Genomic DNA, 53,949 nt, shown 5'->3' with positions numbered 1-53,949 from the left:
AATTTTACTATTCGCTATGCCTCGTACCATGCTGACAGATCAACACTGGCAAAAGTTGAAAACTATTTTGCGTAATTTATCTATTCATCACAACTCAAATTTACGTAATTTTATTGAAGCTATTCTCTATAGAATTAGAACAGGCTGTCCGTGGCGAGATATTCCTTCCTATTTCGGTCAATCAAACTCTATTTTCAAACGTTTTAATCGTTGGTCAAGCAGCGGTAAGTTGCTTAGATTATTCAAATTATTAGCATCATGCCCCGATATGGAGTGGATTTTTATTGATGGCTCTCACGTACGTGCTCATCAACATTCTGCCGGTATAGCGAATCAATCCATTTCTAAAAGTGTAGGAGGAAACTCCTCAAAAATACATTTGATTGTTGATTCACATGGCAATCCTATTGATTTCATGATTACCGATGGCACTACACATGACATCAAAGTTGCACCTGATTTAATAGCAACATTAGATTTAAAAGAGACAGAAGTGGTATGCGCAGATAAAGGCTATGATTCAGAACCACTGCGTGAGCAGATCAGAAAAACAGGAACAAAAGCGAATATACCAAAGAAAATAAATAGCCAATCGAACAATGATCATATGGACTGGTATTTATATAAAATCAGGCATTTAGTTGAAAATATGTTTTGTAGATTAAAACAATTTAGAGGGATAGCTACTCGATATGACAAGCTCAAAAGAAATTATCAAAGTGCTGTTGCCTTAGCCTGTATATTTTTATGGCTACCTTTATAGGTTTAATTATGAACAGTAAATGTCAACAGACCCTAGATATTTGGATAATAAATTGTTTGGAAAGAATTCATGTATAAGATCATCTTAGGTTTAATTTTGGGGGTGGCATCAACATTCGCGATGGCAAATAATTGTGATAAAGCTCGGAATACCTATGATGATATTTATTGTACCAATAAGATTTATGCGAGTGCTGATGCAGATTTGAATAAGAACTACCAGCAATTACGTCAGAAATTAGATGAAACACAACAAAAAATTTTGAAAAAGTCACAACTTGCTTGGATTCGCTATAGAGATGCTGAATGTACTGATGATCAGCAAGTTTCTGTAGATGTACAATGTCGCTTATCAACGACACAAGAGCGCAATCATTGGCTATTAGAGCGTTTACGTGAATGTCAGACAGTAGGCTGTAAAACTACACGTTTGAGTGAATAGCGCAATTTATAGATATAAAAAAAGCCACAAATCATGTGGCTTTTTTGCATTCACTAATCTTAGCGTGCACGGTACGTGATACGACCCTTAGTTAAGTCATAAGGTGTCATTTCAACTTTAACACTGTCACCTGTTAAAATACGGATATAGTGTTTACGCATTTTACCAGAAATGTGAGCAATAACTTCGTGACCGTTTTCTAAACGTACACGGAACATCGTATTAGGAAGCGTTTCGGTGACAACGCCTTCGAACTCAATGAGTTCCTCTTTATTGGCCATGGCCTACCTGATGATCAAATTGGAAAGGCGCAAATTATAGTCAATTTATTTAAAATTTACAAGACGCTGGCTTAGCAAAGGCTGCAACGTTTATTTTGAGAAAACTGTCTAACAATCTGTATTTTTTTTTAACAAAAGAAGCAGAATAGTGTTGTCAGTTTGGTCAATCAACGTTAATCTAAAATCATCGCTTATTGTCATAATAAAGTATCTACAGGGAAGGGCACTGCGTGGGTCAGTTAACAGATGCATCGGTTGTATTGCGCTTTGGTTATCAGGCAATTCGTAAAGCAGGATTACCTACTGAAGAGATTTTAACAAAAGCAGGTGTTGCTCTAAATCAAGTTGATACCAATGCCAGAACCCCTTTAAGTGCTCAAAATGCATTTTGGATCGCAGCACAGGAAGTGAGTAATGATCCAGATATTGGTCTACATTTAGGTGAGCATCTTCCATTATATCGTGGTCAAGTCATTGAACACTTATTTATCAGTAGTGAAACGTTTGGTGAAGGGCTTAAACGTGCCTTAGCCTATCAACGTCTGATAAGTGATGCGTTTGATGCGAAGTTAGTCATAGAAGATGGTCGTTGCTATTTAAGCAATGGTGAACAATATTGGCCTGATAATTTAGTCAATCGTCATTTTTCTGAATGTGCGATGTCAGGTATTTTGCGCTTTTTCAAGTTCATTACCGAAGGACAATTTCAGCCGATCTTCATTGATTTCAATTTCAATGAAGGCGCTGATGATGATGAGTATTTCAGAGTGTATGGCTGCCCTGTCAGTTTAGGTCAGAAAGAAACACGTCTTTATTTTGATATGGCTGTGCTTGATTATCCACTATGGCAGGCCGAACCAGAATTATTACAACTACACGAGCAACTTGCGATTGAGAAGTTACAAGAATTAGCTCGCTATGATCTGGTGGGTGAAGTACGTCGTGCAATTGGCTCAACATTAGAAAGCGGTGAGACAACTTTAGAAACCGTTGCAGCCCAGCTCAACATTACACCGCGTCGTTTAAGAACTCAGCTTAGCGAGGCGAATACCAGTTTTCAGCAAATCCTCTCCGATTATCGTTGTCGTTTGGCGAAAAAACTTTTGGCAAATACCAATGAAAGTGTTGAAAGAATTGTTTATTTAACGGGCTTTTCAGAACCAAGTACATTCTATCGTGCATTCAAACGCTGGACGAATGAAACCCCTGTTGAGTATCGTAAAAGAAAACAGCGTTAATCTTTTACATCAGGAAAAACCCTCAAGAAGAGGGCTTTTTTTATTCGGGTAGATTTAACCAGTGAGGTCCGAGAGGCAGCTGAGGTAAATCAAACTGATCTGGGTAATAAGATTGGATAAAATATAGACCATCTGCGGGAGCAGTAATCCCTGCTGCGCGACGATCTTCGGCAGCAAACATCGTGTCTATATGGTCAATCTCATACATTCCTTGCCCGATCTCAAGTAAGCACCCCATGATATTTCGAACCATGTGGTGTAAGAAACCATCGGCTTGAATATCTAAAACTAAATAGCGACCATGTTCAAATAAACGACAATGCTTTACATGTCGTACAGGTTGATTGGATTGGCATGCGGCAGCTCTGAATGACTCAAAATTGTGAGTGCCTTCAAATTTCGCAGCAGCTTTAATCATTTTTTGCACATCTAATTCTTGGTATAGATGGGTGACTTGCTTGTGGAGTAAAGCAGGACGAGTGGGGGCGTTATATACTACATAACGATAACGACGAGCCATTGCTTTAAAACGTGCATGAAAATTTTCATCCATGCATTTGATCCACTGAATAGAAATGTCTTTTGGGAGTTGGCTATTTGCTCCCATAAGCCATCCACGTTCGGGACGAATGGCCGTGGTATCGAAATGTGCGACCATATTGGTTGCATGAACGCCAGCATCAGTCCGTCCAGCAGCATGAAGAATGACAGGGTGGTCGGCGATTTTACTGAGTACCTTTTCGATGGTTTCTTGCACACTTACAACGCCTGCTTGTTGAGTTTGCCAACCACGGTATTGAGTACCACAAAATTCAATACCGATCGCGTAACGTTGCATGCTTAAACCTCAATCTTAGTGTGTATTCCAATGTTCAAACCATTGAACATGAGTCGGGTATTTTAAATACATTTGCAATGCTTTTGCATATAAATCCGCATGACTATGACAATCATTGATTAATACTTTGGCATTTTCTATCCAAGAACTCACAGCGTATCGTTGATCAAGTTTACCAAATACGACTTGTGAACTAATAATGACGACACAACCTCGTTCATATAATGCTCCGAATAAATTCAATAATTCGGAATTGGTTGCAATATTTCCTGTTCCAAACCCTTGTAATATCAAGAAGTGTGGTGGGTTTTTAATTAAATTTTCGAGTTGAGCAGCAAGTTGTTCTTTTGCGATTGGCTGCAACATTAAATTCAGTACGGTTAATGATGAGGCACGTTCTATATGTTCAGCTTGAACGATAAAATTTTCGATAGAAGTTTGGCATGATTGATGTGCATCAACGCCTGCAAAAGCATCTAATTCAGTCGTATGTACTTTGAGAACAGTTTGCGCATGGAAAATATGTTGATGAAATGCTAAATATGTACCGACAGGAAGGCTAAGTACCTGCTCAAGTGCTAAATTTAGATTCCCGAGAGCATCAGTAAATTCTCGAGTGTCATTCCCTTCAATATTAAGTAGAGGATATTGACTACCCGTAATCATAATATGAGATGACTGTCCCAAGAAACGTGCAAGTGTCGCTGCAGCATAACTGAGTGTGTCAGTGCCATGAATGATGACAAAATGTTGATAGTTTTTGAGTTGAAGGTCTTGAATTTGCTGAATAAGCTTCAGCCAATCTACAGCCGTACAAGCACTACTGTCTTTTATACTAGGTGCTGCAAAACAATCAACGTCAAGATGGGGTGGAATGACTTTTTCAAGTAAGGGAATAAACTCATTTTCAGGCATTGGCATTAACGGATTACCGACACAGCCAAACGTACCACCCATGTAGATCAAAGCAATTTTTTTCATCATAAAAAAAGCAGTCCGAGAGACTGCTTATATTAGACTGATCAAATTTAGGAAGCTATTTTATTCAGTAACTTTTCTACGTATTGTTGTTGATCTTGATTAAAAAGTGATTGATTGGTCTGCAATATAACTCGCGCAGATTCATAAGCACCTAATTCAATATATTGTTCTGCTAGATCAAGATTAAGTTGAGCTTCGTCCATAGTTTGCAAATCTGGAAAAGATTGCATTAAAGGATCGTTAGTTGAAAGAGCAGGTGCTGTTTGAGAGACTGGTGTGATGAGTTCAGGTTGAGTTTCTTCAGCCGTTGTCGGTTCGTTAATCTCAAATGTAAATGCCGTTTTGTCAAAGACTGGCTGTTCTTCAAGCTTAACTTCAGGTTGATTGAAGTCTAAATCTAAATGAATTGGTGCTTCAGTTTTTGTTTCAGGTTCAGGTGTTTTTAGTTCAAGATCAGCAAAACTAAAATCTAGACCAGATTTGGTTTCTTCAACTTTGACTTCCTGTTCAGTGACAGTAGGTGAGGTTGTAGGTTCGAGGTTGAAAGAAAATTCAAGAGGGGCTTGATCTTTTGATTCTGTTAATTCAGGTTCAGGCGAGGATTTGGTTTCAATTTCTATTGCAGGTTCAGCAGTTTCTTTTTGTTCAAAAGAAAAACTAAAATCTAAAGGTTTAACTTCAGGAGTAGGTTCAGCTTCTATTTTTGGCTCTTCAACTGGAGGCGGTGTAACTTCCGTTTGAAGTTGATCAAATGATTCAGCTGGGCTAGGTGAAGCAACCAATGCATCAAAATCTGCTGAATTATCTTGTACAGGAGTTTCAATAATAGTTGATGTTTGACCAAAATGGCCTTTGCTAGAATGAAATTCTAAAGCATCTGAAGGTTTATTGGTTTCGTATTCTTTTTTCTTGTCCAGTGCAGTTTGGATCAGTGAATTTAGTTCTAAATCTTGTAAATGTTTAATCAACTGATTAATTGCAAAATCATCTTTTTGAGCGATGTGAAGATCTAACAATAAGATATATAAGTCATGCTGAGAATCATCTGTTTTAAGTGCCTGATTGATTTGAGCTTCAGCAGCTTGAAAGTTATTAGCAAGAATAAGTTGCTCAATCTTTTCTTTCAGTTGTGTTGGTACAGGTGTACTGGCTTGAACTTTATTTGTCTGTTGTTGTGTTTCGACTTCAGCAATAGGTGTTGATTTGGTCGCAACTTTTTTTGATGCTGCTTTTTTTTGAGATTTGGCTGCACCTCCTTTTTTAGGAGTTGCTGTATTTTCATTGTCAGCACGTTTTTTTAAAACGATCGCAACGACTAATACAATAACTAACAATACAATGATGATAGTTGACATGATCTTCACCCCTTAAAGATTAGAGCAGCTTTTAGTGTAAATTTATGAGAATCTTCTCGTAACCTAGCGTGTTGGCTTTTTAGTTTCCTGTTGAGCTTTTAGTTGCTCTTGTAATTCAGCCAGTCGAGCATTTAATAGCTGGATACGCTGTTCCTTTTGACGCAATGCCAACTCTAACTGAGTCACGTTTCGTTGTAATGTAACGGTTTTTTCCCTTGCTGTCATAACTTTTAATGATAAGTCAGCACTGGTTTTTTGTTGTAATGTGTCCTTCTTCGCACTTCCTGTGCTGGAATCTTGATTACTCTCGGCAACTAGAGACATTTCAGCTTGTTGTAAACGGTATTTGGTACGTCCATTAGGTACAGTTGTGGTTTGTGCTGCAAGCTGATTAGCATTTTGTGCTGGACGACTTGGAATATTGCTTAGATTAAAGTTTAAACGTGAACCTTGGCGTATTCTATTTTGATTACCCCCAATAAATGCATGTTCGTTTTGTTTTTTAATTTGAGACATGACTTGTGTTACTGGCTGTTGTGTCTGACTTGCGATTTGCTGTGCAATACTCCACAGAGACTCATTGCGTTGAACTACGTGTTGTTGGGTTTTTTCAGAATTTAGTTTTTTCTGCTCAGGTGCTTTGACTTTTGCCTGCTGAGTTTTGTTAGGTTGTTGAGCTTTTTGTTGAGTTGGTGTTGTTTCCACCTTTTTCATGTCCTGACGAGCAATCGTTTTTTCACTATTGAGATCCGTCGGTGGTGTTTGCGAAGACTCAACGACTTTCGAAGGTGCAGGAGCTTGAGCAACTTGTTCAGCATTGACGTTATTATTTGCTGAGGCTGTTTGTTGTAACGTATTTGGCTGTGCACTTGGTTGTGGTGCAATTGAAATAGCTTCAGCATTTACTGAAGAATCATCATTATTTAAAACAGGGGGAAGTTTATATGGTGCATTCAGCAAAGTTTCTTGTTTTAAACTTTGCTCTTTTGACTCAGATGCATTGGCATTAAATCGAGTACTCACTGGTAAGTTTAATGCGATATCTTTTTCACTCACAATAAACTTAGGTGTAAGCGGTTTTTCGGCAATTGATTTAGCTAAAACAGGATCAACAGATCTACGAATAGGCTGTCGGATATGTTTTAAATGTGATGCGCTACCTTCCTGAATTTTTAAAATAATATTTAATTCAGCTTCAGTCATTGGGCGTGTGGAAGTAATAACAATCGTTCCTTCGCCTTGGCTATTACGTCTTGTAAAAAAATTTAAACCAGATGGTGGTTGGTGTGCTGCGCCAATCATCATTAAATCTTCAGGCGTAGCTAAACTCACTTCTAGTTTTGAGTTCGTGTCTGCTTGATGAAAACTCATCTCAGCGTAAAGTAATTCCCCAGGCGCAGATTGAACTTGCAACGGATCGAGTGTAATTGCGTAAAGATGTTGCGAAGAAAATATGGCTAAAATGGCAATTTTTAATTTGTTATAAACAGTCATCTCGATCCATGAAAAAGTGATGTTATAGTCGTGTAAAAGTATACATTAACGTGATGTAAATGAATTGTAAATTCTTCAAAAGTGAAAACATAAAAAAGCCGATCAAGTGTGATCGGCTTTTGATTTTTAGGTGTTTTTGCTTAAGCGTTCTTGTATTCAACTAAAATACGAAGCATACGGCGTAAAGGTTCAGCAGCACCCCAAAGTAGCTGATCGCCTACTGTAAATGCACCTAAATATTCTTTACCCATATTTAGCTTGCGTAAACGACCTACAGGAACAGTTAAAGTACCTGTTACTGCAACAGGCGTCAGGTCAGTCATTGAAGCTTCACGAGTATTTGGAACGACTTTAGCCCATTGGCTAGAGTTGCGAATCATGTCTTCAATTTCATCAAGCGCAACATCTTTTTTCAACTTTAAAGTGATTGCTTGTGAGTGACAACGCATTGCACCGATACGAACACAGTGACCATCAATTGGAACGATTTGTTGATTACCCAAGATTTTATTGGTTTCAACTTGACCTTTCCATTCTTCTTTTGATTGACCACTTTCGAGTTGTTTGTCGATGTATGGAATCAATGAACCAGCGAGTGGCACGCCAAAGTTTGCTTTAGGGAAACCTTCACCACGTTGTAAGTCAGCAATTTGACGATCAATATCAAGAATCGCAGATTTTGGATCATCTAGTAATTCTTTAGTATTGTTGTACAAATAGCCCATACCCGTGATGAGTTCACGCATGTTTTGCGCACCAGCACCAGAAGCTGCTTGGTAAGTCATTGAGGTAGCCCACTCAACCAAATTATTTTGGAAAAGTGAACCTAAACCCATCAACATAAGTGAAACTGTACAGTTACCACCAACGAAAGTTTTAGTTCCGTTGACTAAACCATCTTTAATCACATTTAAGTTTACTGGATCAAGTACGATGATTGCATCATCCGCCATACGAAGGGTAGACGCAGCATCAATCCAATAACCATCCCAACCTTCAGCTTTGAGTTTCGGGAATACATCAGAGGTATAGTCACCACCTTGGCAGGTTAAAATGACATCCATTTGTTTCAGACTCTTAATGTCTGAAGCATCCATAAGTGCTGGGGCAGTCTTACCACCAAATGAAGGCGCTTCGCCACCTGCATTACTGGTAGAAAAATAGAATGGCTCAATATGAGCAAAATCATTCTCTTCAACCATACGTTGCATAAGGACAGAACCCACCATCCCACGCCAACCGACCAGACCTACTTTCATGTCATTGTGCCTCGGTATTTCAAAAAACTTTTAAGGGGTTTGAGTGTATCAAAAGCGACCACAACTGCAAGCTTTACGTAAATAAAACGATAATTTAATTGAGTGAAATAATTTGTTTGTATTAGATAGAAAATTGATAAAGCCATAACTTTATTGAGAATCTAAGACATCCCCACGAGAAAAATGAACATGATATGGATTCAGATTTGTGCAGTATTGGTTATATGGCTTTCGTTTTGGTCATTAATCCCCAGAGATGAGTGGTGGTTTAGAGGTGCGGACTTTCCGCGTTTACAGATTCTGGCACTCGGTCTCTTCGCCTTTTTTGCAATGTTATTTGCTATTCCCAAATGGACCTTGACTACCGAGTTGCTGTTTGTTGGACTGGTCGCAGCAATCGCTTATCAGTTGAAAATGGTTCTTCCATATACCCCGATTTGGAAAAAACAAGTTCAAAAAGTTAAGCCTGAGCAAATCAATGAAAACCAGCAAATCTCATTGCTGGTTGCCAATGTGTTGACGCCAAATGATAAATATCATCTATTGCTTGAGCATATAGACACACTAAAACCTGATGTTGTGCTGACATTAGAGTCAGATTCAAGTTGGCAAAATGCGTTAGTTCACATTGAACAAGATTATCCTTATCGCGTGCCCGTACCTTTAGATAACTTATATGGTATGCATCTATATAGCCGCTTGCCATTGCACGATACAGAAGTGAAATTTATCTTAAGTGATGAAATTCCATCTATACACGCTTCGGTAACATTACGTTCAGGTATCCAAGTACAGTTATATTGTTTACACCCTAAACCACCAAGCCCAACTGAAGCTAAAGATTCAACTTTAAGAGATGCCGAGCTTTTAATTATTGGCGATCGAATAAAAGATTTGGATGAAAGTTGTATTGTCATGGGGGATCTTAATGATGTGGCATGGTCACGCACCACGCGATTATTTCAACGAATCAGTGGTTTGCTAGATCCACGGGTAGGTCGCTATTTCATGAATACTTTTCACGCAGATTATCGACTTTTACGTTGGTCTTTAGACCATATCTTTCATAGTACTGACTTTGGCTTAGTGGAAATGAAACGTTTATCTCATATAGGTTCTGATCATTTTCCAATTTATGTCGTTTTACAGACGGGTCGTATTTTTGAACAACAGCAACAAGAGTTGGAGCAAACGGCTGATGATGAGCAAGAGGCGAAAGAGGCGATTCAAGACGGTATAGAAAAGGCTGAAAAAGAAGAAAAAATTGTTGTGGATGAGTTAGCACAACCTCATAAACAAGCGATGGAAAAGGAAAGTAGACAAGGAGTATTGTAAGCCATAACGTACAGGGATTTAGGTCCATAACGAATGGTCTAATCTACTTAAAAGATTTATTCTAAATACATGAGCACATGCACGCAGGAATGGATTTCCGTTTAAGGATAGCGACGCTGAGATGGAAAATGCATTATGGATATGATGCCTGCTACGGAAGCAAGATAATAACAAAGATGTGAAAGCACAACCTTATTTGCCCGAGTTTTGCAGGATGCGAAACTCGGGTTTTAATTTTTTCTAATAGATTTTTTCGTAACCTTCTGCTCGAGTTTTGAATCTACGGTGAAACCACATCCATTGTGTCTGTGCAATACGTAGTTGAGCCTCAATAATTTTATTTACACGAATCGCATCATCTACTTCATCTTCACTTGGCATATTTTCGACGATTGGTTCGATGAGTACTTTATATTGTGGATTGCGGACATCACCATAACGGTAAAAATATAATGGAATTGCAACGGACTTAGAGATTTTTAATAAACGACGATGCGCAGTCACGGTTGCAGCAGGCACACCAAAAAAGGGAGCCATCACACCTTGTTTTAAACCAAAATCTTGATCTGGACTATACCAAATAGCACCGCCATCTTTTAAACGACGTACTAAGCCTCGCATATCATCATGATCAATTTGTTGTTGATAAATATTCGCTCGACAACGATAAATCAACATATCCAACATTGGATTATTCTGTGGTCGATAAACAACATCGGGTTCAAAGTATTGAGCACAAATATAACCACCCGCATCAAGCAAGGTACTGTGTGTGCCGAGTAACAATATGCCTTTACCTTGGGCTTTGGCATCAAGGATATGCTCTAAGCCTTCTATGGTATGTCGACCTTTAAACCAATGTGGGCAATACCACGCATTTAGAGTTTCAAACACACCTAACATCATGTCGACAAACACCTGTTTGGCTTGAGCTTCAACTTCGGCAGGCGACCATTCAGGAAAACAAACTTCTAAATTTCTTAGTGTGGTTTTACGACGTGATTTCAATAGATACCAACATAATGCTGCTAGTCCATGTGCTAAGCGCCATTGAATTGCCCAAGGCAGGATAGCCAAAAGCATAAGGAAAATAATGGCGATCCAAATTTTCCAGTATTTTGGAAGTAAAAATTCCCATCGAAATTCGCCAGGAATATAAGACTGTTGTTGGCTCATATACTTAGATGCGTAAATAAGTTGAATTTTTGCGAAGTGTAACACGAAGTTGCTTTTCTAATAATTGTTCTAGGAGGTTTGTTGTATTGACAATAAAAATCATAGAATGGTGGTTGATTTTTACTCTATTGAAGTGCTGTATAAAAAAACAGTTATTTAATAGATTGATTGTAGGGATAGCTAAAATAATTAAGGTAAAAAGACAGATGAATATTTCAGAAATATTTGATGGCAAGAAAATGGATACTCAGGAAATGATGAATTATTTTGATCATTTAGAGAGTGTTGATTGCGAGTTTATGCATGGTCAATGGAAAGGTTTGGAAGTCATCACTAGTCATCCAATGAATGGTCTGTTGGATAAAGCAAATTGGTATGGGAAAAAATTTATAGACGATGAAACAGTATTTCCACTGGTTCTACTGAACCCCAAAAGTTCCAACTTATTTAGTATTGATCCGAAATGGTTGCCATTAGGTTTAGATTTAAGTCTTTTAAAAAGTAAGAGTAAGTATCTGGTGAAAGGGTTGAGATTACTCAAAACAGATAAAAGTAAAGCAAGATTAAGGATGATTGAGTTTAGAGGTAAATCATCTGCCACCATGATTTATGATGAAAAACCGATTAATGATGTTTTTAGGTGTATTGATCAAAATACAGTGCTTGGGTGGATGTATTTAAAAGATCAAGCTCAGCCATATTTTTTTATTCTTATACGAGATGAGGGAAGTAAACATCTATGGGAATAGCCCAATCTTCAAATTACTATGTAATATCCTGAAGATTGGGCTTGTGAAATGAATTATGAACCTTTGCTAAGATTTTCTAATACATCCCAACGCTCTAATTTTTCAAGCAATAACTCATCAATTTCAGCTAAGCGTTGACTGGCTAAAGTCGCCGCATTCGCGTCAGAAACAAACCATGAACCATCCGCTAGTTTCTCTGAAAGTTTAGTTTGTTCTGCTTCTAATTTCTCAATTTCAGCAGGAAGTTGCTCAAGCTCACGTTGATCTTTATAGCTTAGCTTCACTTTCTTTGGCGTTGGAGTTGCGGCAGCCAATGCAGCAGCTTCAGCCTTGGCTTGTGCCTTTTTTTCATCACTCTTTTGATCAACGACTTTCTGATCTGGTCGTTGCTCCAAGTAGTCTTGGTAACCACCAATATACTCATCAATATTACCTTTTCCATCGAACACCCAAGTTGAGGTGACGACGTTGTCCATAAATGCACGGTCATGCGAGATGAGTAACAAAGTGCCTTTATATTCAGACAACATTTCTTCAAGCAACTCAAGTGTCACCATATCCAAATCATTGGTTGGCTCATCCATCACAATTAAGTTTGATGGTTTGAGTAGAAGTTTTGCCAATAGAATTCGGTTACGCTCACCACCAGAAAGGGCTTTCACAGGTGTGCGTGCGCGTTCAGGTGAGAATAAAAAGTCCTGTAAATAACTATAGATATGGCGACGGTTACCATTCACATCGACAAAGTCTGAGCCTTCCGATACGTTCGCCATAACGGTTTTTCCGAGGTCGAGTGCATTACGAAGTTGATCGAAATAAGCAACTTCGAGTTGTGTACCCGTTTTAACCGAACCGCCGTGTTGGATTTCACCTAGAATTGCTTTGATGAGTGTGGTTTTTCCGACACCATTATCACCGACTAAACCGATACGATCACCACGTAATACGATTGCAGAGAAATCTTTAATGAGTGGTTTACTATCATAGCTAACACTTAAGTTTTCTATCTCAAAGACCAACTTACCTGAACGGTTAGCCTCTTGTGTCGCCATGCTAACTTTGCCTTGTTGGAAGCGACGAGCTTTAGATTCTTCACGCAAAGCTTTTAAAGCACGAACACGACCTTCATTACGGGTACGACGTGCTTTGATACCTTGACGAATCCAAGCTTCTTCTTCAGCAAGTTTTTTATCAAATAAAGCATTCTGTTTTTCTTCAGCTTCCATTTGCTGAGCTTTAAGTTCTAAGTAACGTGAATAGTTACCTTCATAGCCACGCAGAATACCACGATCAAGTTCAACAATACGGGTCGCAATACTATCTACAAATGAACGGTCATGTGAGATAAATAAAAGCGTGAGATTGTTTTGATCTAATAGGAATTTTTCTAACCATTCAATACTTTCCACATCCAAATGGTTGGTCGGTTCGTCGAGTAATAAAACATCTGGTTGACTGAGTAGAGCGCGCGCCAGTAGTACACGACGTTTACGACCACCTGATAGGTCAGCCAAATCTGCATTTGGGTCGAGTCCCATTTTACCTAAAATGGTATTTACTTTATTTTCTAATGCCCAGCCATCTAACTGATCTAGCTTATGCTGCAGCATACCCATACGGTCGCAGGCATCCATATCACCTAGCACACAAGCATCACTTGCCTCATGATATTCTTTTAAGACACTTGCGGCTTCACCCGCACCATCCGCCACAATGTCGGCAACTTTGCCTGAATCCATTGGAACATCTTGGGCTAACATAGAAACGGTTAAGCCATTTTGAATCGAAACTTCACCACTATCGGGTAATAAGCTTCCCTCAATCAGTTTAAGTAAAGTAGACTTACCTTCACCATTACGACCGATTAAACAGACTCGTTCACCACGTTCTAGGTTAAAGTTCGCGCCGTCGAGTAGGGCTGGTCCGCCAAATGCGAGATGGACATCCCTTAAAGTAATATAGGCCATAATGTTTCCTAAAAGCTCAGATGAGGTCTGAAATGACTAAACAACAAAATTTTGATGATCACGCGTCATTGTCCGCACCCATTGAAGATTTGCAAGTGCGAATTGCATTTTTAGACGATTTAGTTGAGCAACTCAATCAACAGCTCGCAATTCAGACACAAGAAATTGCAGTTTTGAAGAAACAAATGCAGCTTTTATACCAACGCGTTGAGTCTTCAGACTTGTCAGAAGGGATTGCACCGTTTGATCCAATGAGTAACAAACCACCGCATTATTGATAAAATAAATCTTAAACGCTAAAGTGATGAAATTAGCGGATTTTACATTTAGAGATAAAAATGAAAAAAGTCTTGCTCTTGGATATTGAAAATATTCATAAAACTGAAAAAGAGCTATTACAACTATTGAAAACTTATGCTTGCGTGTATTTAGTCTATGCAAAGTCTCCTGTGACTTTAAGTTTAGATGCATTAATTAAATTTTCTCCTTTTGTCATGGATAAAAAGCTAGTTGTCATTAAAATGCCTAAAATTGGTAAAGATGCTGCTGATTTTGGTCTTGCATTTTTAGCAGGGCAACTTTCAATTCAAATGGATAAAAATCAGACTTGCTTTGATGTCATGTCTAATGATGGGGCTTTAGAGTATATTGTTGATTTGTTGAGGATAATGGGTTTTCAAGCATCACAACTTAAAATGCTTTCGGAGGTGAAAGAGATTGAAAAAATAAAAGAGCAACCATCGCTAGTTTTAGCTCCAAATAACTTAAGTGATTCTGACTTTACATTAAAATTAAAGCATCTTATTAGTATTCTTTCAAAACTAAAAAACATGCCAAGTAATGAAAAAGCATTATTAAATGGTGTTAAATCATGGGCAAATGTTACGACTAAAGAGGCTGAAAAATTAATCAAGACGTTGATGAATTTCAAGATGATTAAGTTTAGCGCACAAGGAGTTACGCTTAATCGAGAGAATTTAAAAACTTTTTTAAATAAATCTGAAATAGCACACAATGAAAATCCAAATAAGTCCGAGATAATTGAAGAAATCCCTGAAATCCAGGATATTTCAGAAAAATTTCATCTACGGCAAATTAAAGAATATTGTGATTATTTAATTAAGCAACAAGGAAAGCCGTCGAGTTTATCTAGCTTAAATAATTCAATTAAATCAGTTTTAAAGTTGGAAAGTGATAGTTTAGTTAAGAATAGATCTAAGCTTCTTCTTCGTTATGGCATTGTGAAGAACTTAGATGATGGGAAAATTATTTACATAGATAACAATATTAGAAGATGGTCAAATTTGGAATTATTGCCACAACATTCTCCCATGGATATGGCGATACCTGACTTTAAGGTTTGTCAGAAAGAGTCTAAAGAAAAACTGATTCAAAAAATCATTTATGTTTTGAATGAAATAAAAATACAGAAATCGTTTGTGATGAAAATATCAAATAATATTTATTTGGAAGAGATGTAAAAACTCAACTTGCCTTTTTCATTCAACTTATGTAACGCTAATAAAAGGAAGTTTTGGGCATCTTTAATGAGCAATGTTGGAATTTGGATAACTGTTGCCATTGTACTATTTGTACTTGGCTCTATTTTTGGTTTACGTGTGAGTCCAAGAGAAAAAGCACTCGGTTTAATGCGCGATCAAGCTCGCAAAATGGGATTACACCCACGACTCATCGTTGCGCCTGAGTGGACGAAAATTCCAATGGCATCTGAAAAACGCGCCAGTATGGTTGCTTATTATAGTGTGCTTATTCCAGATGCTCGCTTAGCACTTATGCGTGCAAGAGTTGTTGATGGCAAGCTTCAGGTTGTGCAGGGTGATCAGAAATTTAATGACTTACCCATTGCATTAAAAGGAGTTTATGCTATTGATATGCAGGCAAACTGTGTGGGACTGTATTGGGATGAGGAAACTGATCTCAGAGCCACTCAGCTTGAAGATATAAAAGTTTATTTACACGAACTAGCACAACGCTAATTTATTGATTGATCATAGGAAAAACGATTCATTATGGCGAATACTCCACGCTCTGCTTCCAAAAGCACAGCAGCTTCTAACTCTGCTGCAACTAAACGTGCCTTAGTGATTGTGGAGTCGCCTGCAAAAGCGAAAACCATTAACAAATATTTAGGTTCACAATTTATAGTGAAGTCATCTGTTGGTCACGTACGTGATTTACCAACAGGCGGGGGAGCAAAAACAACTGAAAAGAAGCCTGCAACCCGTACTAAATTAACTGAAGAACAAAAAGCTGAAAAAGCTCAGTCTGCACTTATTAATCGTATGGGCGTTGATCCCGAGCATGATTGGGTCGCACACTACGAAGTGTTGCCTGGCAAAGAGCATGTTGTTGCTGAACTAAAAAAACTTGCCAAAGATGCTGATGCAATCTATCTCGCAACGGACTTGGATAGAGAAGGAGAAGCAATTGCTTGGCATTTAAGAGAAGTGATAGGTGGTGACGATAGTCGCTATCACCGTGTGGTATTTAACGAAATCACTAAAAATGCGATCCAAGAAGCTTTTAAACAGCCTACTCGTCTTGATTTAAATCGAGTGAATGCTCAGCAAGCACGTCGTTTCCTCGACCGTGTAGTTGGTTTTATGGTATCGCCTTTGCTTTGGGAAAAGATTGCCCGTGGCTTATCTGCAGGTCGTGTTCAGTCTGTTGCTGTAAAACTTGTGGTTGAACGTGAACGTGAAATTCGTGCCTTTGTTCCAGAAGAATATTGGCAAGTGTTTGCTGACACGATGTCTAAAAAAGAAGACATTCGTCTAGAAGCTGTTAAACAAGCTGGCAAGACACTTAAGCTCAAGAATAAAGCTGAAACAGATGCACTATTAAGTGTTTTGAAAGATGCTGAATATAAAGTTGCGTTGCGTGAAGATAAACCGACAAAGGTAAATCCAAGCGCACCTTATATCACTTCAACTTTACAGCAAGCAGCAAGTACGCGTTTAGGTTTCTCTGTTAAGAAAACCATGATGTTAGCGCAACGATTGTATGAAGGTGGTTTTATTACGTATATGCGTACTGACTCCACTTTCTTGAGCGACGATGCAGTGAATATGGTTCGTAACCATATCCAGCAAAACTTTGGTGACAAGTATTTGCCTGCTCAACCAAATCGTTATGGTAATAAAGCAGGGGCACAAGAAGCCCATGAAGCAATTCGTCCATCTGATGTGGCACTCACTGGCGATAAACTTGCTGGTGTAGAACGTGATGCACAACGTTTGTATGATTTGATTTGGCGTCAATTTGTGGCTTGCCAAATGACACCTGCTGAATATTTATCTTCAACCTTAACTGTTGAAGCTGCAAATGTTGAATTAAAAGCCAAAGGTCGTACCCTTGTTTTTGATGGTTTTACCAAAGTTCGCGGTGCGAATAAATCGGATGATGATGTATTGTTACCGGCTGTAAAAGTTGGTGAAGTACTCAAATTAGAAAAACTTGATCCGAGTCAACACTTTACTAAACCACCTGCACGTTTTACTGAAGCATCTTTAGTTAAAGAATTAGAGAAGAAAGGCATTGGTCGACCTTCTACTTATGCAGCGATCATTTCAACCATTCAAGAACGTGGTTATGTGAAACTTGAAAATCGCCGTCTGTTTGCTGAGAAAATGGGTGAAATCGTGACGGATCGTCTCGATGAAAGTTTTAATAATTTGATGAACTATGCCTTTACTGCGGATTTGGAAGGTCAGCTGGATAAAGTCGCGACAGGTGAGCGTAACTGGAAAGAGCTACTAGATACATTCTACGGTGACTTCAAAAAGCGCCTGACCAATGCTCAAGGTGAAGACGGTATGCGTCGCAATCAGCCTATTGAAGTAGCTGATGTTGCTTGTCCTGAATGTTCTCGTCCAATGCAAATTCGCACAGGGACGACAGGGGTATTCTTGGGCTGTTCAGGATACAATCTGCCACCGAAAGAACGCTGTAAAGGTACTTTAAACCTTACGCCAGTCGAATCATTAGCTGCGTTATCGGATGATGATGGTGCTGAAACTGCTGATTTGATGTCAAAACACCGTTGTCCAAAATGTGGTACTGCGATGGACAGCTATGTCGTGGATGGTGGTCGCAAATTACATGTTTGTGGTAACAACCCTGATTGCGATGGTTATGAAGTCGAAGAAGGCGAATTCAAGATCAAGGGTTATGATGGCCCGACTATCCCATGCGATAAATGTGATGGTGAGATGCAGCTTAAAACGGGTCGTTTTGGTCCATATTTCGCATGTACTAGCTGTGACAATACTCGTAAGGTACTCAAGAGTGGTCAACCTGCTCCGCCACGTGTAGACCCAATCAAAATGGAGCATCTACGTTCAACGAAGCATGATGACTTCTTTGTCTTGCGTGATGGCGCTGCTGGTTTATTCTTGGCTGCAAGTAAATTCCCGAAAATTCGTGAAACGCGTGCACCAAAAGTATCTGAATTGCGTAGCGTAGCTGAACAACTTGATCCAAAATATCAATTCTTGCTGCAAGCTCCTGATACTGATCCTGACGGTAATCCGACAGTTGTTAAATTTAGCCGTAAGAATCAAGAGCAGTATGTTGGTTCTGAAACTGCGGAAGGTAAACAAACCAAGTGGAGTCTAGTATTCCAGAATGGAAAATGGGTTGAAGCTTAAATAATTCATTTCGAAAAATGCTAGCACTCGCTAGCATTTTTTATATGAACAAAATAATCAATCAAATCTTAAAACTTTTGGGGCGTACATGTGGAAAAATATTAGGGTTGCATGTCTTTTAGTTGTTTTATTGATTGTAGCAATTAATGCATATCGTGATCAAAACCAAGACTGGAACCAACCGATCAATATTCTGCTACATCCCATCAACGCTGATGGCTTACCCTCTACCCAAAAATATATCCAAGAATTACAGCTAGATGATTTCTATGAAGTTAAACAGTATTTAGAAAAAAATAGTCAACAATATCGTGGGCAAAGTAGTTACTTTATGGTTCAGATAGGACGTGAATTACAACAAATACCACCTAAGACACCTGAACAACCAAGTGTTATCAATAATATATTGTGGAGTTTAAAGTTTCGTTTCTATGCTTGGAAACAACATGAATCAATAGATGGTTCTCCAAGTTTAACTTTATATTTGAATTATTATGATCCAAAAAATACAAAAGAGTTAAAACACTCGACTGCGCTTGAGCGAGGTCGTATTGGCTCAGTCAATTTATTCGCAGCTCATAAGCAAGAAAGACAGAATAATATTGTGCTCGTACATGAGTTGCTTCATGGCTTTGGTGCTACGGATAAATATAATTTAGCCAATGGCGAACCACTTTTTCCAATTGGCTATGCTCAATACGAGAAAAGACCCTTATATCCTCAAACTGAAGCCGAAATTATGGGGGGGAGAATCCCTTTATCAGAGCATAAAAGTAAAATGCCGAATGATTTAGAACAAACAGTCATTAGTCTGCTCACAGCAAAAGAAATAGGATGGGTTCAATAATCTGTGGATAAGTTCTGACTTATCCATACCAATTAAATAAAAAATCAATGTAATAAAAAGAGTGATTTCCTGACATTCGGTCATTATTTCTCAACATGCTTTATACAATATCGTGTATGGAACACGCTCAAAATAGAGCTATAACATTGATGATAAAAGAGTAAATAATGATGAAAACGGTGGGTAACGATCTGATTCGCAATCAGCTACACGCTGATCGTAAATGGTATCTGTTATTAGGTGTCTTATTGGTTATTTTTGGTTTGGTTCTTTTAGCTGCACTGCCTTTTGCAACATTATCAGCGGTCCTTCTTTTTGGTGTCCTTATGATGCTCGGCGGTATTTTACATTTTATCGCTGCATTTATGGTCTTTCAGGGTGGGACACGGTGGTTGTGGGCATTATTCGGCGTTTTGTATATTGCAGCTGGTTATTTTGCTTTTACTACGCCCGTGATTACGGCAGTGGTTTTGACCAATTTATTGGCAATCGCATTGATTATTGCTGGAATTATACGCAGTGTTAATGCCTTTATTTTAAGACCTATCTCAGGTTGGGGATGGGTGTTGTTTTCAGGTGTATTAACACTATTAACAGGTATTCTCATTCTATCGTCACCTGATTCACCATTTTGGGTACTTGGTATGTTTCTTGCGATTGATATCCTTTTTCAAGGGATTAATTATTTAACTTTTGCAAGTGCAATCAAACAGCTCCCACACAGTTCAACTGTGATTTAACATTCGACAATTATTGAAATATTGAGAGCATGTTGATACATGCTCTTTTTGTTTTGGTAGTTGAAAACCGCGATGCAGTTTTAGTCTGCTAAAATAGCCTTTCATTTCTGATTGACCAATTTTATGACGCTCGCCAAGCTAATTGATGAACTCAACCCTCAACAAAAACAAGCAGCCACTACGGTTGCGCATAACTGTTTAGTTTTAGCAGGGGCGGGTTGTGGAAAAACCAAAACGATTGTAGCTAGAGCAGCATATTTAATTGATCAAGGTTTACCTGCACAGCAGATCCAAATTTTAACGTTTACTCGGCGAGCTGCCAGTGAGATTGTTACGCGAGTTGAACAACATATGGGGGCACAATCCAAAGGTTTACGTGCCTCAACATTTCATACCTTTTGTATGTATCTTTTGCGCCGTAATCCACGTGCTTTTGGTTTGACACAATTCAGTATCATTGATCGAGATGATCAATTGCTGATGTTCCGCTTATTGCGTGGTAAGGATAAAGGTAATGTGTTGCCAAAAGCTGCTGAATTATGTGATTTATATTCTTATGCACGGAACACGAAAACCAAATTATCTGATGCTTTATTCGAGCAATTACCGCAAGCTGTAGAGTATAAGTCGCAAATCGCCGAATTGATGAAAGCCTATGAGCAGCGCAAGCAAGAGCGTAATTTCCTCGATTATGACGACATTCTTTCGATTGTGGCGGTGCATTTACAAAACTCACCTGAGTTGGTGAAGTGGGTGACGGGTTTCTGTTCAGCATTGTTGGTCGATGAAATGCAGGATACTAATCCACTGCAATGGGCTTTATTGCAGCCTTTGGTAGGGAAGGTGAAATTATTCTGTGTTGGGGATGATGCTCAGTCTATTTATGGTTTTCGTGGTGCAGATTTTGAAAATATTCATCACTTTAAAGAGCGTGTACCAGATGCTGAAGTGTTGACTTTAGAAATGAACTATCGCTCGACCCAAGGTATTTTAGATTTATCCAATTGGTTACTTGAGCAAAGCCAAATTGGTTATGACAAGCATTTACAAGCCTATCGAGGAAAGGGTTTAAAACCACAATTGCATATCCTGAGTAATGAGTTTGAAGAAGCCAATTGGATTGTTCAAGATCTAAATCAACGGCATTCGCAGGGTGCTGCTTGGGCAGAACATATGATTTTATTACGTTCAGGTTTTAGCGGGCGGTATTTGGAAGGGGCTTTGATTGCGGCGAATATTCCTTATCGATTTATCGGTGGTGTCAAGTTGCTTGAATCCGCTCATGTCAAAGATGTTTTAAGTTTGCTTCGTGTCAGTGTCAATCCACAGGATGATTTAGCTTGGATGCGCTTTTTGACGCTTTGGGATGGTGTAGGTGATGTTGGGGCAAGTAAATTAGCACAAGAGCTCATTCAGTTGCCTGATATCGAAGCACGTTGTCAGCGATTAGAACGACATGGCAAAGTGCCACAACAAGCGATTTTGATCTTAATGCAATTAGATGTATTACAGCAGCATGTGGAAGCTTGTATCGGCTTAGCTTTGGATGCTTTAAATGAGCAATTAGAAAATAACTACAAAACCAAAGATTGGTCACGCAGAGTCAAAGATTTTGATTTGGTGAAACAATTAGCACGTAAGCATCATTCACTTGGTGAATTTTTAGAAGAATATGTACTTGACCCAATTTCGATATCAGAAATTGACAAGACTCCCGATCAAGACTTAGTGACTTTGATTACGATTCACTCTGCAAAAGGAGCTGAACAAAAAGTCTGTTATGTTCCACATGTATCTCCCAATCAATATCCACATGCGCGGGCGCAGGGTGATTTTGACGATGTCGAAGAGGAGAGACGTGTTTTGTATGTCGCATTGACGCGTGCAGAAAATGAGTTGATTTTAACCAAACAAAATTTAAATTTATGGTCACAAGATCAGTATGATGAATTGGGTAGAAAAATAGAAAGCTACTTTCTAAATGATTTACCTCAACATTTAGTGGATATTCAAATCCATCGTGACATTCCTCGTGCATATGGGCAAACGAATCGTGCTCGCTCAAGCACAATCAATTTAGGTTTTGGCATAGATTTCGATTAAACTAGAGTGATTCATTTCTTTTGATTCACTTCATGGTGAATCATCTCTAGGTTTTAACATGAAAATTTTAGTTCGCAATTTAGATCGTTTGGTGACAGACGCAGAAATCCTCGACTTATTCAAAGCTTATGGCAAAGTCGATTCTTGTGTTGTAGTCAAAGATGCTGAGACTGGTAAATCCAAAGGTTTTGGTTTTGTTGAAATGCCAAATCCACGCGAAGCGATTAAAGCCGTAAAAGGGCTAAACACATTAAAACTCAAAGGTCTTGGGATTCGTGTAAAAATAGCTGAAGATAAAGCTTAATCCATAATCATAAAGCAATATCAAGTCTTATTGATTGTTGCTCCAAATGCTGAGCGAATTGTACAAGGCATAAAGACCCTAGAGGTTCGCTCGTGGCAACCTGAGAAGTTACCGCTTAAAGATTTAGTGATTGTTGAGAATACGCACTTTTTGAATAATGATGGCGATGAAGAGATGGGCAAAGTAGTGGCTTTGATCGATATCGAGTCAGTACATCCTTGGTTAGCTCAAGAAATTGATGCAGCTTGTGCAACTGATTGGGCGGAAGGATATTATTTCAAATGTACGTCCTTTAAAGCAACCAATTGAAGGAATTGCGAAACGAAAACTTTATCGTCTTGAATTGAATCTATAAGTGCTATTTTTTTCATCTCCAATACGCTTTACAATCAGTTTTCGTTTTAAATGAAAATAGGGATTTATTATGTCTCGTGTTGCTCGCTATCATGCTGATCGTACCAATCAAAAACTCTATTTTGCTCGACTCGCATGTCAACAAGCAGAGCAAACTGACAATATCCAACAAGCACAGGCACATCGCGAAGCAGCAGTTTTTCATTTGCATGGTGCAATTTTGGCTTTTCTTCAAGAGTTGGTTCGCTATTATCGTCTCAATGATATGCAACCAACATTTAAATCAATCGAAGAACACATGGCTGATAAAGGTCAAGTTTCTCCAGAGGTTGCGGTATTGCAACAATTGGCCAAAGATGGGTTCATTGCTGAGTTAAAACGTGCTTATCGCATGTGCCAATACGCGCCTGAACCAACTTCTCCTGAGCCAGAAAGTGAAACATCTTCAAACCTGATTATTAAAGTCACTCAAAGTCCTCAAGCGTGGTTGCCAGATTCAAAGATTCTCCGAGAATGGCATCGTGAATTGAGTCATTTGATCGATGGTTTTCGTAATGAAATGGTTGAATTCTAACTCCAGCAAGATCGTTACTGACTTGAAATCTAAGCACGCCGTACCTATATAAGTAAGACGTGAGATTGTAAAGTGCAAGGGTGCTTTGCCACCATGTTGAATCATGGAGAAAATAGATGTCTATGCAACAGTTAAAAGAATTATTTGGTAGTCAGGAAGCGATTCTTGAATTGGTTCAACTCGAAGGTGGTGAGCTTGCTTTACGTAATGCAGGTTCAGAAAATGAACCTCTCGTAAAAATTCAGTTCAGTGAAGAAGTAAAAGCGATCTTAGGTGATCAAACACCTCTTGTGGCACAACATATGATTCAAGCAGCTCTATTTGGTTTATTAGAGAAACAAATGAATCAGTGGCAAGCCGAAGTCGTTGATGAAAAACCTAAACATTTAAGCTAATAATAAAAAAGCGTACCTTGAGTACGCTTTTTTGTATGACCAAACAATCAATGAGCATTCGGTTGATGTGCAAGCTCGATCTGATTCAAAATATGATGGCTCATATTCTTTGCCATTTCCTCTTTTGCGTAGAATACTTCACCAATATTTTCCTCGCGGATAACAGCGGCTTCTTCCTTACTCTCAGCACAGATTAATACCTGTATCTCTGGATTTAGCTGTTTTGAAATATCGACAATTCGATGGATGTCGAGGATATCCATGGGTGAAATCACCAATAAACGTGCATGTTGAATATGTGCTTGGATCAATACATTTGGTTCAGTGGCTTCACCACTCACGGCTGCAATACCACTAGCACGTAACTTCTCAACAATCTCACGATTTTCTTCAGCAATAACGACTTTGATGTTCTGCTCAATCAGATTTTTACTGATACGACGTCCAACACCCCCATAGCCAATGATCACTACCTGATCACGAAGATAGGATTGATCAACTTCGTCAGGTAACATTGCTAATGGGTCACCACTACGCTCTAGTAGACGGGCTAAATGTGAGCGCTCACGAATCCAACGCTGCGCAGGTTCAATTGCAGAAAACACAAAAGAATTAAGTGTAATTGAAAATAATGCACCTGCAAGAATGAGGTTTTGCGCCTCAGGTGTGAGTAATCCTAGAGCTAAACCTAGCGTCGCTAAAATGAAAGAGAATTCTCCGATTTGTGCCAAACTTGCACCGACAGTCAATGCGGTATTGATTGGATAGCGGAAAAACAAGACTAATGCGATTGCTGCGAGTGTTTTCCCCACCATAATGATGGCAACTACTGCTAAAATTCGCAATGGCTCAGCAATCAAAATCGCAGGGTCAAACAACATGCCAACCGAAACAAAAAATAGAATCGAAAAAATTTCACGTAGCGGAAGGGTTTCTTCTTCAGCACGATGGCTAAAGTCAGACTCTTTAACCACCATTCCCGCAAAGAACGCACCGAGTGCCATAGAAACGCCAAATACAGCATAAGAGCCATATGCAATTGAAACTGCAGCAGCAACTACCGTAAGCGTAAATAACTCACGAGAACCCAAACGAGCGACAAACTGCATGATCATCGGAACTAGTCGTTTGCCGATGATCAACATAAATGCAATAAAACCTGTGACTTTAAGTAAAGTAATACCAATCGTGACCCAAATACTTTGAGATGGATCTGTGTTGGGTAATGCATGCCCGCCCAGTAAAACTGCAGTTGCAGGTAACAATACTAAAGCCAAGACCATGACAAGGTCTTCAACCAATAGCCAACCGACAGCAATTTTTCCATTAACAGAATCAAGTAAACCACGATCCCCTAGGGCTTTTAATAATACAACCGTACTGGCACAGGAAAGACTTAAACCAAAAATGAGTGCTGAGCCAAAACCCCAGCCCCAGAGCATTGAAACTCCCATACCTAAGAGGGTAGCGACAGCGATTTGAAGAATAGCCCCAGGTAAAGCAATACGTCGGACTTGTAATAGATCGTTAAGGGAGAAGTGCATTCCTACACCAAACATCAAAAACATAACACCTAGCTCAGCAAGCTGGTTGGCTAGATGAATGTCACCGACGATACCTGGTGTATTTGGGCTAATGATAATGCCCGCAATTAAATAGCCGATCAAAGGAGGTAGGCGTAAACGTGCTGCGATATAGCCAAAAATAAGAGCCATACCAAAGCCAACAGCAAGTAATATAATTAAATCAACATCATGTGGCATCGAAGCTCCTTAATCGTTGCGGTTAAGGTCAAAATAAAATAAGCATAAAAAATGCCAAAGCAAGTAGCTTAAAATTTTAGCAATTAAAATCGAATTTGTTGATGATAATTTTTTTATTTATCAAAAAAAATCATGTAAATTGCTGTAACACTTTCTAAAGCCTAGCGCATTTATACAGTGAGAGAAAGAAATCTTAAAAGATAGGAAATTTAAAGTAAAAAAAACGACTTCATGAGAAGTCGTTTTTTTTAAAGAACTAAAATTATTTAATTTTAGCTTCTTTGAAAATTACGTGTTGACGGATTTTTGGATCAAATTTTTTGATTTCCATTTTTTCCGGCATAGTACGTTTGTTTTTAGTAGTGGTATAGAAATAACCTGTACCAGCTGTAGAAACGAGGCGAATCTTATCACGCATTGTTCAGACTCCTTAGATCTTTTGACCTTGAGCACGGAGATCAGCAACAACTTTCTCGATACCCAATTTATCAATAATACGCATACCTTTAGTGGTTAAACGAAGACGTACAAAACGCTTTTCGCTTTCTAACCAAAAACGGTGGTGGTGCAGGTTCGGCTCGAACCGGCGTTTGGTTTTGTTGTTTGCGTGCGATACGTTGTTACCAACGATAGGACGCTTGCCGGTAACTTGGCAAACCTTAGACATGGTGAACTCCATTGCTAGTTTATACAGCACCGTTTCGTGCAACTAGCCATTCAAGTAAACGGATGAAATCATTCAAGGGGCGTTTTATACCAAAAATACGATTAAAAGACAAGCGAATTTGGTAAAAACAGAGCATGATCTAGTGTGATAGATCATGCCTTGATCAGCTTAGCGGAATAGTGTTTTTAAAAGCACTTTATGCATCGCTTTATTATACGGTGGAAGGATGAACTTCAAGCTATAAAGTTTAGGGCTTACAGGATTAGACATGACTGAACGTTCATGAGAGAAGCTAAAGAAACCTTCTTTACCATGATATTTGCCCATACCTGATGCACCAACGCCACCAAATGGAAGATCATCTTGTGCAACGTGGGTCAGTGTTTGGTTAATACCAAAATGCCCAGAGTGCGTGCGACTTGCTACGTATTCAGCACGAGCACTATCAATATCAAAATAATAGAATGCCAATGGACGTGGATGGTTATTGATGAACTGAATCGCATCTTCAATATGTTCATATTCTAGAACAGGTAAGATTGGACCGAAGATTTCATTCTTCATGATTTGCATTTCAGTTGTTACACCAGTAACCAATGTTGGAGCAATCTTGCGAACGTCAGTTAAAGATTCATTTTTCGTATTCAACTCAACAATAGTTGCGCCTTGATCACGAGCATCTTCTAAATAGCCTTGCAGACGATTGTATTGCTTGTCATTGATAATAGAGGTGTAATCTTTATTATCACGAAGGGTTGGGTACATTGTATTTACAAAGTCGTTATAGTGCTTTGTAAACTCTTCAGTCTTGCCCTTAGGTAAGAACATATAGTCTGGAGCAACACAAGTTTGACCCGCATTCCAAAGTTTACCAACAGCGATACGTTGAGCGACATCACGAATGTTCATTGCTGAATGAACAAGAGCCGGTGATTTACCGCCAAGTTCCAATATCACAGGAACTAGATTTTCAGCTGCAGCCGCCATCACTGTTTTACCAACAGACGTAGAACCTGTGAAAATCATTTTATCAAATGGTAGATGGCTGAAAGCATCAGAAATAACACCGCCACCATTTACAACAGCAACCAACTCTTGTGGAAATGCCTCTGCTAATGCATTTTCAAGAACATAACCAAAGTTTGATGATGCACTTGAGATTTTAATCATGGCATGGTTACCCGCTGCCAATGCACAAATCAAAGGACCAACTGAAAGCAATAATGGATAGTTCCATGGCGCAATAACACCGATCACGCCCAATGGTTGATATTCTACCCAACCTTTTGCTGGTTGGTGTAACATGCTGATATGACGCTTAGATGGTTTCATCCATTCTGTTAAATTCTTGCTGTAATATTTGATGTGTTCCAAACATGTAAGAACTTCACCAATTTTGGTTTCCATTACCGCACGATTGCCATAATCTTGATTAATTGCGTTAGCAAATTGATCTTGATATTTTACCAAGATATTTTTAAGTCGAGCCAAACGTTCAATACGTTCTTTGGCACTTGGTACAGGATGGCGTTGGTAAGCTGCTTTTTGCTGATCAAGCAAATCATGTAGCCGTTTTACATCAACATGAGGTGTCATAGCGGTTGTTTTTGTTTGACTGTTCATAGGAGTGGACCAAAATAAAGCTTATTATTTTTTAATTTTTAGAGTAAATACTCTAAAGTGTCAAGTCGCTTTATGAGTTTGCTTTATAACCTATTGATAATGTTATAGATGGTTAAAAACGATGTCGCACGCTAAACCGAACAAAACTAAAGATAGAATTTTGCAAATCAGTTTGCAGTTGTTTAATGAGCGTGGAGAGCGTTCGGTTACAACCAATCATATTGCGGCTGAGCTGGGGATTAGCCCTGGCAACTTGTATTATCACTTTCGTAATAAACAAGAAATTATCAAAGAGTTGGCTCAGCAATATCAGGCTGAGACCTTGGAAATGTTAGCCTTACCTGTTGATCGTCCACTCAATGCAAACGATAAAATTAGTTATTTTCAGGTGTTGAGCAACCAACTTTGGGCTTATCGCTTTATTCATCGTGATGTTTATCATCTTGTAGAAAATAACGAAGACTTTAGAAAAATCTACCCGCGATTTGCAGGACAAGTGATGCAACAAGGTCAAAAGATTTATCGTGCCTTTGTGGATGCTGGTCTGATGAAGATGACCGATTCTGAAATTGAGGCATTGATTATTAACTTGTGGATCGTTCTTACCAACTGGACTAACTTCTTGTACATGTCTGGGCATATCAGTGATAACACACACTTAGAAGAAAAGTGGGTTTGGCAAGCATTGAGACAGATGGTGTTTTTAGAAGGACCTTATTTAATGGGTGAAAGTCGTCAAACTTATGAACAGTTGCTCCAATCACTTGGTCCATCCGATTTGTTTGCAAGTTTATCCAACCTTAAAAATGACGATGAGTCGTGATCAGGTATTTAGTCAGACGCAAAAAAGAGCTAGAATGCTCGGCTTGATTTTAATTTGATTTGAATAAGTGATATTAACCACATGAACACGACTACTGCCAATACAGCACGTTTACTGATTACTTGTGAAGACAAGCCGGGAATCGTGCAAGCTGTATCGAGCTTTTTGTATCATCAGGGAGCAAACATTACCGCACTTGATCAATACGCGACAGAAGCTCAGGGCGGACGTTATTTTATGCGTGTTGAATTTGAACTGGATCATTTGCAATCTCGTAAAGAAGCTTTGATGCAAACCTTTGCTGCTAACGTTGCTGAGCGTTATGAGATGCAGTGGAAACTGACTTTTGTAAATGAATTGAAGAAAGTTGGTATTTTGGTTTCAAAAGTTGATCATGCTTTATTAGAGCTTTTATGGCGTCATGCACGTGGATCATTGCCATGTGAAATTACTCAAGTCATTTCAAACCATCCTGATTTGCGTGATGCTGTTGAAAACTTTGGTATCCCATTTCACGTTGTGCCAGTGAATAAAGACAATAAAGTTGAAGCTTATGCACAGATCAATGACATGATGCAGGGCAACGATTTATTAATCTTAGCCCGTTATATGCAGATCTTAAGCGAAGATTTTGTTGCTCAATGGGAAATGAAGATTATCAATATTCACCATTCATTCTTACCTGCTTTCGTGGGCGCAAACCCATATAAACAAGCATATGAGAAAGGGGTGAAACTGATTGGAGCAACTGCGCATTATGTAACAGCTGATCTTGATCAGGGACCAATCATTGAGCAGGACGTTGAACGTGTAAGCCATGATTATAACGTCGAACAATTACGTGAGCTTGGTGAAGACGTTGAACGTAATGTGTTGGCACGTGCGGTCAAATGGCATTTAGAAGACCGTATTATTGTTGATGGCAACAAAACCGTTGTTTTTCAATAAATAAATTAAAAAAATAAAGCATGCATAAACGCGTGCTTTTTTTTATGCATTTATTGTAATGTTATAACATTGGTTTTGTTGGCTTGTTGTGAGCTAATCGGCAGATTCACAAAAAAATAGTTGCAAATGAAAACACTTCTCATTTATTATTACGGCACTTTTATTGTTCTATCCGATGATTGAAATCGCTTTTTCGAAAGTATCATCATCTATTAGGTACTTAGATTCTTATGAGTCAATCTCCTGCTACATTCAACGCACCTTATTCGATGAAAAAGAAAGTCATCGCTGCTCTTGTTGCAGTTGTGATTGGACACGCTGGCGTTTTGTGGGCGGTGAGTCACATGAAAACGATTGAACTACGACCAATTGAAAAAGAGCCTTTAAAAGTAAAGTTTGTTAAAATTAAAGAAGTCACACAGCCTGAATTACCTAAACCGAAAGAACAACCAAAACCTGAACCTAAAAAAGAGGTGAAAGAAGTCAAGGTTGTTGATAAACCTTTACCTCCACCGCCTAAAAAAGTTGAAAAAGTTCAGCAAGTCAAAACTGAAACACCAAAACAAGTGATTCAGAAAACAGAACCGAAAGTCGAACCTAAGATTGAAACGAAAGTTGTCAGTACTGTGGTAACAGAAAAAGTGGTTGAAAAGCCTCAACCTGTTCAAGAAGTTGTGAAACCACAACCTGCGGCTGATCCATCACCAAAGCGTGTTTCAATTGGAGGTGCTGGTATTCAATGGAGCCGTTCTCCAAAAGTTTCATTTACCCCGAGAGATTTAGAAAATCAGACTCGTTTGATTACGGTGTATATTGAAGCTGATGAGAAAGGTCGAGTGACTACGGCACGAATTACCCGTAGCAGTGGCTTACCGAATTTAGATGAAAAAGCATTACGTGCAGTGCGAAATGCTAAATTTAAACCGTATATGGAAAATGGCGTTGCTTATCCGATTAAAACAGAGCAACCGTTTGAGTTTAATCCTTAATCAATTTGAGTCCTTGTGACAGATTAAATCAGGAGTTCGTATATGAACTTTTCAGTTTATTGGCAACATGCAGATGCAGTAAGTAAAACTCTGTATTTCATCCTTTTAGCAATGTCGATTGCAACGTGGACGATTTTTATTCTACGTTTAATGGGAACTCGCCAATTAAAACAACAGGCTTATGCTCAACTTGCTCAAGCTTTGACGTCGCTCAAATCTAAACTACAACCATTGACGTTTGAACAACGTAAAGCGGTTGCTGAGCAAGCATTGTTACGTCAAATTTCTGCTGAAAAGTCTCAAGCGGAAAAAGGCGTATCTGTATTGGGTACCATTGCTTCGATCGCACCATTCGTTGGTTTGTTTGGTACAGTCTGGGGAATCTTCCACGCGCTTGTTGCTGTCGGTAAGAGCGGTCAAGCAGGTTTAGCTCAAGTAGCAACACCAGTGGGTGAGGCATTGATTATGACGGGTCTTGGTCTTGCAGTTGCGATTCCTGCGGTACTTGCTTATAACATCTGTGTACGTTTCAATCGTGGTTTAGCACATGACTTACAAGATCAGGCACATAGTTTATTGATCGATACGATGTTGCAACAAGAAAGCACGACGAAAACCGAAGCTAAAGCGACTCAACAAAGTTTAGTTGGAGGTCAAGCTTAAAATGGGTTTCCAATTGGGTGAAGACCACGACAGTGGTATGAATGAGATGAATCTCATTCCTCTGATCGACATTATGTTGGTATTGATGATTATTTTCTTAGTCACAGCAACGGTTGCTAACCCATCAATTCCATTAAGCTTACCAAAAACCACGGCTGAAATTATTGATCCACCGCCGAAAGCCATCACCATTAGTATTAATCAAAATGGCGAAGTTGCTTGGGATGCTCAGATAATTAGTTTAGAAGAGCTAGAAAAGCGTTTCCAAGAAGCGGGACAGGCTGAACAAAAACCTACGGTTCAACTGCGTGCAGATAAAGAGTCGAAATATGATACGGTTGCTCAGGTGATGTCGCGTGCCAGTGAAGCAGGTTTGAGTGATATTGCCTTTGTCAGTGAAAATTAAAATGATTTAGGATTTAAAAAAGCAACTCATCGAGTTGCTTTTTTTATGTCTATTCTGTTTTAAGAAGCTCAGTAAACTTACAGCGTAGTTTAGAGAGCTTTGGGGGAATGCTAAAATTGCAGTAACCTTGTGAAGGATTACGCGCATAAAAATTTTGATGATAATCTTCTGCTGGGTAGAATGTTGGTACGGGGCTTAGCTCTGTAACAATATTTAAACCCTCACTGATTAGGTTTTCAATCATTTGCTGTGCTTGTGCTTTTTGATCATCATTAAAATAATAGATGACCGAGCGATATTGCGTACCAATATCATTCCCTTGACGATTTAATGTTGTTGGATCATGTGTGGCAAAGAATACATTTAATAAATCACTATAACTGATTTGCTGTTCATCAAAGTCAATTTGCACGACTTCAGCATGTTGAGTATCACCTTGGCATACTTGTTCATAACTTGGGTTTGCAATATGACCACCGGCGTAGCCACTAACGACTTTTTCAACACCTTTAAGTTGTAGAAAAACAGCTTCTACACACCAAAAACAACCACCGCCAAATAAAGCTTGTTGCATGTAACTCCCCAATTTTTATTTTAAGAATGCTACTAAAGTAAACGAACCCAAAAAAAAGTAAAGCCCTAAGAGTCAGTTAAGTCTGTACTTTTTATGGGGTGAATTAGATTTAATGGTGTATGTGTGCTGATGAGTTAAATTGAATCAGTACCTTTCCAGATTGATCGAGTAGTTGCAAAGTATTCGCCTTCAAACTGTAACGTTGTGTTTGCGATAAAGCATCTAAATATTGGCGTGAAACATCAGCATTATCGCCTATACAAGCCATTTTGGTTGACATGACAGGTCCAAGTTTTAATTGATTATTTTCAGTTTTAAATGAACCGCGAATTCGGTTGCAACCATCTGATCCACTAAAGCTTTGAGTTGAGCTTTCAAATTGAATATGTGGGCTACGAGGGTTATTACTTGAAGCAAGTTGTGTGCCTTGAATTTGTGTTGCAATCCAAGTGCTATGATCAAGCGTTTGAGCTGAGTTTAATGATGTTGTCGTAGCGCATTCATTCACTATGGCTGTAGTTGCTAAACCTAGGCTGATGAGAAATGGTCTTAACATAATTTTATTTCCTTATTCATGTGAATATTTTATTTTAATTGCGAATTAAAAAAATGAAGAATGGCTGTGGATTTCGTGTCGGTATGTAATCTAATCTGCTGTTGGAATACCTAAACGGATTATTTTTGAGAAATTTTCACTACTTTGATCCATTTGTTGATCAAATTGCTCAGCACGATGATTAATATGTGCTAAACGATACCAATCTTTTAAGCTGTAATTTTGGTTGAGCACTTCGAGATCATATAAATAATTAGGTAAGTATCCAGAGGCAAGCAATCGGTAATCTTTAGGTAGTTGTTGGGGATTGATTGCTTGAGCCATATCAAATACCAGCGTAGTACAGTTACTGGTTAAAGTATTGTACCATTTTGCTTCTGCTCGTAATTCATCTGCCTTATGTAAATACTCTATAAATAATGCCTTACGTTGATCTGCGGGCATTTTGATTGGAAATAAATACACTTGCTCATGACGAACGTTACTGCGTGTATACACAATATCTTTTTCATCTGATGCAACTAGGCTAAGTTCATATTTTCGAAAAAAACCTCCAACAGCAGAGAATTCTTCGCCTTTTTCTTTTCGGATCTCAATTGAAAAGACCAGTGGTTTTTGATCTGAAAAATCAAAACTTACTAGGGTGTGTGCAATCTGTGGACCCATCCAGTAGGAAGTAATGACATTAACACCTGTGATTTTATTTAAATCTATTTTGCGATCTTCCCAGTGTATTTCATAGCTTCCATCTGTATGCCAGCTAAAGTTCCGAATATTATACAAATGGACAAGATCACCTTCTTTTTCATAGTAAAGCTGCTGTGCAACTTCAGGATCCCATTCGCGGTCTTGTTTCGCTTGAATGGAAAAATACCAGATCAATGAACAAGCAAATGCAAGGCAGTAAATAATGATATCTGTGCGACGGCTGAAAAGATGACCACTAACGTATACACCAATTAGACTTAAAGCAAAAATGGTCCAGACCACAATCACAATACGACTGAAGACTGAACCAAGAGGCTGTTGGATCCAAAGTGCAAGACATAACCATACGCTAGACAGGACCACAAATAAGGTGAAAAGACTATGGAGCAGACCTATTCCTAAAGCGAGAAAAAACTCACGTGATCCAATATTCTGCATAGTCCTGTGCGATCCATTATTTATTTTTGATAGGTCGCAAACTCAAACTTAACCAGCGATTTTTCATCTTGATGATGTTCTGAGTTTACTTTTTGGAAATCCTCAGAGATTTTCGGGTAATGTGCATCACCTTGTACATCTAAATCAACATGAGTCAATTCTAGACGATCAGCGATGTTGAGGGTTTGAGTGAAAATCTCTCCACCACCAATAATAAATAAAGACGCTTTTTCATAATGTTGTACGTCTGTAAGTGCTTCATTCAAGGCATCTTCAATGCTATGAGCGACCTTTACACCTTCAAATTGCCATGATGGATCACGAGTAATCACCCAATTCACACGATTAGGTAGCGCGCGCCCCATAGACTCTAAAGTTTTACGACCCATGATGACAACGCCACCTTGAGTAATCGCTTTGAAATGTTTTAGATCGGCAGAGATATGCCAAGGCAGTGCATTGCCTTTGCCGATACAGTTGTTCTTATCCATTGCGACAACGTGAACAACTTCGATACCTTGCCATGCCATTTTTTTGATCTCACTTATCGTTAAACTGCTACAGGTGCTTTAATTGCTGGATGTGATTCGTATCCTACGATTTCGATGTCTTCAAACTTAAAGTCAAAAATATCTTTGACATCAGGATTGAGCTTTAACTGACATAACGGTAACGGTTCACGAGTAAGTTGTAATTTGGCTTGCTCAAAGTGGTTTGCATATAAGTGTGTATCACCACCAGTCCAAACAAAGTCCCCAACATCTAAACCACAGACTTGTGCAATCATATGGGTGAGTAGGGCATAGCTAGCAATATTAAATGGCACACCTAAAAATACATCTGCACTACGTTGATAAAGTTGGCAAGAGAGTTTGTTATCATGCACAAAAAATTGAAACAGGGTATGACAAGGTGGTAAAGCAACCTTACCTGCTTCATTTGGATTCCAGCCCGAAACGATTAAGCGACGTGAATTCGGATTGGTTTTGATTTCATTGACGAGCCATTTAATTTGGTCAAAACCATTTTGTTGGTAACTACCATCTTCATTTTGGCTAGCACCAAAGTTACGCCACTGGTGCCCATATACAGGACCAAGTTCACCTTCAGGTCGACCGAAGCGAGCAGTTTGCTCAGCAGTTGCCCATTCATCCCAAATAGTGACTTTATTGTCTTTGAGATATTGAACGTTAGTATCACCTTTGAGGAACCAAAGAAGCTCAATTACAATTGAACGAAAGTGAACTTTCTTAGTGGTTAGTAATGGAAAACCTTTAGAAAGATCAAAACGCATTTGATGACCAAATACTGAACGTGTACCTGTACCTGTACGGTCACCCTTGTCACCGCCATTGTCTAGGATATGTTGTAAAAGGTCTAAATATGTACGCATAACGCTCTCTAAAATCGTTTGTGAACTTACATGTTAAAACAGCTTAATCTGCTCAACATCTTTGATAGGGAATGATACTTGATTATTCCTGCTTATAATATTTCTATTCTTTAAAAATACAAAGAGCGCTCTATAAGCGCTCTTTGTTTCTAGTCATCTTTATTCAGTAACAAAGGTTACTTTGCCATCAGCTAGGGATTTAACACGTGCTAAGGATTCCACGCGATAACCTTTTTCAAGTAATACATCTCGACCTGGTTGGAATGATTTTTCAATCACGATACCCACGCCTACAACTTCAGCATTTGCTTGATGAATAAGATCGATTAAACCTAATGCAGCTTGACCATTCGCCAAGAAGTCATCAATAACCAACGCTTTATCAGTTGAATTAAGATGCTTATTTGAAATAGCAATTGTGCTTTCAGTCTGCTTAGTGAATGAGAACACTTTAGAACGATAAAGATCATCTTTTAAAGTCAATGACTGGTATTTACGAGCAAAAATCACAGGAACACCAAGCTCTAAACCTGCCATAATCGCAGGTGCAATCCCAGATGCTTCAATGGTAATAATCTTAGTAATGCCTGCATCTTTAAAACGCGCAGCAAACTCTTTACCAATCTGTTGCATTAACACAGGATCGATTTGATGATTTAAGAAAGCGTCAACTTTCAATACTTGATCAGATAGAACGATACCTTCATTTAAGATTTTCTGTTCTAAAGCGTACACGGGAGAATCCTCTAAACGGATGCTTTTTCAAGCAAAGGCATATTTTAAAAAGCATCCAAAAAATTGCAAGCTAAAATTGACCAGATGGTTAATTGGTTTTACCCGAATAGCCAGTCAATAATAGTCCATAGGATGATTTACCATCATTATGTGTCACTTTGACAGGAAGATAATCTAATTTTGGAGCTAACCAAAATACGGTATTTCGTTCAGGTTTGCTGTGTTGTAATACGACTTTGATCGTATTAAATGTTCCATAACTGGTTTTAATACTTTCAGTGCCTTGTTTAATAAAACGTCGCTCATCGACACCTTTCGCATCCGAAATATAATAACGTGGTTGCAAGGTATTGCCGTTTTTTAAATCTTCACGAACTTGTAACTCAGCATTTAACTCGTCCAAAACACCAGCTTGCCAAGCAAAAGAACGTTTCTTGTCATCTTTTTGGGTGTTAATCACTTTAGCACTTGGATTGAAGTTAATATTCATCGTGTTGTTGTGCACTAAAATTTTACTGGTACGACTGAACTTTTGTGAAGTGATTTTGTTATCTGAGAAAGCAAATTGACTGGTTTCAGATGCAGAAGCAATACCACCCGCTTTAGCAACAAATTTATACGTCCAGTTGTTGCCTTGCTGAGATAATGTACGTGTTGCTGAACCTAAATTCTTGTTGTTATAACTAAATTGATAGCTCGCTTGGAATGGCGCCATTGCATAGGCATGGCTAAAGAAGCTTGCACAAGCAAGTGTTGCAGAAGTTACCGTTGCAATACTCAAAAACTTAGTAAATTTGTTTGTCATAGCATTGTGTCCTTTGGATGAGCATTGGATTGGATCATCCAGATATCATTACGATTTGTTGTTATTATGCCTGTAGATTATGAAGAAAAGATCAGGTTTTTTACTAAGCGCTTGTTAATTTTTCGTATTAATCATGAAGTTGGGAATTTCTGTGGCAGAGTATAAATAACATGCTGCCACAGGGTGTTTAGAATTATCTTTTTGAGTCTTTTTGCTGGATTGGAGTAACTTCGCTAATATCTAAATCATCTTCCTCATCAAATTCATTGGATGGGGAGAGGATCGCTGTAAGATTCACATTTCCCCAAACAATTAATTCTGCTGGTCGGACACGTGCACGATTTACATGCACCTTACTCAGGGTCTCAATAATACTTGGCTTTTTACTAAACCAGCGATTTAAATCTAGATAAAGTAAATCATCTTTTACGGTTACGACTTCAAAGTGTTCTAAAATTTTCCCTAAAGGATCTTCCTCACGAAACTTTTGGTAATACCAAATCGCAAGATGAAAGCCCCATTTTTGGAAAATGTTTTTGAAACTCGCTTCAATCACTTGAGTGTTACTGATTTGCTCAAAAACCATAAGTTGAACATCTTTATTCATTTCCATCTGCAACAGCTTTAAATCAACAGAAAGGGTGGTATGTAGACCTTTGACGTCTATCGTCGAGTACAGTCTTAACCAACCATCATATAAATCAGCATGCAGGTCTTTAATGATTTCAACTTTTTCGGTGACATAACGCTCCATCGTCGCGTTCACAAATACTTGTGAAAGCGAAAACTCTCTTTCTTCTTCGATGAATTCTTCGGCTTTTTGGTAAACTTTACGTAGACGTTTAACAACAGATGAAATTAGCGTTTGCATAAAAGTTGTTCCAGAAAGTGAATTGTTTTAGATAGCAATGCCACGATCTTTGTAATAACTAAAAAATAAAAATAAATTTCTGACTTGCAGTGTAGCAAAATTAATTGCTACATTTTCATAAAATGATGGTATGGATACACTGTAACTATAAGTGGATCATATTTTTGTAAAATTTTGAATACTGGTTCGGCTTTTTATACGGCTTTGCCGTTGGGGATGAGGCAATTTTTGCCGCTAAGATGCCATGTGGAATAAAATAAATTTTCGTTCGGAGTTGTCATCTCATTGGTGGCAAGACTCAATTTTTGTAGGGGCTGTGATTTTAGCATTGCTTCTGCATTTGGCTGTGCTTGCGGTACAGTTTGCTATGCCAACTCCATCCGATACCTCCACAAAGGAAATCGCAGTTTCAATTCGCCCTAGTACTGATAAAGTAGAAAATGCTGATTTTCTCGCTCAAGCCGATCAAAAGGGTTCAGGTGAGTTTCGAGAAGCACATCGCATGTCGAGTGATATGCCTTCACCGATGCAGGCTGATGCGACTACTGGTGAAACTGAGTTTGAAAGCTTAGAAAAAATTCAGCAAAAGCGCGAGTTAAAATTTGAAGAAAAAGTTTTAATGACCGTATTAAGCTGGCAGAAACAGGCAGAACAAAGCGAGCGTAAAAAAGCCTTAGAGGATTTACAAAGTCAGTTCCAAGCAAAAGCTGCCATGGTTGCTAGTCTTGAAGCTCAGTATTTACAACGACAACAAAATTTTAGCCGTAAACAACGGATTAAAACGGTAGATGGTATTCAAGCTAAACAGGATGCTTCTGCTGCGTATCTAGATAAATTCCGCCAAAAAGTTGAACTTTATGGAAATCGCTATTACCCAGATGCTGCTAAACAACAGAGGTTATCGGGTGAAGTTAGATTAATGGTTATTCTGAACTCACAGGGTGGGATACGTGCAATTCGTTTAATTGAGAGTTCGGGACATTCTATTTTAGATGAAGCAGCTAAGGCTTCAGTGCGCCGTGGAGCCCCTTTTGGTGCATTTGATTCAACGATGAAGAAGGATATTTCTGAATTACGTATCATTCGGACTTGGCGTTTTGATCCCGTGGATGCTGAGTTTGAAGTGCATTGATTTTAAAAAATAAATCATTTATAAAAAACTATTTAATTACAATTAGATAGCTTTTTTATGGTTATTCATTTTTCTTTTTTTACAACACTCTATTACATTTCATAAATAAAACTTGAATTGATAATAAAAATAATTATCATTTGCATTGTGTTTTTAGTTGTTTTGTATGCGCTCCTGTGCTGAAAAGTAAATGCTCTGGGGGAGATCGGCGCATGCATTTTAAATCTCATATCTTTGCATAAGGAAATTTCCCATGCATCAATCTCAGACTTTTCAATCTTTTAAAGCCCATCCTCTTATGTTGGCGATGGCGATATTACTTCCTTCATTTGCCTCTGCAGAAACCAGCACCTCTTCATCGACAGTTGCACTACCAATGATTAGCCTCAAAGCACAAGATGATCAATCCTCAGTTACAGAGGGAACTCAAAGTTATACGGCGAAGAGTGCAAATACAGCGACTAAGTTGAGTCTATCGCTTCGTGAAACGCCACAATCCGTTAAGGTTTTAACTCGTGAGTATTTGGATGATGCCAATATCAGTTCTTTTCAGGAACTATTAAATAATGTCACAGGTGTGTCAGTTAACCAATGGGATGAGCGTCAATATCCTACAGCGCGAGGCTTTGATGTCGACTATTATTTATTTGATGGTGTTCCAAGTAATGTAGGCATGGAAGCAAATGATCCTGATTTAACAATGTATGATCGCGTAGAGTTGGTCAAAGGGGCAAACGGTTTAATGACTGGTGCTGGTAACCCAGCCATAGCTATCAATATGATTCGAAAGCATGCTAATGCGAAAGAACTAACTGGGCAGGTAAGTACTTCTTTGGGTTCATGGAATGCATGGACGAGCTCGGCAGATATTTCTACACCATTGAATACGGATGGAACAGTTCGTGGTCGTGTCGTGGTAAAGCACGAAGACACTGACTCTTTTATGAAAGGGTATGAGAAAAATAATAATGGTGTATATGGGGTGGTTGATGCTGATATCAGCGACAAAACCTATGTCTCTGTTGGGGCTGGTTATCAAAACTTAGAGCGTGATGGAGTACGGTGGGGCGGATTACCAGCATTTGATAGTAATGGTCAACGCGTCGATTTTGATCGATCCAAAACAGTAACTTCTGATTGGACTTATTGGAATACGGACACCACCACAGCCTTTGCAACCTTGAAACAAAATCTATTCAATGATGTGAATTTGCATGTGAATTATGCATATCGTGAAGTAAAACAAGATACTGCATTGCTCTATTTGTGGGGGAGTTTCGATAAAACTACAAATACCAGTAAAGGTACATTAATGACTTGGTCTGATGCCACTAAGACGAAAGAAAATAATATTGATACTTATCTTTCTGCTCCCTTTTCTATTGGTGGTTTAGAGCAAGAAATTGTGGCGGGTTTTATGTATAACCAAGCACAAAAAGACACATGGTATTCAGGTAATCCTCAAATTGCATCAGATGCGGTACTTGATTTTGATCATCCAAATGTACCGCTATTAGCATCAATTCAAAATAACAATATCTATCAAGTGCCTAATAAAACGACTCAAACAGGCGCTTATTTGGCAGGTAAATTTAGCTTAGCTGAGCCTTTGAAATTAATTACAGGCATACGGTTATCAAACTGGAAATATGAGAGTGATGATGGTGTAGGAAATAGAAAATTCAAAAATGAAGTAACTCCATATGCAGGTTTAGTTTTTGATTTTCTTGATCAGTATTCTTGGTATGCGAGTTATACCAGTATTTTTAAACCAGAAGATAAACGAGATATAAATAAGCAGTACCTTGATCCACGAGAAGGTAAAAGTTATGAGACAGGTTTAAAAGGGGAGTTCTTAAATGGAAAGCTGAATGCTGCTTTATCGGTATTCCAAACCAAACAAGATAATGTTGCAGAAGAAACAGGAACTTTTATACCGAGTCCAGATGGAACCCCAACAACAGAAAAAGCGTACCGTAGTGCTGATGGTGTCGAAAGCAAAGGTGTTGAATTTGAGTTAGATGGAGAAATTGCCAATAACTGGAATTTAAGTTTTGGTATTGCTCATTTCAATGCCAAAGATGCTCAGGGTAATGAAGTGCAAACAATGTCTTCAAGAACTAACGCCAATTTATTCACCAAATATAAGTTAGATAAATGGAGTGTTGGCGGCGGTGTAAATTACAAGAGTAAATTTTATACAGGAGATGGTGACAAACGCATCACCCAAGATGCCTACGCTTTAGCAAATTTAATGCTTGGCTATGATATAGATTCAAATATTAAAGCTCAGATCAATTTGAATAATATTTTTGACAAAAAATACTATACAGGCATTGGCGATAATTTGATGGTGTATGGCGCACCTCGTAATGTGACCTTTACATTACGATATCAATTTTAAGAATTGAAAAGCGGCTGAAATTGTATTCAGCCGCTTTAAAATTGTGGATAAGTTCTCACTTATTCATAATCTATTTGTGCTTGAGTAAGTCCGTTCGATTTTGCAGATTTCGATATTAAAATGCTGGTACCATTTTTCTTTACCTAAGTGTTGGGCAACTAAATGCTCAGCATCTTGTTGCCATCGTTGAATATCTTCGAGGCTGTTCCAGTAAGACAACGCTATTTCAAAATCATTTTCACAACATGCTTCAAACTTAACACAGTGATATTGGCCGATTGCTTTATCTCTAAGCTTTTGTGCCATTTCTGTGTAAGTAGAATCTAATTGTCTAATGGTGGCTTTAAAAATAACGATATACATAGGACTCAGGCTTAATTTTCATCAGCTTGGTAAGGATTACTGATCCCAAGTTTTTTCAGAATCTCAATTTCCAAAGCTTCCATTTCTTCAGCTTCGGCTTCACTGGTTTCATGGTCGTAGCCGAGTAAATGTAAAATCCCATGCACGAGTAAATGAGTGAAATGATCACTTGGTGTTTTTTGTTGCTCTGCTGCTTCTTGTAACACAACAGGAATACAGATGACCAAGTCACCTAAAGGCTCTGCTTCGAGTAAGCTGAGCATTTCTTCTGGAATATCGCTTGGAAAAGACAACACATTGGTTGGTTTGTCTTTCTCTCGGTATTGCAAATTCAGTTCATGACTTTCTGTAAGATCAACGCAAGCAATGCCAATCTCACAATCTGCGTCAAAACCAACATGACGTAATGCAGTTTCAATTTGTTTTTTGATTTGACCACGCTTCAATGGTAAATTATTGGCTTGAAAGTCTTGTTGAAGACTTAAATTGATTTTCAAAATAGATCCTTAAATATAAATTGCATCTACAAACTTAGAATGAAACTCAATGGGATAGAAAGAAGACTGGAGGAATGCTTTACTGCATATTGATCCAATTTGTTGCATCATTTGTCTTTTCATGTGCCATCTTTCAAAAAATTGATGATCCATAAGTTTGCTGACAAAACACAAAACTATCCTCATTTAGATTTCTGTAGGCTACTCACACTCATATACTTAACTCGGTAATGACCATGGAGCCTACAGATTTCAAGTGCCTTTTTTCAATATCACACAAAAAGTATATTCATTAATGTTGAGCGTCAGCTTTCTCATCATTTTCTGCTACCAGTGCTTCTTGTCTTGCTTTACGTTCAGCACGAGCTTCTGCTGACAAACGTTGTTGTTCGCTATCCCAGCCCTCATAAGCTTCGACAATTTTTTGTACCAGTTGGTGACGCACTACATCTCGAGAGTGGAAGCGCGTGATATGAATTTCATGGACGTTTTCAAGAACACGTAAGGCATGAGCCAAACCTGATTGCTGACCACGAGGTAGATCTACTTGTGTTACGTCACCCGTTATCACCGCTCTTGAACCGAACCCTAGGCGTGTAAGGAACATTTTCATCTGTTCAGGCGTTGTATTCTGAGCTTCGTCCAAAATGACAAAAGAATGATTCAGTGTGCGTCCGCGCATATAGGCGAGAGGTGCTACTTCAATTACTTGGCGTTCAATGAGTTTAGCTACTTTTTCAAAGCCCAGCATTTCATATAGGGCATCGTAAAGTGGTCGAAGGTAAGGATCAATTTTTTGAGTTAAGTCACCTGGTAAAAAACCAAGTTTCTCACCTGCTTCAACTGCAGGACGTACTAGTAAGATACGTTGAATTTCATTACGTTCGAGCATATCTACTGCTGCAGCGACTGCGAGATAGGTTTTACCTGTACCCGCAGGCCCGATACCGAAGGAGATATCGCTTTGTAAGATACGTTGTACATAGCGTTTTTGATTCGCGCCACGTGGATTGATGCGGCCTTTACGCGTTTGTAGCCAAACGTTATCAAGCCCAGTATGTTCTTGATCAGAGTCATCCAAAAATTCACGATCAGTTTGAGATCCTTGAATCATTAAATGAAGTACATCCGCACTGATTTGAGAAGAAATTTCAGATTCTTGAAAGAGCCGTTGCAAAAGTGCTTCGGCTCGTTCGACCGCTTCGATATCACCGTCTAAGTAAAAGGCATCGCCTCGGTGAGTTATTTTGACATCTAAACGTTGTTCGATTTGTTTTAAATGCCCGTTATACGCACCGAGCATGCTTTTTAAACGTTCCATGGAAATTTCAGGGAACGTTACTGTACGTCGAATCGCTGCAGTCAAGAGAAACCCTTTATGTTGTCTTGTAAGAATACCCTTACATTACGCCACGTCAGGTTCAAGATTCAAGAGTTCACCATAAACTAAATTTAAAGTTTTGATTTCAGTAATCTCAATTTCAGCAAAACGTCCAACCCAAGCTGCATCACCGATAAAAGTAACAAGACGAGTGTTGTCCGCTGTACCGATCAGAAGATTTGGATCTTTATCAGAAACTTTTTCAATCAGTACGCGTTCAATTTTACCCAGCATCGCATCAGTTTTATCGATACTAGATTGTTTAATCACTTGTTGAACTTGTGCTAAACGATCTTTTTTCACTTGCTCTGGAGTGTCATCAGGAAGTTCAGATGCAGGTGTACCAGGACGTTTTGAATAAACGAAACTATAAGAGTGATCAAAATCTAAATCTTTAATAAACTGCAAAGTCTCAGCGAAGTGCTCATCCGTTTCGCCAGGGAAGCCAATAATGAAGTCACTTGATAAATGCATATCAGGGCGAACTTTGCGTAGTTTTGCAATTTTATCGATGTAGACATCAATCGTGTGATTACGCTTCATGGCTTGCAATACATCGTTTGAACCACTTTGTACAGGTAAATGCAAATGCGAAACCATCTGAGGCAAATCACGATAACATTGAATCAACTCATCAGAAAATTCTAATGGGTGAGAGGTGGTATAACGTAAACGACCAATCCCTGGAATTTCAGCAACTAAGCGCAGTAATTCAGGGAATGTGCAAATGCCACCTTCAAAGGTTTCACCACGATAACCATTTACATTTTGACCAAGCAGACTAATTTCACGAACACCTTTCTCTGCCAATCCAGCAATTTCTGCTAACACATCATCGAGAGGGCGCGAAACTTCTTCACCGCGTGTGTAAGGGACTACGCAGAATGAGCAATATTTCGAACAGCCTTCCATGATCGAGACAAATGCTTTAAAACCTTCAACACGTGGTTCAGGTAAGAAATCAAATTTCTCAATATCTGGAAAAGAAATATCAACTAATTTGATTTTTTCTTTCTTTGGCTTTTCCACTTGGGCTTGATGCTGATCAAGCATTTGTGGCAAGCGGTGTAGGGTTTGTGGACCGAATACCATGTCGACATAAGGTGCGCGCTTTTGAATGTTGTCACCTTCTTGAGAAGCAACACAGCCACCGACACCAATCACGAGGTCAGGATTTTGTTCTTTCAGTTTGCGCCAGCGACCAAGCTCACTAAAGACTTTCTCTTGCGCCTTTTCACGAATTGAACAAGTGTTCATTAACAAGATATCAGCTTCGTTTGGATTTGTGGTCAGAACGTAGCCGTGTGAGTCGCCAAGCAAATCTGCCATACGATGACTGTCATACTCATTCATCTGACACCCTTGAGTTTCAATATACAACTTCTTCATTGAAACATCAGTGGTGTGCGTTGGCTGGGTAACAGTGTTTTCTGAGGCAGCTTTTGTAGCACTAGGAGTGAATGTTTGAACCGTCATGCAGGCTCCTAAACGAGGTGGATTTAAACAAACCGCGGATTATAGCAGCATTTTTGAATGTTCGCTGAGAATAAAAAAATGACAAAAATGGACACTTTGTGGATGAAAATACGTGAATTTTAATGAATATGAATCAGCAAGTTACATAACACAACAATAGTAAGACTTGAGAGTTATTAAACTATAATCGCAGGCGAAATTAGGCAAATGTATCGATGAAGATGAATAAGCAACACAATTCAGTTCCACACCTCAAAATAAAACTAAATAACAAGAAAATCTTACAACGTAGTTTTGTTGTTGGTGGTTTGCTTGCGTGTTCGTCTGTTTATGCTTTAGATGATCAGTTTAATGATGCTTTACGTGCTGCGAATGCGGGGAATACCGCATTGCTTGATCAGTACCAATATGAGATGCAAAATGATGTTTTAGGTTACTACCCAGAATATTGGAAATTGAATAGTAATCTTGGGTTTCAGCCAGCATCTTCAATTATTAATTTTGCGCAACGATATCCAAAGTCTGCAATGGCTGAAAAGTTAGCAGCAGATTATGTTGAAGAAAAGGTAAAACAAGCGAACTTTAGTGAGGCAAAACCAGTCCTCAGTTATGTAACGAACCCTGATCAAGACGAAAGTTGTGCTGTGGCGCAGGTTCGAGCTCAAACTGGGGATAGTTTGGTTTATGCAGAATATAAGGATATTTGGTTGGCAACAAATACCCAACCTGAATCATGTAATGGTTTGGGGCGTATGATGTTATCAAGCCCCTTAATGACTGCTCAAGATCGCCAACAACGCTTGTGGGGACAACTTAGAGCTGGTCAGTCGGGGCAAGCAATTGCAACTGCACAAACTATGGGTTTAAGTTTATCTCTGGCCCAGTTTAATCAAATTCAATCTAATCCTCTCGCGTACCTATGGAGTGCGCCAAAAACCAATGACGCAGATTACGCCTATTTAATTTTTGCGTTGGGTCGCGTAGCAGATAGTGATTTAACTAATGCTTTAGGCAATGTGCAACGTGTTGCTCAAGATTTACCAAGTCCAGTACAAAAATATTTGTACCGTACCATCGGCTATGTTGGTGGTACAACCGTAATGAAAAATGGTTTTAATCGTGAAGTATTAAATGCATTTGATAAGAGTTATGGTTATCCATTTAGTCCCGAAGAAGCTGAAATTTATGCGCGTCAAGCGGTGCGATTTGGTGCATGGGAAAGTGTAATTCGTGCAGTAGACTCAATGTCGGTTACACAAAAACAAGAAGATCGTTGGCAATATTGGTTGGCTCGTGCATCAGAGCAAAGAAATGACAAAGACTCGAAGTTAGCAGCTCAACAAATTTATCGCAAACTAGCGCAAGCTGGTGATGATTATCACAACTTGCTTGCTAAAGATCGTTTAGGTGAGCGATACAATCATCAACCTTATAACGAACAACCAAGCACACAAGATATTCAGCGTTTAAACCAAAATATTCACTTTAGACGTGCATTCGCTTTACGTGATATTAATGCCCCTGCCAATTATACCAATAGAGAATGGAACTGGGCTGTCAGACAGGCTTATCTACAAAAAGACGATGGTTTATTATTGGCGGCTGCTAAGCGCGCACATGATATGGGCTGGTATGATCGAGCAATTTATGCAGCTGATCGAACCAGCACTCGACACAATGATACCTATCGTTTTGCAACGCCGCATCGTAGTAATGTGACTAGTCATAGTTACAATGCTGGTATTGATCCAGCTTGGGCGTATGGTTTAATGCGCCAAGAAAGTCGATTCGTGACCACTGCGAGGTCTCATGTCGGGGCTGGTGGTTTGATGCAGATCATGCCAAACACGGCCAAATTGGTTGCTCGACAAATGGGAGAAACCTATAACCCAGCGGCATTGAGTGAAATGAACACGAATATTCGATATGGGACATTTTATCTTTCGATGATTCATGGTCAATTGAGCGGAAATGCGGTGCTTGCGACAGCGGGTTATAATGCTGGCCCAAATCGTGCACGTCGTTGGCAACCTGATTTTCAACCAATTGCGGCTGATCAATACACTGAGTCAATTCCTTTATTAGAAACACGTGACTATGTAAAACATGTCATGACCAATGCAACACACTATGGGGTAGTGTTAGGGCAGGGACCTCAATCTCTGGAAAAACGTATGAGTATTATTCCTGTACGTAATGAACCTTAACGCATGGCATCGTTGAACTTGAGATAATGAAGTTTTTGTATTTGATGAAATCAATGTGCTTGATGAAGGAATCAATGTTTAGGGCTATACAGATACTAATCTGTTATTTAGCTCATTCATTTGCTGTTCCATTATATGCAGCGGACAAAGCTGATATTGCTGGATATGTGATGCATGTCCAAATGACACCTGCTGTCTGTTCGTTTGATTCTTCACGCCAAAAACAACGTAAATGTTTAGAGGGTTATTCTCTGACGATCTCAAGTTTATTGCCTGAAGTTCCTGTTGGTCGAGACTGTCAAACAAAATCATCGGCTAAATTATCCCCCCTACAAGCTAAAGTGGTTGCACGTGTGATGCCTGATGAAAATGCACGGGTACAACTTTGGCAAAATGTCGGTGGCTGTGTGCCAATGAATGCGAGTCAATATTTCAGAACGATTATTAATTTTGCTGAGAGATTAAAAATACCTGCTGATTTGACTAGCCCTAATACGATTGAAGTACAAAAAGAAAATTTAAGGCAGCAATTCACTAAACTAAATCCTTCTCTACCACCCAATGGAATTCGATTTACTTGCCAAGCATCCAAATTTGACTCTATTTTGACTGAGATTCGAGTGTGCTATCAGAAAAACGGTCAGTACAAACAATGTTCGAGTCATGTGGTCACAGGATGTCCAAGTGAATTTACAATTAAAGGAAGTTATTAAGCTTTTTTTCTGAATTAATTTGTATTTTCTATCAGACTTTTGTTGAAATCCATTCTCTTTTACATGCATCTGCGTTCGCTTTAGAGTACAATCTTTGCCGTTTATGATAATTCGGTTGAATAACAAAAGAATTCAATCGTGCTAACGCATCTCATTGGAGAATATCACATGAAGCAACCCGTTCGTGTTGCCGTTACAGGCGCTGCAGGTCAAATTGGTTATAGCTTATTATTCCGTATCGCTAGCGGTGAAATGTTAGGTAAAGATCAACCTGTAATTTTACAATTGCTTGAAGTTCCTTTTGAGAAAGCTCAACAAGCGCTTAAAGGCGTAATGATGGAACTTGATGACTGTGCTTTCCCATTATTGGCAGGCATGATCGGGACTGATGATCCAGAAGTTGCATTTAAAGATGCTGACTATGCGTTATTAGTAGGTTCACGTCCACGTGGTCCTGGTATGGAACGTGCTGACTTATTGAAAGTAAATGGCGAGATCTTCATTGGTCAAGGTCAAGCTTTGAATAAAGTTGCTAGCCGTGATGTTAAAGTATTAGTTGTTGGTAACCCAGCAAATACAAATGCTTACATCGCAATGAAATCTGCTCCAGATCTTCCAGCGAAAAACTTCACAGCTATGCTGCGTCTTGACCACAACCGTGCATTAACTCAACTTGCTCAAAAAGCTGGCGTTGCAGTTTCTGACATCGAGAACATGACTGTTTGGGGTAACCACTCTCCAACTATGTATGCTGACTACCGTTTTGCAACTGCAAATGGTGTAAGCTTAAAAGACAAAATCAACGATGCTGAATGGAATAAAGATGTATTCCTTCCAACAGTTGGTAAACGTGGTGCTGCGATCATCGAAGCACGTGGTTTGTCTTCTGCTGCTTCTGCTGCAAACGCTGCAATTGACCATATGCGTGATTGGGCGTTAGGTACAAATGGCAAATGGGTAACTATGGGTATTCCTTCTGACGGTTCTTATGGAATTCCTGAAGGTGTAATGTTTGGTTTCCCTGTAACAACTGAAAACGGTGAATACAAAATCGTTCAAGGTTTAGAAATTGATGAATTCAGCCGTGACCGTATCAACTTCACTCTTAACGAGTTAGAAGAAGAACGTGCAGCGATTGCTGACATGGTTAAATAATTTGTCATTTTGATAAATTATGAAAAGCACTCTCTTGTAGAGTGCTTTTTTATTTTAAGAAACAAAATACAACAAGAAAATATAGAGATATGCCTGCAAGTTAATACAGTTTATTGTTAGATTATTTATTAGATGGGTTTTACCTAAGGAGAAGAAAAAATGTTTGAACAACAACCAACACTTGAACTTTTATTTGAACAATTGGGGCTTGATGCAGATGAAGTTTCGATGGAAAACTTTATTAAAACTCATCAATTGAGTGCTAGCCAGAAATTACACGAAGCTGATTTTTGGAGTGCTGGGCAACGAGACTTTCTTAAGAGTCATTGGGATAAAGATGATGAATGGGCTATCGTGATAGATGAGTTGAATCAGCAACTACATGTTGATAGTACAACTTAATAAGAAAAGCTCACATCAGTGAGCTTTTTTATGGATTAAACTTATGAACCATTCTTCTTGGCGGGCTTGATTAAATGCTGGATGTGCATTTAACAACTGCAAGTCGTGATCTACACATGCCACATATTTTTTTAACCAATGTTGAGTCATCGCAAACTCTTCTTTACTTGCAGATGCATAAGCCAAAAAGAAGTAAATATCTAGATGATCGTAGTGAGCGAGAGGCTTTAGGATTTGCTGCGTGATAATCGCAAAACGTTGCTCTTTGGTTAGCTCAAAATAAATCATATAAGCTTTGGCTAAATGCAACGAGAGATCAAGATAAAGGCTTAATGGCATTTCCTCAAATTCAATCCGAGCTTGCTCAAGTAGCACGATCGCTTCTTGCAAGAAATGCAATTGTTCTTGACGGACATGACTGAGTACAACCAATTGCAGACGTAAGTCAGCTCTTTCTAAAGCAAGTTCAGGTGTATTTTCACTTAAATAGAGTTGGTCTGTTTCACCAATTCGATTTACTACATGTTTCGTTTCATTTGACATCAGTTTATCCAAAACCTTGATCTATGCATGCATATATAGGGCTTTATTTTGCAATTTAAAGGTTTAGGCATTCCAAAGCGAATTTCCACTGCGTAACCATGCTGTAATTGATAGACGTTGCTGTTTCGAAATCAATACTTCATGTAGTAAATCACTTTGGAAGATAGCAAGCCGATTTGGCAATGGTTGAATGATATGCCATTGCTCATTTTTATCTTGTAAGCGTAACTGACCGCCAAAGTCTTCCTGCCACTGTTCATGTATATAAAAAACAGTTGAAATCATGCGATCATTCTTTTTCTGAGGATTATCTCGATGTAATGCATAAAACTCACCTGCGTTGTAACAGGCAAAATGAGCCTCTACTTCTTTGATTCCCAAATAAAACGCTTGATTTAATAACTGAGACAAGTTTTTTAATGCATTAATATGTTGTTGTGCGATCGGTAATTGTTCATCAATCCATAAGATATGATCGCTACGTATATGACTCACAATACCATTTTGGATACCTGCGGCTCTAAACTCAGCAAGATGTGAACTGCATTCGTTTACGAGAGAGTCTACATATGCAGCAGGATAAACATTATCTATAACGGCAAAACCTGATTCATTTAAATCATCCAAAACTTTATCTAAATCCCAGGATTCAGGGAGAGAACTTTGCTGCATATATTTCCAATAGAGCTTGATGAAGAGGCAGTATGATCTTAGCCGATCACATCAACGCTAAAGAATACTTTTTTCATTCGTGATAAACTACCCTTTGAATTGAGGAATAATTGTCAACATGAATTACCGTCACCATTTCCATGCGGGTAACTTTGCCGATGTTATGAAGCATGTACTTTTGCTTCAACTGCTCGCTCGTTTAAATGCTAAAGATAAACCTTATCGATATATAGATACCCATGGCGGTGCAGGTAAATATGATTTATCTACGTCTGAAGCACAAAAATCAGGTGAGTTTTTAACGGGTATCCATCGTTTGGTCAAGCTTGACGATTCGATTAAACGTAATGCACCTGAAGGCGTAAAACAATATCTTAAAATTGTTGAAGATATGCGTGCAGGCTCAGGTAAAGGTGCTTATCCAGGTTCACCTTGGTTTGCGCTTGAAGGCATGCGTGATATTGATAAAGCAACTATATTTGAAATGCAGCGTGATGTGTTTCAACAATTGTATTTTAATATTCGTGATAAACGTGCGGGCTTACATGAGCGTGATTTTTATGAAGGTTTGATGGGTGTCATTCCGCCTAAAGAAAAACGTGGATTGGTCATGATTGACCCACCATACGAAATCGAACGTAAAGATTTCCCTCAGTTAGTTGAGCTGTTACAAGCTGCACATAAAAAATGGCCGACAGGTGTTTTTGCTGTGTGGTATCCAATTAAAGATCGCGCGATGATTGACCGTTTTGAGAAGAAAATGTTTAAGACTGGTATTCGTCGTCAGTTGGTATGTGAAATTTGTGTATGGCCTGATGATACGCCAGTTGGATTAAATGGTTGTGGTTTATTGGTGATTAACCCACCTTGGAAATTTTCAGAAGATGCTGATCAGGCATTACAATGGTTGTTCCCTCATTTGCGAATGAGTGAAAATGGTGGTCATGCTGCAGTGCGTTGGTTGGTGGGTGAATAAGCCCATCAATGTCAAACTATTCTCGAGGAATTGAAAATAATGACAAATTCTCCTAAGTCAGATTCTGATTTGAAGAAAGAAGAGCTTTCTTTTGATGGGATCACCTTTGAAGTCGAAGAAGAAGAACAAACGCATGAAGGGCAAAAAGTTAAAAGACGCGGCATTTATTTATGGCCAAATCTGATTACAACAGCGGCATTACTTTCAGGTTTTTATTCGATCATCGCTAGTATGAATGGTAATTTCACTCAAGCTATTTATGCGATTTTCTTAGCAGCATTGTTAGATGGTTTGGATGGTCGAGTTGCTCGTGCAATCGGAGCACAAAGTGCTTTTGGTGAACAGTATGATTCACTTTCGGATTTATTAGCCTTCGGTGTAGCTCCAGCTATTTTGATGTACAGTTGGAGTCTCAATGATTTGGGTCGAATTGGTCTAGCTTGTTGTTTTATTTACACAGCCTGTGCAGCATTTCGACTTGCACGCTTCAATGTACAAATCGGTGTGGTCGATAAACGTTACTTTATAGGAATAGCAAGTCCATTAGCTGCTGTAACCGTTATTTCAATGGTATGGGTGAGTCAAGATTATCCTCTGGTATTTGATTTAAATGACATCACAATACAAATCATCAACGCTGTGATTATGGTTTCGATTGGTTTGCTTATGATTTCAAATATCAAATACTATTCATTTAAACAAATGGATCGCAAACGTGTTCCTTTTGTAGTCATGTTGCCTGTAGTCTTGATTTTTGCTGCAATCACCTACAATATTCCTGTAGGGATACTTGTTGTATGTATCATCTATGTGTTGTCTGGTTTTGTAACGACACTATTAGCTAAAAAAAATGATTCCAAAATAACAATCTAAATAAAAGGAGGTTCGGCATGCCATTGTTGATGAATAATAGTCAATTAAAGCAGCTGAACCTCAACAAGTCAGATGCTTTAACTTTTTACCCACCCAAAGGTTTATTTAAAATTGTTTATCAAGGTTTGATTCTACCGAATCTCCCTGCACCTTTTCATTATGTAAATTTCATTAGTTTGATTGGGCAACCTCGTATCCCTATTTGTTATAATCCAAGTGCAATTTCCACAACTGCGATCGATACAGCTACAGTGTTGGTAAGTAGTAGCTTATCAACAGTTGGACATCTAAAAAGTTATAGTGCAAAAGAGCAGTGTCAATTTGAGACTGATTCATATCAATTCTTAGATGTTGATCAAATTCATGTTGATTTTCCAAACTATTACTTCAAACGAAATGACAATGAATTTAGCTGTGATTTAAGGGTAAATATCTGTTCTGAAATAGAAAATCATACAGCATTGCACTGGGGCGTGGCTGACTACTGGTATGTACAATGTCAGTGCGTTGGGGAAATTGTTTATAAAAATCAAAAATATTTGATTGAGACCAAAGGTATTTTAAAACATGCAAGGGCGGTATATTTACCTTTTATTGCTTTTCACTTTTTTACATATCAAATCATTCATATTAATGAAGAAATTCAAGTCATCCTTTCAGAATTGCGCAACCAATGGAATAGCGTAATTTTCTCTCGAATTGAGGTTCAAACCAGCCAACAAGGTTCGACTCTTTATGATCGAAATGTGGTTTTTGATACCCTTAGGGTGTATCCAAAGATTCAAACTCCTAATGGACGTGAGATGTATCTTCCTCGTGAATTCATTTGGCAATATCAAGAAAATGAAGAAGTTATCTTTCAATTACACGGACAGAGTAGGGGCGATTATAAATTTGGTCTAGCGGCGGGTTATGTTGGTAGTTTTAGTTATGATTTATTTTGGAATAATCAGTCCTATCAAGGGAGTGGGTATTGTGAATATATCGATTGTCGACCTTTGCATTGGCAAGAAAAAAGTAAAACTGAACAAATCTTAGACCAAATTCCACATTTTCAGCCTTATTTGTGTAAAAAATAATCTATCAGTTTAAATATTAAAATAAATTCCAATAAATCTCTTGCAAGCGATTAGAAATGCTGTAGAATGCACATCCATCGGCGGTGATGCAGATAAAAACTTGTTAAGAAACAAGGATTTGGCTAGATTAGTTAGGTTCTTGGGTTGATTGGTAGGTTTTAAAAATATCTAAATTACCTGTTGACTTTAATTTAGATTAGAGTAATATAGCCGACCTAGCTTGATGATGACGAATCATCGAGAAGATCAT

At 38.7% G+C, this 53,949-nt stretch carries 55 protein-coding genes and 1 pseudogene; 30 read left to right on the top strand and 26 right to left on the bottom strand.

Annotated features, from left to right (window positions below; genetic code table 11):
• The first annotated feature begins 16 nt into the window (after positions 1 to 16).
• Complete coding sequence (locus MKL32_RS08850) at positions 17 to 763, top strand: IS5 family transposase (protein WP_004912080.1); 747 nt, start codon at positions 17 to 19, stop codon at positions 761 to 763.
• A 69-nt stretch (positions 764 to 832) separates the two neighbouring features.
• Entirely contained in the window at positions 833 to 1,204 is a 372-nt protein-coding gene (locus tag MKL32_RS08845) for a lysozyme inhibitor LprI family protein (RefSeq protein WP_004958805.1), read from the top strand.
• 59 nt (positions 1,205 to 1,263) lie between these two features.
• Here the strand turns inward: MKL32_RS08845 and infA are convergent, their stop codons facing one another.
• A complete protein-coding gene (gene infA / locus MKL32_RS08840) occupies positions 1,264 to 1,485 on the bottom strand; it encodes a translation initiation factor IF-1 (protein ID WP_001284370.1) in 222 nt (73 codons plus the stop codon).
• Between the two features lie 230 nt (positions 1,486 to 1,715).
• Here infA and MKL32_RS08835 point away from each other — a divergent pair, with 230 nt between their 5' ends.
• Positions 1,716 to 2,723, top strand: a complete 1,008-nt coding sequence (locus MKL32_RS08835) for an AraC family transcriptional regulator (protein ID WP_004916600.1) — start codon at positions 1,716 to 1,718, stop codon at positions 2,721 to 2,723.
• Between the two features lie 40 nt (positions 2,724 to 2,763).
• Here the strand turns inward: MKL32_RS08835 and truA are convergent, their stop codons facing one another.
• From truA to asd, 5 genes are all read right to left on the bottom strand, one after another.
• Entirely contained in the window at positions 2,764 to 3,561 is a 798-nt protein-coding gene (gene truA / locus MKL32_RS08830) for a tRNA pseudouridine(38-40) synthase TruA (protein ID WP_004916595.1), read from the bottom strand.
• Positions 3,562 to 3,576: 15 nt separating this feature from the next.
• The gene (locus MKL32_RS08825) at positions 3,577 to 4,545 is read right to left on the bottom strand and encodes an asparaginase (protein WP_171430666.1); all 969 of its coding nucleotides are present in this window, start codon (positions 4,543 to 4,545) and stop codon (positions 3,577 to 3,579) included.
• 44 nt (positions 4,546 to 4,589) lie between these two features.
• Complete coding sequence (locus MKL32_RS08820; protein WP_125318249.1) at positions 4,590 to 5,897, bottom strand: FimV domain-containing protein; 1,308 nt, start codon at positions 5,895 to 5,897, stop codon at positions 4,590 to 4,592.
• A 63-nt stretch (positions 5,898 to 5,960) separates the two neighbouring features.
• Positions 5,961 to 7,391, bottom strand: coding sequence for a FimV/HubP-related protein (locus tag MKL32_RS08815; protein WP_005403624.1), 1,431 nt, complete (start codon positions 7,389 to 7,391; stop codon positions 5,961 to 5,963).
• A gap of 140 nt (positions 7,392 to 7,531) precedes the next feature.
• Positions 7,532 to 8,650, bottom strand: coding sequence for an aspartate-semialdehyde dehydrogenase (gene asd / locus MKL32_RS08810; protein ID WP_004916583.1), 1,119 nt, complete (start codon positions 8,648 to 8,650; stop codon positions 7,532 to 7,534).
• Positions 8,651 to 8,839: 189 nt separating this feature from the next.
• Between asd and MKL32_RS08805 the strand changes: the two genes are divergently transcribed.
• Positions 8,840 to 9,985, top strand: coding sequence for an endonuclease/exonuclease/phosphatase family protein (locus tag MKL32_RS08805; protein WP_270900416.1), 1,146 nt, complete (start codon positions 8,840 to 8,842; stop codon positions 9,983 to 9,985).
• Positions 9,986 to 10,225: 240 nt separating this feature from the next.
• Here MKL32_RS08805 and MKL32_RS08800 read toward each other — a convergent pair whose 3' ends face one another.
• Complete coding sequence (locus MKL32_RS08800) at positions 10,226 to 11,161, bottom strand: LpxL/LpxP family acyltransferase (RefSeq protein WP_270900415.1); 936 nt, start codon at positions 11,159 to 11,161, stop codon at positions 10,226 to 10,228.
• A 206-nt stretch (positions 11,162 to 11,367) separates the two neighbouring features.
• Here MKL32_RS08800 and MKL32_RS08795 point away from each other — a divergent pair, with 206 nt between their 5' ends.
• Entirely contained in the window at positions 11,368 to 11,910 is a 543-nt protein-coding gene (locus MKL32_RS08795) for a DUF4334 domain-containing protein (protein ID WP_075696909.1), read from the top strand.
• Positions 11,911 to 11,963: 53 nt separating this feature from the next.
• On the opposite strand, the gene MKL32_RS08790 is transcribed toward MKL32_RS08795, so the two are convergent.
• Positions 11,964 to 13,877 carry an ATP-binding cassette domain-containing protein gene (locus MKL32_RS08790; protein ID WP_270900414.1) on the bottom strand — a complete coding sequence of 638 codons (1,914 nt, stop codon included), beginning with the start codon at positions 13,875 to 13,877 and terminating at the stop codon, positions 11,964 to 11,966.
• A gap of 32 nt (positions 13,878 to 13,909) precedes the next feature.
• Here MKL32_RS08790 and MKL32_RS08785 point away from each other — a divergent pair, with 32 nt between their 5' ends.
• The 11 genes and pseudogenes from MKL32_RS08785 to MKL32_RS08735 all read left to right on the top strand — a co-directional run bounded on the left by MKL32_RS08785 (position 13,910) and on the right by MKL32_RS08735 (position 23,864).
• On the top strand, positions 13,910 to 14,155 hold the full coding sequence (locus MKL32_RS08785) for a SlyX family protein (protein WP_004916571.1): 246 nt from the start codon (positions 13,910 to 13,912) through the stop codon (positions 14,153 to 14,155).
• 60 nt (positions 14,156 to 14,215) lie between these two features.
• Entirely contained in the window at positions 14,216 to 15,358 is a 1,143-nt protein-coding gene (locus MKL32_RS08780) for a PIN domain-containing protein (RefSeq protein ID WP_194598270.1), read from the top strand.
• 66 nt (positions 15,359 to 15,424) lie between these two features.
• Positions 15,425 to 15,874, top strand: coding sequence for a hypothetical protein (locus tag MKL32_RS08775; protein ID WP_004958841.1), 450 nt, complete (start codon positions 15,425 to 15,427; stop codon positions 15,872 to 15,874).
• 33 nt (positions 15,875 to 15,907) lie between these two features.
• Positions 15,908 to 18,547, top strand: coding sequence for a type I DNA topoisomerase (gene topA, locus MKL32_RS08770; protein WP_042890911.1), 2,640 nt, complete (start codon positions 15,908 to 15,910; stop codon positions 18,545 to 18,547).
• Between the two features lie 88 nt (positions 18,548 to 18,635).
• Positions 18,636 to 19,394, top strand: a complete 759-nt coding sequence (locus MKL32_RS08765; RefSeq protein WP_270900413.1) for a hypothetical protein — start codon at positions 18,636 to 18,638, stop codon at positions 19,392 to 19,394.
• 167 nt (positions 19,395 to 19,561) lie between these two features.
• The gene (locus MKL32_RS08760) at positions 19,562 to 20,134 is read left to right on the top strand and encodes an HdeD family acid-resistance protein (protein WP_004659074.1); all 573 of its coding nucleotides are present in this window, start codon (positions 19,562 to 19,564) and stop codon (positions 20,132 to 20,134) included.
• A gap of 123 nt (positions 20,135 to 20,257) precedes the next feature.
• Positions 20,258 to 22,237 carry an ATP-dependent helicase gene (locus MKL32_RS08755; protein ID WP_270900412.1) on the top strand — a complete coding sequence of 660 codons (1,980 nt, stop codon included), beginning with the start codon at positions 20,258 to 20,260 and terminating at the stop codon, positions 22,235 to 22,237.
• 58 nt (positions 22,238 to 22,295) lie between these two features.
• A complete protein-coding gene (locus tag MKL32_RS08750) occupies positions 22,296 to 22,541 on the top strand; it encodes an RNA recognition motif domain-containing protein (RefSeq protein WP_004916519.1) in 246 nt (81 codons plus the stop codon).
• Between the two features lie 6 nt (positions 22,542 to 22,547).
• A pseudogene (locus MKL32_RS08745) lies at positions 22,548 to 22,896 on the top strand (ASCH domain-containing protein).
• A gap of 69 nt (positions 22,897 to 22,965) precedes the next feature.
• Complete coding sequence (locus MKL32_RS08740; protein ID WP_004916508.1) at positions 22,966 to 23,469, top strand: DUF6586 family protein; 504 nt, start codon at positions 22,966 to 22,968, stop codon at positions 23,467 to 23,469.
• A gap of 116 nt (positions 23,470 to 23,585) precedes the next feature.
• On the top strand, positions 23,586 to 23,864 hold the full coding sequence (locus MKL32_RS08735) for a hypothetical protein (RefSeq protein WP_004916505.1): 279 nt from the start codon (positions 23,586 to 23,588) through the stop codon (positions 23,862 to 23,864).
• 47 nt (positions 23,865 to 23,911) lie between these two features.
• On the opposite strand, the gene MKL32_RS08730 is transcribed toward MKL32_RS08735, so the two are convergent.
• The 4 genes from MKL32_RS08730 to MKL32_RS08715 form a co-directional block, all read right to left on the bottom strand.
• Complete coding sequence (locus tag MKL32_RS08730) at positions 23,912 to 25,627, bottom strand: cation:proton antiporter (protein ID WP_270900411.1); 1,716 nt, start codon at positions 25,625 to 25,627, stop codon at positions 23,912 to 23,914.
• A gap of 262 nt (positions 25,628 to 25,889) precedes the next feature.
• On the bottom strand, positions 25,890 to 26,045 hold the full coding sequence (gene rpmG, locus MKL32_RS08725) for a 50S ribosomal protein L33 (RefSeq protein ID WP_003654787.1): 156 nt from the start codon (positions 26,043 to 26,045) through the stop codon (positions 25,890 to 25,892).
• A gap of 12 nt (positions 26,046 to 26,057) precedes the next feature.
• The gene (gene rpmB, locus MKL32_RS08720) at positions 26,058 to 26,294 is read right to left on the bottom strand and encodes a 50S ribosomal protein L28 (RefSeq protein WP_004649871.1); all 237 of its coding nucleotides are present in this window, start codon (positions 26,292 to 26,294) and stop codon (positions 26,058 to 26,060) included.
• Between the two features lie 168 nt (positions 26,295 to 26,462).
• Positions 26,463 to 27,917: a coniferyl aldehyde dehydrogenase gene (locus tag MKL32_RS08715; protein WP_270900410.1), complete on the bottom strand. Its 1,455-nt coding sequence runs from the start codon at positions 27,915 to 27,917 to the stop codon at positions 26,463 to 26,465.
• A gap of 121 nt (positions 27,918 to 28,038) precedes the next feature.
• Here MKL32_RS08715 and MKL32_RS08710 point away from each other — a divergent pair, with 121 nt between their 5' ends.
• The 5 genes from MKL32_RS08710 to MKL32_RS08690 all read left to right on the top strand — a co-directional run bounded on the left by MKL32_RS08710 (position 28,039) and on the right by MKL32_RS08690 (position 31,746).
• On the top strand, positions 28,039 to 28,740 hold the full coding sequence (locus MKL32_RS08710; RefSeq protein WP_004957766.1) for a TetR/AcrR family transcriptional regulator: 702 nt from the start codon (positions 28,039 to 28,041) through the stop codon (positions 28,738 to 28,740).
• A gap of 81 nt (positions 28,741 to 28,821) precedes the next feature.
• Positions 28,822 to 29,688, top strand: a complete 867-nt coding sequence (gene purU / locus MKL32_RS08705; RefSeq protein ID WP_004916496.1) for a formyltetrahydrofolate deformylase — start codon at positions 28,822 to 28,824, stop codon at positions 29,686 to 29,688.
• Positions 29,689 to 29,918: 230 nt separating this feature from the next.
• A complete protein-coding gene (locus MKL32_RS08700) occupies positions 29,919 to 30,677 on the top strand; it encodes an energy transducer TonB (protein WP_004916494.1) in 759 nt (252 codons plus the stop codon).
• Positions 30,678 to 30,719: 42 nt separating this feature from the next.
• On the top strand, positions 30,720 to 31,340 hold the full coding sequence (locus MKL32_RS08695; RefSeq protein ID WP_004958871.1) for a MotA/TolQ/ExbB proton channel family protein: 621 nt from the start codon (positions 30,720 to 30,722) through the stop codon (positions 31,338 to 31,340).
• A gap of 1 nt (position 31,341) precedes the next feature.
• A complete protein-coding gene (locus MKL32_RS08690; protein ID WP_004916491.1) occupies positions 31,342 to 31,746 on the top strand; it encodes an ExbD/TolR family protein in 405 nt (134 codons plus the stop codon).
• A gap of 49 nt (positions 31,747 to 31,795) precedes the next feature.
• Here MKL32_RS08690 and msrA read toward each other — a convergent pair whose 3' ends face one another.
• The 8 genes from msrA to MKL32_RS08650 all read right to left on the bottom strand — a co-directional run bounded on the left by msrA (position 31,796) and on the right by MKL32_RS08650 (position 37,826).
• On the bottom strand, positions 31,796 to 32,320 hold the full coding sequence (gene msrA / locus MKL32_RS08685; RefSeq protein WP_004916488.1) for a peptide-methionine (S)-S-oxide reductase MsrA: 525 nt from the start codon (positions 32,318 to 32,320) through the stop codon (positions 31,796 to 31,798).
• A gap of 109 nt (positions 32,321 to 32,429) precedes the next feature.
• Positions 32,430 to 32,876 (bottom strand): META domain-containing protein, encoded by a 447-nt coding sequence (locus MKL32_RS08680; RefSeq protein WP_270900409.1) that lies wholly within the window; start codon positions 32,874 to 32,876, stop codon positions 32,430 to 32,432.
• Positions 32,877 to 32,966: 90 nt separating this feature from the next.
• A complete protein-coding gene (locus tag MKL32_RS08675) occupies positions 32,967 to 34,022 on the bottom strand; it encodes an Lnb N-terminal periplasmic domain-containing protein (RefSeq protein WP_270900408.1) in 1,056 nt (351 codons plus the stop codon).
• Between the two features lie 20 nt (positions 34,023 to 34,042).
• Positions 34,043 to 34,552 carry a dihydrofolate reductase gene (locus MKL32_RS08670; RefSeq protein WP_270900407.1) on the bottom strand — a complete coding sequence of 170 codons (510 nt, stop codon included), beginning with the start codon at positions 34,550 to 34,552 and terminating at the stop codon, positions 34,043 to 34,045.
• Positions 34,553 to 34,572: 20 nt separating this feature from the next.
• A complete protein-coding gene (thyA, locus tag MKL32_RS08665) occupies positions 34,573 to 35,415 on the bottom strand; it encodes a thymidylate synthase (protein WP_004916477.1) in 843 nt (280 codons plus the stop codon).
• A gap of 159 nt (positions 35,416 to 35,574) precedes the next feature.
• Positions 35,575 to 36,150 carry a xanthine phosphoribosyltransferase gene (locus MKL32_RS08660; protein ID WP_004916475.1) on the bottom strand — a complete coding sequence of 192 codons (576 nt, stop codon included), beginning with the start codon at positions 36,148 to 36,150 and terminating at the stop codon, positions 35,575 to 35,577.
• 88 nt (positions 36,151 to 36,238) lie between these two features.
• Positions 36,239 to 36,955 carry a DUF3108 domain-containing protein gene (locus tag MKL32_RS08655; RefSeq protein WP_004916473.1) on the bottom strand — a complete coding sequence of 239 codons (717 nt, stop codon included), beginning with the start codon at positions 36,953 to 36,955 and terminating at the stop codon, positions 36,239 to 36,241.
• Positions 36,956 to 37,148: 193 nt separating this feature from the next.
• Entirely contained in the window at positions 37,149 to 37,826 is a 678-nt protein-coding gene (locus tag MKL32_RS08650; protein WP_004957788.1) for a hypothetical protein, read from the bottom strand.
• A gap of 244 nt (positions 37,827 to 38,070) precedes the next feature.
• Between MKL32_RS08650 and MKL32_RS08645 the strand changes: the two genes are divergently transcribed.
• Positions 38,071 to 38,958, top strand: coding sequence for an energy transducer TonB (locus MKL32_RS08645; RefSeq protein WP_004957789.1), 888 nt, complete (start codon positions 38,071 to 38,073; stop codon positions 38,956 to 38,958).
• A 253-nt stretch (positions 38,959 to 39,211) separates the two neighbouring features.
• Positions 39,212 to 41,362, top strand: coding sequence for a TonB-dependent siderophore receptor (locus tag MKL32_RS08640; RefSeq protein WP_270900406.1), 2,151 nt, complete (start codon positions 39,212 to 39,214; stop codon positions 41,360 to 41,362).
• A 63-nt stretch (positions 41,363 to 41,425) separates the two neighbouring features.
• Here the strand turns inward: MKL32_RS08640 and MKL32_RS08635 are convergent, their stop codons facing one another.
• From MKL32_RS08635 to miaB, 4 genes are all read right to left on the bottom strand, one after another.
• Entirely contained in the window at positions 41,426 to 41,725 is a 300-nt protein-coding gene (locus MKL32_RS08635) for an antibiotic biosynthesis monooxygenase family protein (protein WP_004916464.1), read from the bottom strand.
• 11 nt (positions 41,726 to 41,736) lie between these two features.
• Positions 41,737 to 42,222: an rRNA maturation RNase YbeY gene (gene ybeY / locus MKL32_RS08630; protein WP_270900405.1), complete on the bottom strand. Its 486-nt coding sequence runs from the start codon at positions 42,220 to 42,222 to the stop codon at positions 41,737 to 41,739.
• Between the two features lie 292 nt (positions 42,223 to 42,514).
• Positions 42,515 to 43,588, bottom strand: coding sequence for a PhoH family protein (locus MKL32_RS08625; RefSeq protein WP_004916462.1), 1,074 nt, complete (start codon positions 43,586 to 43,588; stop codon positions 42,515 to 42,517).
• Between the two features lie 39 nt (positions 43,589 to 43,627).
• Positions 43,628 to 45,079: a tRNA (N6-isopentenyl adenosine(37)-C2)-methylthiotransferase MiaB gene (gene miaB / locus MKL32_RS08620; RefSeq protein WP_004958909.1), complete on the bottom strand. Its 1,452-nt coding sequence runs from the start codon at positions 45,077 to 45,079 to the stop codon at positions 43,628 to 43,630.
• Between the two features lie 215 nt (positions 45,080 to 45,294).
• Here miaB and MKL32_RS08615 point away from each other — a divergent pair, with 215 nt between their 5' ends.
• From MKL32_RS08615 to MKL32_RS08600, 4 genes are all read left to right on the top strand, one after another.
• The gene (locus tag MKL32_RS08615) at positions 45,295 to 47,286 is read left to right on the top strand and encodes a lytic transglycosylase domain-containing protein (protein WP_004958913.1); all 1,992 of its coding nucleotides are present in this window, start codon (positions 45,295 to 45,297) and stop codon (positions 47,284 to 47,286) included.
• Positions 47,287 to 47,312: 26 nt separating this feature from the next.
• The gene (locus MKL32_RS08610; RefSeq protein ID WP_171053831.1) at positions 47,313 to 47,999 is read left to right on the top strand and encodes a ribonuclease T2 family protein; all 687 of its coding nucleotides are present in this window, start codon (positions 47,313 to 47,315) and stop codon (positions 47,997 to 47,999) included.
• A 168-nt stretch (positions 48,000 to 48,167) separates the two neighbouring features.
• The gene (locus MKL32_RS08605; protein WP_004916445.1) at positions 48,168 to 49,154 is read left to right on the top strand and encodes a malate dehydrogenase; all 987 of its coding nucleotides are present in this window, start codon (positions 48,168 to 48,170) and stop codon (positions 49,152 to 49,154) included.
• Between the two features lie 159 nt (positions 49,155 to 49,313).
• Positions 49,314 to 49,556: a DUF2789 family protein gene (locus tag MKL32_RS08600; protein WP_004916443.1), complete on the top strand. Its 243-nt coding sequence runs from the start codon at positions 49,314 to 49,316 to the stop codon at positions 49,554 to 49,556.
• A 15-nt stretch (positions 49,557 to 49,571) separates the two neighbouring features.
• Here the strand turns inward: MKL32_RS08600 and MKL32_RS08595 are convergent, their stop codons facing one another.
• Positions 49,572 to 50,099 (bottom strand): hypothetical protein, encoded by a 528-nt coding sequence (locus tag MKL32_RS08595; RefSeq protein ID WP_005403650.1) that lies wholly within the window; start codon positions 50,097 to 50,099, stop codon positions 49,572 to 49,574.
• Positions 50,100 to 50,162: 63 nt separating this feature from the next.
• Positions 50,163 to 50,771 (bottom strand): 2OG-Fe(II) oxygenase, encoded by a 609-nt coding sequence (locus MKL32_RS08590; RefSeq protein ID WP_005403651.1) that lies wholly within the window; start codon positions 50,769 to 50,771, stop codon positions 50,163 to 50,165.
• Positions 50,772 to 50,889: 118 nt separating this feature from the next.
• Between MKL32_RS08590 and MKL32_RS08585 the strand changes: the two genes are divergently transcribed.
• From MKL32_RS08585 to MKL32_RS08575, 3 genes are read left to right on the top strand one after another with little or no spacing between them, the layout of a single operon-like run.
• Positions 50,890 to 51,747 carry a 23S rRNA (adenine(2030)-N(6))-methyltransferase RlmJ gene (locus MKL32_RS08585; RefSeq protein WP_004916432.1) on the top strand — a complete coding sequence of 286 codons (858 nt, stop codon included), beginning with the start codon at positions 50,890 to 50,892 and terminating at the stop codon, positions 51,745 to 51,747.
• A 39-nt stretch (positions 51,748 to 51,786) separates the two neighbouring features.
• Positions 51,787 to 52,620 (top strand): CDP-diacylglycerol--serine O-phosphatidyltransferase, encoded by an 834-nt coding sequence (pssA, locus tag MKL32_RS08580; RefSeq protein ID WP_004957817.1) that lies wholly within the window; start codon positions 51,787 to 51,789, stop codon positions 52,618 to 52,620.
• A 17-nt stretch (positions 52,621 to 52,637) separates the two neighbouring features.
• On the top strand, positions 52,638 to 53,699 hold the full coding sequence (locus MKL32_RS08575; protein WP_004958927.1) for a DUF6670 family protein: 1,062 nt from the start codon (positions 52,638 to 52,640) through the stop codon (positions 53,697 to 53,699).
• The last annotated feature ends 250 nt before the right edge of the window (positions 53,700 to 53,949 follow it).

The sequence above is a fragment of the Acinetobacter sp. AOR34_HL genome, assembly GCF_027854795.1.
In the GTDB taxonomy this organism is placed as follows: Bacteria; Pseudomonadota; Gammaproteobacteria; order Pseudomonadales; family Moraxellaceae; genus Acinetobacter; species Acinetobacter junii.
This window is presented reverse-complemented; position numbering and strand designations above follow the sequence as displayed.

Coding starts and splice junctions, on each gene's coding strand:
- MKL32_RS08670 (WP_270900407.1), bottom strand. CDS start 34,552: ATGGCATGGCAAGGTATCGAAGTTGTTCACGTTGTCGCAATGGATAAG.
- infA (WP_001284370.1), bottom strand. CDS start 1,485: ATGGCCAATAAAGAGGAACTCATTGAGTTCGAAGGCGTTGTCACCGAA.
- MKL32_RS08735 (WP_004916505.1), top strand. CDS start 23,586: ATGTCTATGCAACAGTTAAAAGAATTATTTGGTAGTCAGGAAGCGATT.
- MKL32_RS08765 (WP_270900413.1), top strand. CDS start 18,636: ATGTGGAAAAATATTAGGGTTGCATGTCTTTTAGTTGTTTTATTGATT.
- thyA (WP_004916477.1), bottom strand. CDS start 35,415: ATGCGTACATATTTAGACCTTTTACAACATATCCTAGACAATGGCGGT.
- MKL32_RS08590 (WP_005403651.1), bottom strand. CDS start 50,771: ATGCAGCAAAGTTCTCTCCCTGAATCCTGGGATTTAGATAAAGTTTTG.
- MKL32_RS08790 (WP_270900414.1), bottom strand. CDS start 13,877: ATGGCCTATATTACTTTAAGGGATGTCCATCTCGCATTTGGCGGACCA.
- MKL32_RS08595 (WP_005403650.1), bottom strand. CDS start 50,099: ATGTCAAATGAAACGAAACATGTAGTAAATCGAATTGGTGAAACAGAC.
- truA (WP_004916595.1), bottom strand. CDS start 3,561: ATGCAACGTTACGCGATCGGTATTGAATTTTGTGGTACTCAATACCGT.
- MKL32_RS08730 (WP_270900411.1), bottom strand. CDS start 25,627: ATGCCACATGATGTTGATTTAATTATATTACTTGCTGTTGGCTTTGGT.
- MKL32_RS08640 (WP_270900406.1), top strand. CDS start 39,212: ATGCATCAATCTCAGACTTTTCAATCTTTTAAAGCCCATCCTCTTATG.
- MKL32_RS08850 (WP_004912080.1), top strand. CDS start 17: ATGCCTCGTACCATGCTGACAGATCAACACTGGCAAAAGTTGAAAACT.
- MKL32_RS08610 (WP_171053831.1), top strand. CDS start 47,313: ATGAAGTTTTTGTATTTGATGAAATCAATGTGCTTGATGAAGGAATCA.
- MKL32_RS08690 (WP_004916491.1), top strand. CDS start 31,342: ATGGGTTTCCAATTGGGTGAAGACCACGACAGTGGTATGAATGAGATG.
- MKL32_RS08820 (WP_125318249.1), bottom strand. CDS start 5,897: ATGTCAACTATCATCATTGTATTGTTAGTTATTGTATTAGTCGTTGCG.
- rpmB (WP_004649871.1), bottom strand. CDS start 26,294: ATGTCTAAGGTTTGCCAAGTTACCGGCAAGCGTCCTATCGTTGGTAAC.
- MKL32_RS08650 (WP_004957788.1), bottom strand. CDS start 37,826: ATGCAAACGCTAATTTCATCTGTTGTTAAACGTCTACGTAAAGTTTAC.
- MKL32_RS08695 (WP_004958871.1), top strand. CDS start 30,720: ATGAACTTTTCAGTTTATTGGCAACATGCAGATGCAGTAAGTAAAACT.
- MKL32_RS08715 (WP_270900410.1), bottom strand. CDS start 27,917: ATGAACAGTCAAACAAAAACAACCGCTATGACACCTCATGTTGATGTA.
- MKL32_RS08605 (WP_004916445.1), top strand. CDS start 48,168: ATGAAGCAACCCGTTCGTGTTGCCGTTACAGGCGCTGCAGGTCAAATT.
- MKL32_RS08775 (WP_004958841.1), top strand. CDS start 15,425: ATGAGCAATGTTGGAATTTGGATAACTGTTGCCATTGTACTATTTGTA.
- rpmG (WP_003654787.1), bottom strand. CDS start 26,045: ATGCGTGATAAGATTCGCCTCGTTTCTACAGCTGGTACAGGTTATTTC.
- MKL32_RS08750 (WP_004916519.1), top strand. CDS start 22,296: ATGAAAATTTTAGTTCGCAATTTAGATCGTTTGGTGACAGACGCAGAA.
- MKL32_RS08575 (WP_004958927.1), top strand. CDS start 52,638: ATGCCATTGTTGATGAATAATAGTCAATTAAAGCAGCTGAACCTCAAC.
- MKL32_RS08780 (WP_194598270.1), top strand. CDS start 14,216: ATGAAAAAAGTCTTGCTCTTGGATATTGAAAATATTCATAAAACTGAA.
- MKL32_RS08800 (WP_270900415.1), bottom strand. CDS start 11,161: ATGAGCCAACAACAGTCTTATATTCCTGGCGAATTTCGATGGGAATTT.
- purU (WP_004916496.1), top strand. CDS start 28,822: ATGAACACGACTACTGCCAATACAGCACGTTTACTGATTACTTGTGAA.
- MKL32_RS08785 (WP_004916571.1), top strand. CDS start 13,910: ATGACTAAACAACAAAATTTTGATGATCACGCGTCATTGTCCGCACCC.
- pssA (WP_004957817.1), top strand. CDS start 51,787: ATGACAAATTCTCCTAAGTCAGATTCTGATTTGAAGAAAGAAGAGCTT.
- MKL32_RS08805 (WP_270900416.1), top strand. CDS start 8,840: ATGATATGGATTCAGATTTGTGCAGTATTGGTTATATGGCTTTCGTTT.
- MKL32_RS08845 (WP_004958805.1), top strand. CDS start 833: ATGTATAAGATCATCTTAGGTTTAATTTTGGGGGTGGCATCAACATTC.
- MKL32_RS08825 (WP_171430666.1), bottom strand. CDS start 4,545: ATGATGAAAAAAATTGCTTTGATCTACATGGGTGGTACGTTTGGCTGT.
- topA (WP_042890911.1), top strand. CDS start 15,908: ATGGCGAATACTCCACGCTCTGCTTCCAAAAGCACAGCAGCTTCTAAC.
- MKL32_RS08675 (WP_270900408.1), bottom strand. CDS start 34,022: ATGCAGAATATTGGATCACGTGAGTTTTTTCTCGCTTTAGGAATAGGT.
- miaB (WP_004958909.1), bottom strand. CDS start 45,079: ATGACGGTTCAAACATTCACTCCTAGTGCTACAAAAGCTGCCTCAGAA.
- MKL32_RS08635 (WP_004916464.1), bottom strand. CDS start 41,725: ATGTATATCGTTATTTTTAAAGCCACCATTAGACAATTAGATTCTACT.
- MKL32_RS08645 (WP_004957789.1), top strand. CDS start 38,071: ATGTGGAATAAAATAAATTTTCGTTCGGAGTTGTCATCTCATTGGTGG.
- MKL32_RS08710 (WP_004957766.1), top strand. CDS start 28,039: ATGTCGCACGCTAAACCGAACAAAACTAAAGATAGAATTTTGCAAATC.
- msrA (WP_004916488.1), bottom strand. CDS start 32,320: ATGCAACAAGCTTTATTTGGCGGTGGTTGTTTTTGGTGTGTAGAAGCT.
- MKL32_RS08600 (WP_004916443.1), top strand. CDS start 49,314: ATGTTTGAACAACAACCAACACTTGAACTTTTATTTGAACAATTGGGG.
- MKL32_RS08615 (WP_004958913.1), top strand. CDS start 45,295: ATGAAGATGAATAAGCAACACAATTCAGTTCCACACCTCAAAATAAAA.
- MKL32_RS08760 (WP_004659074.1), top strand. CDS start 19,562: ATGATGAAAACGGTGGGTAACGATCTGATTCGCAATCAGCTACACGCT.
- MKL32_RS08585 (WP_004916432.1), top strand. CDS start 50,890: ATGAATTACCGTCACCATTTCCATGCGGGTAACTTTGCCGATGTTATG.
- MKL32_RS08795 (WP_075696909.1), top strand. CDS start 11,368: ATGAATATTTCAGAAATATTTGATGGCAAGAAAATGGATACTCAGGAA.
- asd (WP_004916583.1), bottom strand. CDS start 8,650: ATGAAAGTAGGTCTGGTCGGTTGGCGTGGGATGGTGGGTTCTGTCCTT.
- MKL32_RS08740 (WP_004916508.1), top strand. CDS start 22,966: ATGTCTCGTGTTGCTCGCTATCATGCTGATCGTACCAATCAAAAACTC.
- MKL32_RS08680 (WP_270900409.1), bottom strand. CDS start 32,876: ATGTTAAGACCATTTCTCATCAGCCTAGGTTTAGCAACTACAGCCATA.
- MKL32_RS08755 (WP_270900412.1), top strand. CDS start 20,258: ATGACGCTCGCCAAGCTAATTGATGAACTCAACCCTCAACAAAAACAA.
- MKL32_RS08655 (WP_004916473.1), bottom strand. CDS start 36,955: ATGACAAACAAATTTACTAAGTTTTTGAGTATTGCAACGGTAACTTCT.
- MKL32_RS08700 (WP_004916494.1), top strand. CDS start 29,919: ATGAGTCAATCTCCTGCTACATTCAACGCACCTTATTCGATGAAAAAG.
- MKL32_RS08815 (WP_005403624.1), bottom strand. CDS start 7,391: ATGACTGTTTATAACAAATTAAAAATTGCCATTTTAGCCATATTTTCT.